The organism is Paenibacillus sp. ACRSA (assembly GCF_022346845.1).
Classification (GTDB): domain Bacteria; phylum Bacillota; class Bacilli; order Paenibacillales; family Paenibacillaceae; genus Paenibacillus.
On sequence record NZ_JAKRNP010000009.1, the window covers coordinates 173,015 to 230,685 of the forward strand.

The following is a 57,671-nucleotide window of genomic DNA, read 5'->3' on the forward strand; positions in this document are numbered from 1 at the left end:
GCTCCTTCGTCTCTTCAAGTCTTGTTGTTTCTAGCATCCATTCTCCACCATCCCAAGGCAGCACGTCCTCCATACCGCTCATCGGCTTCATTATTCCAACGATGAGAACCCGTGTCATTCAAAAGCTCGTTGATTACACAGAACAATTTCTGCAAGAAGCCGGCCTCAACATGGTACTGAGCATCACGCGCGAGTCCTCCTCTATCGAAACAAATGTCATCCGTACACTAACGGAGCTCGGTGTGAAGGGCCTGATCGTTTTTCCGACAGAAGATGAGAAGTATAACGAATCATTACTGCGTCTGTCGCTCGACAAATTCCCGTGTGTGTTCATCGACCGCTATCTGCGCAACATTGAGACGTACACCATTACATCCGACAATTACGGCGGTGCGTATAAGGCTGTATCCCATTTGTTATCCAAGAGTCATCAACAGATTGCGCTCATCTCACCTGAAAATGCCAATACAGCCGTTGAGGATCGCACGCTTGGCTTCGAACAGGCGTACACAGATCAAGGCATTTCAATTGACAAAAGCTTGTGGTGTCACATCCCTCTCAACATTCTACGAAGTGAGCAAGCATTGGACTATGTAAGCGACTTCTTGCAGAGCCACAGTGGAATCTCGGCAGCCTTCTCCTTGACTGAAGAAACAGCACGCCTTACGTCGGCCGCTATCAGTCGTCTGAACGATCACTCCAATATCGATTTGTTATCTTTTGATAATCCACATCTTTCAGGCGTAGCTTATGTGCAGCAGGATGAACAAGAAATGGCAAGAATAGCAGTTAAGCTGTTACGTGAACAGATGGAAGATATTTATTCTCCTAAGAACGCTATTATTCCCGTGCAACTCATCTTCCCTTGACACGACAATTATTGCAGGCAGGCGATACATGAACTTGGCAAATGGATTGGTTTTTATGTAAATTAATAGCTTGATTACAAAGGTTGAGCGCCTTTAATTGGAGTGTGTCTACCCCAATCAAAGGCGCTCAGATTTCAAAAGTCTTACTGCGTATATGTTATTACTTTCATTTATCATTATGATCTGCACGTATCTATTTAATCCAATTGCTTTATATACCACGCATCCATCGCAGAATGTTCAGAACCTGATAATGGTTTATCCAAAAGATTAAAGCCAAATTTTTCGTACAAAATACATGCTGTTTTTAATTCATGCTTTGTTTCTAAGTAACACTTTGCATAGTGTTTAGAGGCGAAAGACAAAGCAGTTTCCATTAACTTCTTCCCCATACCATACCCTTGTGCTTTCTCACTTAAATATAGTTTTTGTAATTCGCAGACATGATCTGGTTCGTTAAACGGGGCTATCCCGACACCACCAACAACTTCTTCCTCTATTTCCACCACCCAGTATTGGGCATGTTTTAAATGATTATAATAGTAGTGAAGGTCATTGAGTTGAGGGTCAAAATAGGCTGTGCCAGGAATTGCTAACCCAAGTGTTTTTAGTGAATCTTGTATTATTTCTTTAATTTTTGCGTTGTCCTCTTTTTGTATTTCTCGAATAATCATACACAAACTCCTTCTACTAGGTCTTAATTTTGATATCATTTTGACTTAAAAATTTTACTAGATCATTACTCAGCTGCACAATCTCATTATTAGCGTTATTTGCGTAATCCGGCAACATCATATCCCTAACCATTTTAGTTCGTAGCCATGTCATAAAGAAAAAATCCAATATAAAGTTTGGTAAATGAAGCACTATTTTTAGCATTGGTGGATCAATTACAACGCCAGCTTTTTGTATTGCCTTTAGATGCGCTTTTAAAGAAACTGTTATTTTGCGTGCCGTATTTCTGGCTTCCACTGTTTTTTTGTCGATTATCTTATTCTCGGTTTGCAAAAAGCTCAACATCGCAATGTCTGATACGGAATGAGTGATTAGATACGCTTCCATATCCTTCTTAATAACGTAGGGAAGCTTTGCTGTTTTGAATATTTTTGCAAGGTTTTCTATACGTTCAGTCATCACACCATTAATTTCTCCAAATGCAGTTGCCGCAATAATCTTTGGTAGAAATCGGGCATGCAATACACCATCTTTAATCTGTCCGCCGAAGCCCGGAAAAGCGGGTAAAAGTCTATCCCCCACGATATTCAGCCATGAAGAAAATCCCCTTGAATTACTAGTCATCGTAACTATATTTTTGCTTTGATTATCTTTTAGCGCCAACAACGCTGAGTCTGACCGGTCATAACGAACGGTAACAAAAATATAATCGTAGACATCGTCATCTTCAAGTGTGTCAATGACATTCACTTTTAGTGATCTAACTGTACCATTGTCCATATATTGCAGGCCATTTTCTCTTAATGATTTATATCTATATGAACGTGCAAACAGGGTAACTTCACACCCTGCCTCGATAAGTTTAATTGCGTACATGCTCCCAATGACACCTGCACCAAAAATTAAAATCCGATCTTGTTTTGTTGACAATAAAACCACTCCTACCTATTAATATTTCTTTTTTATTATCCGACAACATGTTGTATGATGTGATTATAAATTTTCATAATTCATGCATCAACCATCAGTTTTTTATGATTTGTCGGATGATAATCTTATTCAACTAGTAGGAGGAAGCCATGAAAAAGCAACCCCAAATAACGGAGAAAACAAGACAAACCTTTGTTGAAGTTTTTTGCGAGTTATATAGCCAAAAACCAATCGAAAAAATTTCAGTTCAGGAAATCGCGAATAAGTCAGGATATAACCGTAGCACCTTTTATCAATATTTTACTGATATTTACGATTTGTTAGATGCTGTTGAACATGACTTGATGAACAATATAAAAGAAGAATTGGCAACTAAAGAGTTCTCCATCCATACGGTTCAAGATGCGTTCCATTGTCTGGACAAAAAAGAGCATCTTTTAGTTCTCAATGCCCTTTTAGGTGATTATGGAAGTTTCCGTTTTCTAAAACGCTTACGAAAAGAAATGACCCTGGATCGATTGGCATTAAATATTCCGCAAAACCCTTCCTTAACGCCTTACTTGATTGAATTTTACCTATCAACTTCTCTTTCCTTATTTCGTCTTTGGCTCCAGCGAGATAAGGATTTATCTTCAGAAGAGTTTTTCAAGTTAGTAGACAACCTTTATAAAAAGGGGGCTACATCCTATTCTAAAGAATGAGTCTGCCATTCAAATCTAATTAGTTGAAACAAAGGTAGGTAGCTAATCACATTCATCGGCTACCTCCGATTTTATTACGCTTAGGCGCTTGACACTTTCTTCTCCATCGCTCCAAATTAACCATAATTATAATATGTACCGTCACTAGCCTTACCTTGCTAGTAGCAAAAAAACTGCTTGCCATATATGGTAGAGTACCGCAAGCAGTCTTTTTGATTCTTTTTATATCATGATATGTCTTCGTTCAATCCCAGCCACTGCACCGCTAACCCGAACTTGTTTGATGTCACCGCTCTCGCTCAGGTGCAATCCTACCTTAATTTCAGAAGGACAATTCATCGAATACCCTTGTCTGAACATGACATGTACTACTTCTTTCATAGATAGCTCGCCATGTTGGTACAAATAGCAGAGTAGTGCACCGTTGGATGTTCCTGTCGCACTTTCCTCGGGAATATCGTACAGCGGCGCAAAGTTTCGACATTCCGCAGTAGCATTGTCTGGAGTATCCATCGTGAACAGATGATATCCTACTACATCATATTTTTCGCAAATGGCGGTTATGGCGTCAAATTTTGGCTGAATCTCATTCAAGAGATCTCTACTGCGGATTGGGATCAAAATATCACGCAGACCCGTCGAAACAATCTCGATAGGCAACTCGGTTTCTAGGTCTTCAGGAGCTATTCCCAAGGATGGGGCGATTTCCTCACAGGATATCTTTTCAGAAAATTGAGGTAAAGCCTGTGATAAATAAACAAAACCCTCCGAGCTAATATCCACATCCAAAATCCCTGCCTTGGTTTCAATCGTATAAGAGCTTGCTGCGTTAGCCAAACCCAGCGAATGCATTAGTCCAAATGCACCAATCGTGGCATGCCCGCACAGATCAACTTCGCTTGCGGGAGTGAAATAGCGAATTTTGTAATTGGCTAATGTGGATTTCTCTATAAATGCCGTCTCTGAATAGCCTACCTCCTTCGCTATGAGCTGCATATCAGACGCTTCCAGTGAAAGGTCATTCTCCAAGACAACTCCTGCGGGATTCCCACCATGCTCCCCTTTTGCAAACGCGTTCAACGTATACACTTCCACTTTCATGTTGCTCATCCTTTCCTTATCTTCAAATCCATATGTAATTTTAAACCTATCAATCTTACTGTTATGACACAATCGTCATTGTGTAAGCTCATAGTTTAACAAGAATGTACGCCTTTTGGAATCTTTAATTTAAATGAATATCATCTTCTTCAATTAAAAACGTAGTGAGTTGTCCATATAGGAAATGCCCCGCTGATGACTCAGCAGAGCTTGAATAACTCATTTATTTTCATTTAAGATACGAACTAACACTAGAACGATTTTGTGATGATAACGAGCAGAATAAAGAGTACAAGGATTGCCGCAGTAGACGTACACATACCGTTACCAACTCCACCTATATTGTTACAATCGTATCCAACTTTACTCATATCAAAATATGAAAAGAGCCGTAGGGATACTTTCCCATACAGCCTTTAACTTTATTGCCATCTATGTTCTTCTAATCGGAAATGGTAGCAAAATGAAAGACCCTTCCATTAATGAAAGGGTCTTATAAACACGTAGTTCGAGAATAAATTTGTAAGAATAAAAACTTACTGCCTTTTCTTTCCTAAATCTCTTAGTTAAGCAACTGGCGAATCTCCTCGACTTCCAGACGGGTAACTGGCTGATACGCTGGACTCTGTACATAACGCTGGAAACTGTATAACAACTGTCTTCCCTCCAGGGTTGCCATTAGGCTCTCCAGATTCAGCGCCCCCATCAGCACTCTACCATTCAGCACCTGGAACTCCATCAATAGTCCGAGCTTATGATTACGTTCAAAATTGTCAATGGTCTGCACAATGGGTTGCAGGTCTTTATTCAGATCATCCAGAATGATGGATGACGACTCGGAAACGATGCTCCACCATGGATAAGTTGAATACTCTTCTGTAACAAAATGTTCAAAGACCGGATGCTTCTGTTGAATCAACAAGCCCATTGTGCCCACGGGAACTTCTCGTTTCATATTTTCGGATATCGATCGGAACATGGGATAAGACCAGAAATCCGTGCTATAGAAACCTTGGATCGCATGTTGAATCTGGTTAGGATTCGGGAAAAATAGAATATCCTCTCCTTGCTCCAGCAGTGCCAGCGCCTCTTCCGAGAGTTGGGTGAATAGATTCAAATTGCTCAGATCCACCTCTTGTTGACTCGGGTAAATCCACAGGTCGTAAGACTTACGGATATCCGTGCCCGGAATAGACAATTCCATCTCTACTTTGGTCATATTGGAGACTTCAGGAATAGGAACACGGAGTTCCGTGATACTCACATGATTTTCACCGTGGAATGCTGGCAGATGAACTTCACCTTCCATAAGGATACCGTCTTCGATCTGATCGCTTTGAAGCACCCACTTCAGTTGAAGCCCATCCAATGCTTGTCTCCGGAAGTAACTTAGTTCAATACGTGCTTCGAACAATTCACCGGCTTGATAATTATATTTAGGAAATCTCGCCAGCAGCACAGCATCGGAACAGAATGTTCTCCACTCTTCAGGTGTAATCATGCCCTTGGAATCCATGAATGCGTCCAGTACACCTACCAGCGCTGTCCCCTGACCACTGAAATCCTGGAGATCCAACAGCTGGAACCCGGCTAGTTGCTGCGAACGAAAAGCCGCTTCCAGCTCCTCCTTGTAACATTGAACCGCGAGTTTACCAGAAGCTCTGAAGTAGGCTGCCGCCAGATGTCCCAGTCCTTTAGCTTCCAGACGTTCTCGAAACACTTCGAAGTTTTTCGCTTTGAGAGAACCCGTGTATTTGTTAATTTCCTCGAAATTAGGAAATGTGGCGTATTGCCCAATTTCATGCGAGATGACCGGTACATGTGAAACAAGTTGGTCGCTTCCGGCTTCCGCCTGAACCGTTTTGGAGCCCGTCCCATATTGAATCTGAATCTCTTTCTCCCCCGTTTGCGAAGAGGGGTCAGCATCGCTTCCTTGCGCTGGTACAATGTTCGAATCATAATCTTTCAACGTGTTTGGCAAGTCGGTCTGCACATGACCCAGCGGAGCATCACACATTGCATACGATCCTCTAAACAGGCGTTCTTTGGAGAAACGTACTCCACAGAAAAATTCACTTTCCTCCAGAATGTCCGGCACAAACTGAAAGTTATTGGAACCGTCAGTATATAGATGACGATGATCGTAAGCTTTATATTCCTTTAAGATCGTATTCAACTTGTCTTTGCTTCCCCATAGTTCATTCCCCATGGACATCATGACAAATGAGGGATGATTACCAAAGGCTTTTAGCATCGCAAATCCCTCGCTAATCAAGTAATCCTGCTCTGCTTGATCGTGCCCATCTGAGGATTCATCCGTAATCGTTCCCCAGAACGGTAGCTCAGGCTCCATGTAGATACCCGTTAGATCCGCTGCAATAAAAGCAGCCTCTGGCGGGCAACAGGTATGGAAACGGTAGTGATTGATGCCGTAGGACTTAGAGATAGCGAGAATACGAATCCATTCATTCACATCTGTTGGCGCGTATCCGGTTAGCGGAAAGATCAGCCCGTCATGTTTACCTCGAAGAAATGTTTTACGACCATTAATGGTGAATTTGTCTCCAGCCGCCCGGAATTCTCGTAGTCCCGTCCAAACTTTGGTGGAGTCCAGAACTTCGCCGTTCAGGTCTTTCAGTTGGATATGAAGTTTGTACAGATTAGGTTCATCATCACTCCATAACATGGCATCTTCGCCAATCTTGTACGTCAGCTGAATCTCCTGCATAGCTGGGGTGAAAATCTGTTCCTCCGTCGTAATCACCGGATCTGCACTGACCGCAACAGCGGATACCACGATTTGCACGTCTTGCAGTTCACCGACAAGTGCTGCCTTGATCTCGAAAGATCGAGTCCCTACAACGGGGTAGACTTGAACATTGTCCAGGAAAACACGCTCGAAAAATTGAAGTTCCAGCTTCCCTGTAATCCCGTTCCAATTCGTCTGTGTGTCCTCAGAAGTAAGGTGACCGCCTTTGGTTGGATAATCGGTATTGTCCACTCGAATCGTAATTGAATGCGTTCCAGCGGTTAGCCCGGCCTGAATCTCGTAACGGTGAGGTGTATTCAAACTGTTCTGTGTCCCCAATTCTACCCCATCAATCCAGACTGTCGTCACTCTCGTGCGCTCCAGGTGCAAGAAGCAACGTTTGTTAGCCATGTACTCAGGGATTTCAATCTCTCGTGAAAACCAGGCATATCCCTCAAATAAATACTCATCAGTCAGCGCACCAATTAACACATTTTCGTTTTTCTTGCCCTTGCCAGCATGAGATGTAGTATTCGGCAATGTTATGACGTCTGAAAAATTCAGACCACGCTCTACCTTATGTTCATCGAGTTGAAGTCTCCAGGTGCCTTCCAGATTGAGTGAAGCTATCATGATAATGTCCCCTTTTAAATGATATTGTTTATACGGGTAATCGCTTACAGGTTAAAGAAACCGTTTTCGATAATCATAGCTATAGTATAAACTTGATTGAGGTTCCCCGCATAGATTGTTCGCTATTAAAAATCAGAAAATATTTATAAAAGTGTACTATGTTCCAGATCATGGTATATTTTATTCAATAAACGATATAAGGAGAGAGCAATGAATCATACATAATTGAGATCACCGAAACTAGAAAGTGAATCTAGAGACTAATTTTAAGGAGTTTACTATGCCTAATCAATTTGTAAAAAGTTTAATGATCGTATTTTGTTTGCTTTTGATACTACCGACAACAACTATTTTGGCAGCTTCAATCGTTAAAGATCCAGTTCTGGCAAAAATCATTCGAACAGATTTGAAGTTATCGAGTAAAAAAGAACTGGAAGCAGCTCATTTAAAAAAGTTAAAATCCTTGTATTCAACAGAATCGAAAAGCAAAATCTCTAATTTGCAAGGGCTTGAATATGCAGTCAACGTAGTGGATTTAGTCCTGCCGGGCAATAAAATCAAAAATTTAAAACCAATCTCCAAGCTGACAAAAATAAACTTTCTGGTTTTAGATGCAAATCAAATCACCGATATATCTTCACTTTCGGGATTACGCAATTTGGAAAGCCTATTGATTAGCGATAACCAAATAAGAAGCCTAGAACCTTTGAAAAATCTACGCAATTTGACAAGTTTGCTTGCCAGCGATAATCAGGTATCGGACTTAAGACCACTTCAGAAGACGAAACTTGAATGGCTCATTCTACAGAACAATCGGATACAAGATTTGACACCTTTAAAGAACCATCCAACTTTACAACATCTATATCTGCAAGATAATCTCATTCAGGATATTACTGTGCTTGAAACGATTCCTCATTTAACCGAAGTAGATCTGGGCAATAATCCTCTGAATGAGCAAGCGGAGCAAGTCATAAAAAACTTGGAAAAGAAAGGAGTTATTGTGAACCTAGATATCGATGAAGTTGATCCAATGAAAATAAGCTGAGTCATAACACATTCATAGATTATGCTTTTCGTACAGCCCTAAGAGGTCGTTATATATTAACGACCTTCTTAATGGTAAGACTAATTCTTTTACATCCCAGCTAACCTTAACATATCTTCAAGTGTCAATTTTCCAATAATCTTATAACCTTCATCATTCCCGAGTGGTTTTATGATCACAGTCTCCATACTGGAGAGCTCTCCCAGCTCCATGCCTGGTGGGAAGGAGTGAGCTATAATGACTCTGTTAAACTGGTTTGAAGGCGTTTGTTCGACTTGCTTTGTAAATGCTTGAAGAGTACGCTCTACAGTTTCGTTCGTTGGATGTTGACTAAGTTTATATATGTCCAACCAGAAATCATTAACTTTTACAGCTTGATCACCAAAAGCAATCTGAGCCGTTTGGAGTGTTCTACATAGTGGACTCGCTTCGACGGGAATATAGACAGGAATGTTTAGTTTTCGAATTGCGATGCCATACTTCTCAGCCTGTTCCTTGCCCTTAGCGCTCAGGTTCCTTTGTGTTGAACAATCCGTTAGATCAATACTCTGTTGATCTTCCCCTACAGTTGCATCTCCATGACGGACGTAAAGTGTATATCCTCCCTTTTGAAGATCATTTATAAGAGAAGGATCGGTTATTTCTGTTCCACTTGCACGACAAGTTGTTCCATACAAGAGGAAAAAACACGTCACAATAGTGAATAAACGGTACATTTTCTTCCACCTTTTTTTCACTACTCTCCCCTTTTTACGAAATTCTATACAGTGTTTATTTATTTGTAGGTATGGAATACGCGTACCAATGAAGTCACTTACTCTATGTCGACAGGATGTTTCAACTGATCATTATAATAATCAATATATAACCGACCATCACTTCCTAGAACTGCGTAAAAAACATCACTAATCTGTTTATGCTGAGTTGTAAGAACTTTAAACAAATGATCTCGAGGTGCGTTGTTTAGATTTATATTCTCTTCCAACAGCTTACCATCCATAATTAACTCAATCGGTAATCGTTCTTTTTTGTTGTTTATGAGATGGATGTCATCCAACGTGACTGTTCTGAATTTCTTTTTTTTCATGACTGAAACTTGACCATTTACTTCAAGCAATGCATATTCTACTTCATTGATATCAAAGACATCTTTTTGCCTTAACGTCTGGTTCAGGGAATCTAAAGTCAGTTTATTTTTCTCCAAATTTTGCTCAAGAATTTTCCCGCCTTCAATTAAAACTGTGGGAGAACCTTCAGCTAATAAACGCATTCTTCTACTTTTCAGATTTAGTTTAGAAAGCAAGTATGACGTTCCAGTAAAAACAACAAGCGAAATAATTAAGTGCATCACTTCCATTTTTTCATTAAACGCTAAATTGGCAGCGATAGCTCCCATAATTACAGCAGTTACAAAATCATGAAAGTTCATATTTGACAATGTTTGTTTACCGAGTATTCGGGCAATGACCAGTAAAAGCAAGAAAGCAGAGATACTTCTAATGAGGATGATGAAGTGATCCAACAATATGAACACCTTTTTCTTATGATATAGTTGTGGGTACTTTTATATCATCTCATCTTAGTACCTTAAACATACCTACCGTTTTAGACTTAAGTTTCTACTAAACAGATTCGATAGATAACTAAAAGGACCTGCCGCATAAAACCGACAAGTCCAAATGGATAAAAAGAATTGCGAAAAAGATTCGTTTTATTTTAGGCTAATACAAACTCAATAACTTCTCGATTGAATTTTTCTTTTTCCTCATAGAAAGGGGCATGTCCGCTGTTTTCAAAACGAACAAGTTTTGACGTCGATACGATTTCATGAGCTTGTTCGGCGGCTGAGAATGGACACACTTGATCGTGAACCCCATGCAGCATCAGTGTCGGGACACGGATGGCTTCAAGATCGGAGCGAAGATCCTCGCTGCCGATTGATTTTACCGTTTCGATCGTCGCATGAACATTCGCCTTCATCCCCATGTGCCATAACCAGTTTTCTATCCCTTGGGAAGGCATCGTGTGGAAAAACCCTTTAAACATATTCGTCAGCGTTTGTGGCCGATCGGCTTGAAGTCCGGCGATCAATTCATGTACCGCTTCTTCTGGAAGTTTACTCAACGTCGCAGCTCCGAAAAGCATCAATTTGGAAACTTTATATCCCCGATGTCTGCCCATATACCGAGTTACAACCCCGCCGCCCATAGAAAAACCGGCCAGTGTAACGTCATTAAGATTAAGCTGGTCGATCACTGCTTTAATGTCGTCTGCCATCCGATCATAAGTGTATCCGTTCAGCGGGTGGTCGGAACGGCCGTATCCTCGCAGATCGATTCCGATAAAACGGATACCATGTTGAGGCAGTACCGATTGCTGGTACTCGTAGATCCGATGATTGACAGGCATACCGTGTACAAATACAATAGGTTTCCCTTCGCCAACATCTTCTACATAAAGAGTGACATTTTTCTCGACCTCAATATAATGACCATTAGCTGTATGCAACATTATAATTTCCCCCTTATAGTTAACCATTCCGCTCTATATCGTCACCGTAGACTTCATGAGCGGTCGTACTCCATGATTTGGGCTACCTCCGTAATGAAAGCTTTGAGCTTTGCGGCTCGTTGCGGTCATGACGTCAAGCAATTCCATTTTTCCGTAACCCAAGAACCTTTACACACACTTGTAAGCAAACATTGTTCTAGAAGAGAACGGATATAGCAATACAAGCGACCGTTATGCATTTCTTGACGTGTTTCGAATCCCCCGAGAATAAGAAATGAATCGAAATTCGCTTCTCCTCATCACGATGGATCCTCCCTGAAGATATTGTTGGCTTGAGAACTTCTTCATGTTATCATCGGTTTATCCATTTTAAAAACGAAAAGATATGATAGAATCCATTTGTTTTTTCGATACCTAGGAGGAAAAATCATGTTGGAGAACTTGGAAGGACGGTCGTTGCTTACTTTTTTGGCCGTATTGGAAGAAGGAAATTTCAGCCGTGCCGCAGAAAAGCTGGGCTATGTGCAATCGACGGTTACTTCACAGATCCAGTTATTGGAGCAAAGCTGCAACCAAAAACTATTCCACCGACTTCCCCGTGGCGTAAAACTGACTGAAGCGGGCGAACAGTTTGCGCTTTATGCCCGAAAATTTGTACAGTTGGGTCACTCACTCGAAGAAGCATTAGAAAATCTGGATCATCCTCGTGGCACGTTGCGTTTGGGATCGTTGGAGTCATTTTTGGTGACGCGAATGTCCAATTTTATGCATTCTTTTTTCAAAGAATATACCGAAATCCATCTGCTGCTAGAAACGGGATTTCAAGCGGATATTGTCGAACAGGTTCAGTCTCATGTAATTGATTTTGGAATCGTACCGATGAATCCCAAAAAAGAAGATTTGATTTTTGAGCCGCTGATCGAAGAGCAAATGATCGTCGTCGCCTCCAAAAATCTGGCTCATTTGATCGAAAACGAAGGATGGGAAAATACCTCGGGAATTCAGATGATCGGCTTCGGTTCCCGCTGCGTATATCATACGGAAGGACTCAAACTGTTAAGCGAAATGGGGCTACCCTCCGAAATCCGTTCGACTGGATTTGCAAGTAGCGAACTTGTACGGCAGGTTGTAACTTGCGGACTTGGTGTTGCTCTTGTACCTAAAATCATGATGGCTCAAGAACTTGCGGAAGGCAGCGTCATTTCGCTCCCCCTGCCTCGACAAGTCACCTTCGTTCACGGCATCGTTCGGCACAAAAAACATGTATTGAACACACCCTCCAAAGTGTTTTATCGCGCATTGACCGAATATTTTTCCAATCAAACTTCAATAGGATCAATCTGATATAAAATGTCGCACTACTAAACTGGAAAAATCAATCGGTATTGTCCACGCGAATCGTAAATAAAACAAAACCCGCCTATTCCTTCAGTAGGAATAAACGGGCACAATGCTACGGGTCTTGTGATTGGCATCCAGCCCCTAGGGTTTCATATCCTATGTCACATCATGTTTGCTTACCAAATATATAGATCTTTTCCTTTTAATTTGAAGATCGCTTCAATAAAGAAATAATCTCCATAAATGATGGACTGGTGATGTTCTTTCGTATGGTAAGCCGCTGACCCATTAATTAGGATGCAGTCACAGTTCTTCGTCCAGTCTGCACGAGCCTCATCGAGTACCTTCAAGAGTTTTATCGCAGCATCCAGATAAAGCGCCTTCTCATGCATCCCGACAGCCTTAGATATTTCAATGAGTCCACATGCAGCAATCGCTGCGGCCGTGGAGTCTTCGTATGCAGGTTCTTTGGGCTGCCTAAAGTCAACAGGAATAATTCCATCATCTGGAATATTTGCAATAAAATAATGAGCAATACGCTTTGCTGTATTGAGGTATTCTTCTTTGCCTGTACGAATATAGCTCATCATAAAACCGTAAAGCCCCCACGTCTGACCTCTGGACCAGGAAGAGCCTTCCTCATATCCTTGTCCTCCATACGATCTGACAACTCCCCCATTAAACGGGTCAAATTCAACAATATGATTGACGGATCCATCCGGACGTACAAATGTTTTCATGACTGTATCTGCATGTCTCATAGCGATCTGCTTGAAACGGGGATCGTCGGTTTCTTCAGTGGCCCAATAAAGAAGCGGAATATTAAACATACAATCAATAATCGCCCAACCTCGAGTATCTTCTTCAGGAAGGTCGTTCCATGCTCGTATAAATTCCCCTACTAGATTATAGCGACCTGCCAGAAGATTGGCCGCATGTAGCGCCCGTTTGCGAGACTGTGGATTTTGGGTGATCTTATAATTTGCGACACTGGTTGGCAGCCACATAAAGCCCACATCATGATGCAATCCGTAATACTGCTGTAGCCCGGCATCTAATTTATCTTCAGAGAGGTTCGCATACTCTTTGTATTTCTCCTGACCCGTTACATGATACATTTGCCACATCAAACCACCCCAGAACCCATTGGTCCACCAATTGATTCCGTCAGCATGTGTCCCGCTTGGATTCTGGACTGATCTGTCATCATGTACCCCATTAATGGTCGTATAAGGAATTTTATCCTTCGATTTCTCACTCACCCAGTCCATTTTATCGGTTATACGTTGAACGACTTCTTGAAGCCAAATATTCGAATTTTCAGTCTGCATATACTTCCTCCTCTAAGCTAGAGATGAGCAGGTTAGCAGACGAGCACCATTTCCACGTTCATCTGCTAACGATCTTGCCTTCATCTCTGAAAAGTTCTCTTTATTTATTGCGCTCCTCATAGATCTGTTGAGCTTCATCCAGTTCCGACTGTCCTCCCGAGTTCAACCACTGTGATCGGAAATCATCGAAGTCTTTGTCCGTATTGGCTTCACCGGAGATGGCTTTAATATAATATTGAGCCTGCAATGTATTTAAAATTGCCTCATACTGGGCTTTCGTGGTCATCACCGTGGACTGCATCAGATCAGTCAGGACTGTAACGTCCTCCACATTAGTCAATTTCTCTTTGAAAGCCAGCTTCTCAGGAGAATAGTGATGCTTCATCATAGAACTTACTTTGGCACCGAATGGATTATAGAAACCCGCACCCAGTTCACTCATTAACTCGGTACCCGCCGCGGCTTCTGTAACAACTGCCAATTCGCCCTCCAGGTTATAGGAGTTTCCTTTTTCGCCAAACACCGTCGTTAAGTAACCTTCCGTATCCGTTGTGACATACTCAAGAATTTGCAAAATCTTGATTCGTTTGGCATCATCCTTCTCCAGCTGTGCTCCAAACAACAATGGAGGCTGCAAGGCTCCGTTAGCCATTGCGTACTTCTTGCCGTCCGGTCCAGCGAATGGAACACCGGGAACAAGTTCAATGCCTTTGTCCTTGGAGATCAGGCCAAAATATCCATCATCATACAGATGGTGCCACATTCCCGTCTCGATGATGCCCGTTCGCAGACTGACAAACTTGGTTTGAATCTCGCTATTGCCATCGGTGATGAACTCCGGATCAATAATGCCTGCCTTATACCATTCATTGAGTAACTTCAGCGCATTGCGAGCTTCCTCTGTAATTGCGCCATAAGTTACTTTGCCATTCGCGTCCAGTTTGAACTGATAAGGAGCCACTCCGTAAGCTGCAAACACCGTATTGAACAGCTGTGCCTGGGCATCCTTGCCTCGTCCGGTCAAACCATACGTATCCTTTTTACCGTTTCCGTCCGGGTCGTCATTCATGAATTTGGTCAGTACATCCTCAAGCTCGGCAAGATCCTTTGGAGGTTCATTGTAACCAATAGCCTTCAGCCATTGTCCGTTGTAAGCCGGAATAAAACCGGTTGCGCCTTCCCCCCAAACCTTGGGAACACCCCAGTTCTTGCCGTTGTACGTCCCCGGATCCCAGGCATTAGGATCAACACTCTCCACATCCGCGGTGTATTTGGGCATGTATTGCTTAATTTCCTCTTGAGATACACTAGCAAGGATACCTTGATCCGCCCATTGCACCACATCACCTACAGTGCCATCTACAGAAATAATGTCCGGAATCTGGCCGGAAGCCAGCATGACGTTGAATTGTTCTTTCCAGGTAGCCGTTTCGAAGGAAATATTCTTGAACTTCACATTAAATTTCTCCTCCAAAAACTTCTGTACGTAATTGTTATCGGCCTTCGGGATATTCCAGTTGTTTGCAATTGAAATTTCAATTGGCTTCTCAGTGCCTTTGTCGGAAATTTCTTCTGTACTATTGTCGGTACTCCCTCCACCACTGCAACCGCTTACTAATAATGAAGCAGATAACACTATGCCTAGCATACCGGTTAATAATCTCTTTTGTTTCATCTCTGAATTCCTCCTTTTGATCCTAACTAACTATTCACTTATTTGAATCAAGAAGCCTTAAGGCAGCTTGAATGAACCCGTGTTAGCCTTTGAGCGAGCCCACCATCGTTCCTTTTACGAAGTACTTTTGCAGGAAAGGATACACAATAATGATAGGCAGTGCCGTGAACATCAGCGTAGCGGCTTTTATCGGTTCCTGGTATCCCAATTCCGAGCCCTTCACATCTGCTGCGAACATGGATAGATTCTCTCCTGTGATGACCACTCGTCTCAGGAAGGTCTGAAGTACCTGTTTAGAAGGGTCCTGGATATATAACACCGCGTCGAACCAGGCATTCCAATGGCCTACCGCAGACCATAATGACAAGGTGGCGATAACAGGCATCGATAGCGGAAGGACCAGCTGAAACAGAATACGTAGATCATTCGCTCCATCGATTTTGGCCGAATCTTCTAGCTCATCAGGTATGTTCTGAAAGAAATTACGCAGAATTAGCATGGAGAACGTACTGATCAACCCCGGTATAATGTACACCAACCGTGAATCCAGTAACCCAAGGGATTTGATCAGGAAGTAGGAAGGAATCATCCCCCCGCTGAAGAACATCGTGAACACAATCAACATCGTATACACATTGCGATGCGGCAAATATTTGCGAGATAGCGGATATGCCCCAAATGACATGAACAGGATTGAGCAAACGGTTCCTACCACAGTACGAAAAACCGTATTCCCGAATCCCATCCAGATATCCTGATTGCCCAGTACCTTCTCCCATGCAAAGAATGATACCTGCTGAGGATACAGATGGATCCCCAATCTCAACGCTTCTGCCGGTGTGCTAAGAGAGATCGCAAGCATATGGACAAACGGATACAGCATGACAATACATAAAATCATCATGAACATAATCAAACCAACCTGAAATAGGTTACTGCCCCTGCTATACTTCACTGCCTTGTCCTCCAATCTGGTTATTCTGTTTAGAAAAGCCCCTGCTGTCCAAACCTTTTTGCCATATAGTTCGTTGCCAGTACCAGCGCAAAAGCAATCACATTCTTGAACAGACCGACCGCTGTCGTCAAGCTAAACTGGAAATTTTGCAAGCCTACCCTATAAACGTAAGTATCGAGAATATCCGCCACACTATAGGTTGCAGGGGAGTAAAGGTTCAAAATTTGGTCAAAGCCGGCATCCAGCACATTGCCAATACGCAGAATAAACATCAGTACAATGACTGGCATAATTGTTGGAAGCGTAATACTGAGGGTCTGCCTCCAGCGACTCGCTCCGTCCATCACCGCTGCCTCGTACATCTCGGGCTGGACACCCGCAAGTGCAGCCAGATAGATAATCGTGCCCCAGCCAACTTCTTTCCAAATCGCTGAAATGACCAGTGTTGACCGGAAATGATTCGGATCCCCCAGAAAATAGACCGATTCTAATCCCACAAGCTGCAGCAGATAATTAACTACACCGGATGATGGAGACAACAGTGTGATTAATATCCCTGAGAGAATGACCCAGGAAAAAAAATGCGGCAGATAGGTCAGCGATTGTGCTACCCTTTTAAAGGCCCCAGACCGGATCTCATTAATCAGGAGAGCAAGTATGATCGGTGCCGGGAATCCAAATAGAATATGCAAAAAACTGATGATGATCGTATTCTTCAGAATTCGTAAAAAATCAGGAGATTGAAAGAATAAAAACTCGAAATGCTTAAAGCCCACCCACGGACTGCCCCAGATTCCATCCATAATTCTGAAATCCTTGAAGGCCAGTTGGATCCCGTACATTGGGCCGTATGCAAATACGGCGTACCAAATGATTACCGGAGCAAGCAGCAGAAACAGATATCTGCACTTCTTGTATTCCCTCCAAGTTGCTGCCCATTTTGACGGCTGTTCATTGAATATACTTTTCTTGCCGCCCACTTCCGGATTGTGCACCGGGTTCATGATAACTACTCCTTTCCAACCATCCAAAATTCCTCAAGCCACACTTCAATCTTAGGGTTATGTAAGCGCTTTTTCTATTGTAAGTTCTTTCGATTCTTTATAAATTCTTTCACGGTTTCTTATAAAATCTAACGAATTCATAAAAAATGACCGTTGCTTGGATAACATTCGTTAGATGCTCCAAACAACAGCCATATGAACCACCTTACCTTCTATCTGTATACTTGCTTCTGCTATTCCTTATCCAAAGATAATGAATCCAGAGTTGCCAGCTGTGAATTCCGATATTGTACTGGTGTTACGCCATAGCGTGATTTGAATTTGCTGTGAAAATACTGCGGATTTCGGTATCCGACTTGCGTTGCAATAGCCGACACCGACTGACGTGACTGATCACGCAGAAGATCCGCAGCTTTTTCCAGTCGCAGCCGGGTGACATATTCCGTAAACGATTCTTTGGTTCCTTCACTGAACAGTGTAGAAATATAAGCAGGTGCGAGTGAGACCTCCTTGGAGAGGATCTGAAGGGATAACTCCTCATGCAAATGTTCTGCAATGTATACTTTCAATGTACGGATCACATCCGTATGTGCATGGTTGCCCGCATACTTCAAATGTTCAGTAATCTGCATACTTAGTCTACGTATGCCTTCAACCGTATCGATTAGCGTATCCTTTTTTAATTCATCAAAGATATTGGAATGTGGCAGAAAGTGCTGTAATTTCAACTCAAGTACCGATTGATACAACTGCATTATTAATTGCAGCACAGCGAGCTCTGCAGTCTCGATCTGCATGTGACCATCCTGAAGGATCTCCAGAAAATGATTAATGAAATCAGCAACCGCTTCCTGATCTCCAGCCTGTAATGCATTTTTGAAATGATCGTATTGAAACAGATAAGGGGCTGTACTCATCTCTTGCACGCTGGAGTACGCAACGATTGTATCCTTTCCATATAGAAAGTGATATCTGCTTGCCTGCTTGGCCATCTGATAGGAATCGGCGAGTGCCTCTGGGTGGTCTACCCTACTCCCAATAGCCGCTCCAAACCGGGAACCCGGCTCTGTAGATTGCTGAGCCTCCTGCAACTCGGCTAGAATACGCTTCTCTGCGCCCTGTTCGTCAGGAAGAATATAATAAATCATAGCCGCCTCATTCTCATTTAATGGAACGAAAATACTGTGTAGAGACCGATCCATCTTTTCATAACGCATCTTCAAACCTGCACTGCCCTCTTCCGGAATTCGGAGATAGACGGTGTAATAGTGATATCCTGATTGAATGAACTGTTCCGCTTCGATCTCCAGACTTACGCCAAGCAAGAGGTTTTTCAACTGATTCTTCCTTGCTTGGGTTTCAAGGTTTACGATCTTTTCCTCCATCAGATGAAAGGTGTTACCGATAAAAGCGTACTCATTACCTAAGGACGAGACTGCACTTGATGTATGTAAACCTTTAATCTGCATCAACAATCTCTTGACCGGGATGTAGAGTTGTTTGGAGAAAAAGAACGATAGTAATAAACCGAATAATACAACGACGCCGCAACTAATTACGAGACTGTTTTTCAACTGTTCGGATGATAGAACAAACGAGTTCATCGGACGATACATCGCATACGTCCACTCCTGCTGCGAGTTCGCGGACTCCAGATAAGACAGCACAGCTTTGCCTTCCGCTCCTTCAATAATCTGTTCTCCACTTTGATGGTTGTGAATAGTACTTTGCAATAAGCCACTGAGGGCCTCATTATACTGCCCGGTGTGAAGCAGCTCTTGACCGGAAGAGTCAAAAATATACAGCTGGTCTGCCGAAGAACTCAAGATTCGTGAGGCCGCCGTCTGCAGATACTCCACCCCAACATCCATGAAGAAATACCCCATCGTGGGTACACCAGGTGTCTCATATGGCAGTTTGATCACATAGGTCATCACCTTGCTACCATCCGCCAATGTCCGAAACAGCCATTCTTTAGGCTTCACTTCGTCCAGCTCGAGAATGAAGTCTGCATCTTCAGATGTATTGCTCTTCATATGAAAGTTACTGGCATCCACGACATAGTGATTAGTCGGAAAAAAAACCGTAACATTGGTTAACCCTTCATTTTCAATCCTGTAGAATTCCAGTTCCTGCCGAAAGGAGGCAATCCGACTCAAATTCCCCTCCCAGCTCTTCGTTAACAATAGATTCAAGTTAAAGTTATTCTGAATAAACCGAATGGAGAGTGCCTTATTCTGCAGGTTGTCTTCATATTTCTTCAATATCGTCTGCTCGATATAATCCTTGGAGGAAATCAGGCGGTTTTTATTGTCTTTGGCAATCTCATCCTCCATCATTTTATTGGCCTGGGTATACCAATACCCACCCATAATACCGATCAACACCACGGACAGAACGGTATATGACAATATAAATTTGATAAAGATGGTTTTTCTGTATTCAGGCATTTACATCCACCCCCTGTAACTTCGCTCCTCGGTGTACTATCCCGTCTCCACAATAATGTATGCGCTATCATAAATGAGATCAACAATAGTTATTCATATTGCTTAAGCTACCAAAATCATTCTATAAAATCCAGTATAAATTCTTTCACTTCATTCTAATTTCTTTCAATCGTGTAGCTGATCTGCGCCGATCTGATCCAAATAAGACATAAAAAATGTCCCCAAGCCTCCTTGCTCGGAGACTCCGGGACATAAACCGATGCTTTCTTTTACGTTAAGGGATTCGTTAAATTCCTAATTCGCCCAGTAATTCTAGGTGTAATGATCGGCATTACCGGTGAGTGTCGTTAGAACACCTTAGAGATGATTACCGTTTTTCATCCTGGAACAGCACTTCTTCTCATCCTTCATCATTCGTTACCGTCTTGATAACCAGGGTCTTTATGGCCTGAAGCAAGTCATTGGCTGCGGAGTCAATCTCTGCCTGAGTACTGTCCGCAGCTTCCTCGATTGTTTTGGCCAGTGATTTGGCTGCCAACATGGTTGTAAAGCTAGCCTCATCATAGATTTCCGCCTCTAATGTACCCGCTTGTTCCAGAAGCTTTACCAGCAACGTTGGGTCAGTGGGCTTGCTGTACAATTCCAGTTCGGCCACATTGGCATAGCCGCCCGGTGAATAGTATCTCAGATATCGGAATGCTGTATCGTTGATTATCGGAGCTGTATACCATTGGACGCTGCTGATCCCGCTGATGGTATACAAATCGGTATATTGCGTGCCATCGTTAGAAGCCTGAAGAGTAGCTCCATTAACTCTTATAATTTCCGAATCCTTACCATTTCTCGGATAAAACTTAAAGCTTGATAATGACTCGGCCTGATTCACTCCCAAATCAATATCAATCCATGATACGGCATCCATGGTATCCGTAAACGTATCGACGTTGCCGTCCACGGCACGCCAACCATTCTGCTCTTTGGTTCCCTTGTTCTGATAGACTGGCGTGGAAGCTGCCACCATGGAAGGCGTTAGGCTAATCTGCTGTGCAGGCAGAGAAGCAATAGAAACTAGCTTTCCTTGAGCTTGGTACAACTCCTGCAACAGAGCAGATCGATCAGATGCTGGTTGGTTAAAGAGTGCTCGAATCTGCTCAACGTCTTGCATGTATTCGTAATAGCTTCCCTTGGTATAACCATCCGGGCTGACGACTTTGGAATCGATGCTGCGAATATCGTATTGTCCGTACAGTTCCACTTCAGCCACATTCCCGTTCCATGCAGCGCTGTTGTTAATTCTCAGGTATCGGTAGGTATCGTGATCAATTATTCTGTCCCCACCAACGTAAGTCCACTTGTTTTCTACTGTTCCTGTGACGGATGAACTCAAGTCTGTCCAGCTGTTATTGTCGTTCGAACCTTGCAGGACTACGCCATTCATTCTTGCAGGATAGGACGCTCTGGGCATCAGCATGATATCGCTCAGCGTAACAGATGCATCTGGTCCAAAGTCCACCGTATAGTAGGCTCCAGCTCCAGTAACCAGATCGCCATAAGTGCTCGTATTACCATCGAACAATAGATACCCTACCTGCTCCTTGCTCAGTCCGCCTGTACCATACTGTTTATCTGAAGCTGTTACGGTGGCCATCCTAGATATATCAAGGAGCTTGGACTTGTTCACCAAATATAGCGAAGATTGATCCGTCGTGAAGATGGAGGGATCTGCGGACAGCCCACTAGCCGTCTTATAGTTGATAGCAAACTGGATAGGACCTGTAGGCGCGTGATTGTCCATATCTGCTGATGCTGTCCAGTTCAGGTAATCCGTTGAATGCACTGTTGCCTCCTTACCTTGTATCACAGCCTGCACATCATGAATCGGTTCGTTCGATTCAAAGGTCAGCACAATCGTATTACCTGCATCAACGCGGTTCTGATTGCTCTGGGGAGAGCTTATTGAGAGCGATTGAATTTTATTATTCGTTTCATGTCGTTCTCCAAATATTCTGAATTCAGACAATTCCAACATGGTGCTCGATGGCTCAATCATCTGAATCTTCAAGAAACGGAAAGGCGTCTTCTTGTGTGCTTCGCTGACCTCCAGTGTCTGCATATCTTCAGACACAACGGTTAACTCTGGTGTTAATCGTATCCAGCTTTCATTATCATTGGAGCCAAAAACAGCAGTACCGCCAATCCGCTCAGGAAAGCTCGCCCTTACCTGAAGGGAGAAGGCTTCTGCACTCACTTTATAATCCGGTCCAAAATCCATGGTGTGCGTCAAATTGACGGCGTTACCATAAAATGCAAAACTTCCGGCGTAATTATCCAATAAATTGAGCGTTTCATTGTAAAACGTTGCGGCAGCCAGCATAACGGAATAGTCTATACTTCCATCCTCAAGATGCGGTGTTAACTCCCGGAGATTCACTACCGCAGATCTCAATTCGACCAGCTTTTGCAAAAACTCGTCATCTGAAGCCGTTGAGATTACGTCCATGACGTCGGCATATATGCTATTGTAGTGCGTTAAACTCGCCGATACATAGGTGGTTTCCGGGTTATAGGGGGCAATTACTGCAGCAACGGTAGATGACCGGTCAGCGCTCACAACGATCCTGACTTCTTTGGCTGTAATGGAGGTTCCATCCAACGCTCCTATTACTACAGAATAGGTTCCGACTTGCTCCGGCTTCCACGAAAAATCACCCGTACTTTCGTCAAACACAGCACCCTCCGGCTTGTGATCGATCTGGTAGCTGACGCTGTCACCTGTGCCTGCATCCGTGGCAGAAAAATCATACTGGAGTGAGGTATCTGACCCGACATACGTATAGAGGTCAAGGCTGGTTCCGCTATCGTTAAAAACAGGTGGAGTCAGCTGTTCACTGGCCTTAAGATGGATGTGATCCATATCCACTACAGCGCCTTCTCCCTGAATTCTGAAATACGTCAAATCACTTAGACCTCGCAGGTTGTGCATAGTATAGGTTACATATTTCCACTGTCCCCGGGTGTTCGGCAAAATTAAAGGAGCATCTTCCCACCCATTGATCACGAGCCTGGCTGTACCCGTAGTTCGTATTCGCAGACCTATGGTTTTAACGGGAGTGCTGGTGCTGACGATGGAGATACGACTGCCTTCCTCCGTCGCTGTAATCTCTACAAAGGATGTCTCCCCCTCTTGTTTGATCTCGGAATGGGAATCCAGACTTGTAGTCCGGTGCTCGATTTCATTCCAATCGGCATTCGTCGATACTTTTGGAAGTGTTGTTGCACCTTCACTCGCTGCTTCTTCAGGGATAAACATCCAATAATCAGCGCCTCCATCTGGAGATTCCCAGTAGAAAGGCAGTCGCTTCTTAAACATATCGGCATAGTAGGGGGCTTCCTCCTCCATATCTAAGCCTGCCGCATATTTGTAATAATAATAGAGGCCATAGACATTGCCGCCGATACGTCCTCTGTACCCTTCAGCCAGCTCCTTATAGATAATCGTTGGATTGCCATTGGCATCTGTATGAGCCCCAACCGGTGTCCATGGCGTATCATGACCCAGCATGAACTGTGCAAAATAATCAGCTGCCTTCAATATCCTTTGATCGAGATATTCGTAGGCATTAACCGCATTTTCCGCCGTGGACACCGTTCCTACGACTGGATCGACTTTGGTTTCCTGCGCTTCCAACAGGCGAGCCAAGATCTCCACATTGGTGATATCTCCGGCACCGTGGGCTTGATCCCTACCCATCTCCACATGCTGCACTCTCGGTGGAACCACTGCTTCACCTGTCAGAATGTTAGTATCCACCAGTCGAAATAACTGCTTAATCGAGCCGTTTTGTCCTTGATCCACAGCGCTCTCATTCACGGTAAACCATTCTACACCCTCATTGTAACGGTCACGGTTTCCTGTAAAGATATATCCAGACATGGCTCCAAGGAGGGGATACAGATGCTGGTTCATAAAATACCCGTTGTGATGCTGGAATGTATCAATGACCGGATAGATGAGATTAGTGCTAAAATCAGTTGTGTCCTGATCTGTCCACTCCAGTTCTTGTGTAGTGCTACTCGTATATCTTAAAATCTCTGCTGCTGTCACCATGCGATTCAATGGAATTCCGGTATGAATATGCGAATCCGTGAAATAGCTGTATTTGGCCGGATCCATCTGAGACCAGATTCGGATAATGCCCATCGCATTAGCTCTGTACTCCTGTTCTCCTGTTACATAGTACATGATGGCCTGCGTGTAGGCCTTTAAGCTATCTGCTATAAATTTCGAGTTGAAGGATTGGCTATTGAAATCCACGCTGCCAGGTTTTGTCGGATCCGAACTGCTACGATTACTGGATGTAACGTTTCTAGCTGCTGCTCCAGATTCAGTCATTCGTTTAAAATAACTGTACCAGGGCTCCTGCTTGGCCAGCACCTGTGTTCGCATATTCTCCAGAATGTCCTTGGTGAGCCCAATTCCGGGATGTTTGAAACCGATAGCATCAATTTCCTCATAAATCGTTGGCAGATACTCTGCTGCCGTATTCTCGTTCACAGACGCCTCACCTGATACCGGATAAGAATAACCCACTGCTACCAAACTAACGATTAACATAAACATCACAATATACTTGGCCTGGTTTTTTAAGCCGAACTTTTGTCTTAATACCATATACACTCCTCCTTCATGTCGTAGACTTGTGTGCCATTCAATTCGTTAATAATTGATGTTTCGTTATCTATAACATTGCCGGAGTTCACAAACTTCGTCCATTGCAAAATCATTCAATTTGTTAAGATATCTTTCAAATCATCAAGACAGCGTTAGCTGAAACAGGCTTGAAATAGCTCACAATTCGTTTTTGCCAACATTGTTAATGCTTAAGCCTGTTTAAACCCACTCACCTTTCTACCAATTTAGGAGGTTATCAAGTTCTTCTGCATTCCGGCAATCGGTACAGTTTCTTATGCTTTGCTCGGGACATACACTTGTACCAAAATAAAAAAGCCGCTAAATAGCGACTTCAATGAAAATATGTCTGCCCTCTTACAAGACCAGATTAGATAGTGCTTGGGTTCTGTTAATTTTTAATTTCGTGTCATTTGACTTGTCAGGATCGATTATATCTTCCGATTGGGATTGTTTTACGCCTAAAACATCCAGCATGACCGGATCGGATCCCTTTTCTGTATTTAAATACACGACAGTAATATTCTCCTCTTGGCCTTCTCGGTATAATCGACCAATGATTTGCTCATGCACCATTGGCGACCAATCCAACTCCCCGAACAAAATTGTCGAACAACGATATTGCAATCCGTCCAACCCAGCGCCGCTGCGCAGCGATAGTATGAAAACATTCGTATCCCCTTGGACAAACCGCTTTACAGAGTCGCTCTTCTGTATATCTGTCTCACTTCCCGTATACATCGCAGGTCTATACTTAGCTAATTCTTTAAGCCAGATATTGTATACGTCGCGGTGCCAACCGACTAGAAGTAAAGGTATGTTTGCTTCCAATAATCGCTTTGCATACTCAGCGACACCAGAGGCCTTAGCCACACCAGTCGCCTGTCTCATCAATAGATCAAGCTCTCGAGCTGCTCTTCCCCGTTCCAGGTATGTCCCTTGAGAAGCTTGTAAGGCAAGCTGTTTAACTTGTGTTTTCACGGAATTTAATTTTGAGATATCTGGTTCAACCATCTTGATCATCTTGTTTATTGGAGGTAACTGATGCCCAACTTCGCTTTTTGTCCGGCGTAGCATGATATTTTGCTCCCGAAGGAAACTACCCAATACAACTGAGTCATGAACTTCCCGATCGTTGCGGCACCATTCTCGAACAAACTCCGAATAGGTGCCCAATAGTTCTGGATCGAGGAACTGTAAGATGTTCCAAATTTCAGTACCATAGTTGTATATCGGAGTTGCCGAAAGACCCAATCGGAACTCTGCTGCTTCAGACAGAATTTTTGCCGCATTTCCCTTAGCGCTTGACAGTCCGGTTCGGAGTTCTTGGATTTCGTCGTATACAACACATTGGAAAAAGCCTTCTGAAAAAAAACTCTTCCATCCAGAAAGCTGGCTATACTTGAACAAATACACATCTGCACTCGGCAATGCATACGGCTGTGTTTTTTCCACTTTATGAACAACAAGATCCGTAAAAGACTCAATCTTCTCTCTCCATTGTTCTTGAAGATGAGTCTGAACAACAACAGCCGCGGGGTGCGTACCCTGCTCTAATAGCATCCCAGCCGCTGTGTACGTCTTACCAAGACCAACATCATCACTGAGAAGTAGAGAACGGCGTTCTAAGCATAGATCAATAGCTTGTGATTGATAGTGTCGAATCTTTTGACCGTGTTTAAGTCCCGGGCGCATGATTGGATCATAATCAGAAGATAGGATATCTTCCAAATAGGCTTTTTTCTCGAAAAACGTATCACGACCAAGTATGAGCTTAGTCCTGTCTTCAGTAGTCATGTCCATCGGAAATCGCTGAATAAACCATACTAGATCTGCACATATATTCGATCTGTTTGAAAAAAGAAATGTCCCTACTTGATTCAACGCGACGCTCGGAAAAAGTTGCTTTAAACGAATCGCAGCATACGGATGAACTCCGCTCAGTTTCCACCTGCCATTCATTAGTTCCAGTTTTCCATATAAAGTTTCCATTGTACACCTGCTTTCCAAAACGTTCTACAAAATGTTCAGGATTCCAACCATCTATTCCTTAATTCGCCGGATGCCTTGGACGATCTGTTCCCGCTCACACACTTGCAATGAATGTAGCAAAGGAGCTGTGGGAATCTCAAACTTCAAATGAGAATGAGGAATTTCCGTTAATAACGCTCCAATAGGTTGATGACTTATCTTACTGCGTAATACATTCCAAAACACTCTAGATCTGTTGTTCTCAGTTCCCCATTTCTCAATCGAATTTCGAAATAACAAACATTTTCCAATGATAAAATCTTCTTCCTCAAGGGGTTCTGCTGCTTCGAAGCCAGCATCTTCAAGGAATTCAAATAACGCTGGCATCAATTGGTCTAAATAAAGACCGTACGCCGCATCCTCTATCTCCAGAAAAGCCACTGATAATTGTTCATGCATATCATCATACAATTGCTTCCATACTGATTCGATATACATATTGCCTACCTCGCTAATCTTCTCAATTGTCATATCCTGCTGAAATAATGGTTTTCCAGGCATTCTTACTCCTCCTTGATTAAGTTTAAGACCAGTGTATAACATATAAGCCAAATGGAAGCTTGCACAAAAAAAATTGAAGGAAAACACCATTAAATGCAGAATAACATTACAAGGAGTTTAATGTTTTCTTTTACAATACAAAGGTGGGAATAGTGTGAGCTTAAGACCCAGAAAACTCGCGAATAAATTTAATATTAGCCCAAGCACTTTGCGGAATTACGAAGCGAAAGGGTTAATCCCCCCTGCGATGCGATCCGCAAATGGATACCGTATGTATACAGAGCAGCATGAAGCCTACCTAGCATGTATTCAAGCCATGGCTCCCTCATTCGGGATGGAAGTCACGAGCGAGGTACTACATTGTCTTCAAAGAAATGAGTTGGACGATGCGTTGTGGATTGTAAGGGAAAGGGAGGTCATGTTGTATCAAGATAAAGTAAACTTGGATCAGCTTGTAGGAGAGTTAAGATCGTATGCTGATGGGAGTCAACCTTACGAATTAATAGAACACTTTAACATTCATGAGGTTTCAAAACGAACAGGTGTAGCCAAATCAGCGATTCGTTACTGGGAGAGAAGCGGCATGTTTAATACGGAGCGTAACCCTGATAACGACTACCGCCTATATAATAAATCACATCTTCTTAAAATTAAAATGATTCAGGTGCTGAATAGCTCTGTTTATTCAGAGGATACAGTGAGCTTGAAGCAATCAATTGCAGAATTAGATTTAAACTACATTGATAAAGCGGTTACCCTAGTGGAAAATATAAAAATTCACCAAAATAAAACAATAAAATCTCAGTTAGGAGGTCTCTCGTACTTATATGAATTATTTCTTTCATTGGGTGGTTTAGAAAAATAAATCACAATGAGAGACGTTATCCCTAAAAATAAGCCTTTCAATGTCATATTCAAGCTATCGTTGTGTATAGTGGGGATTATTATTATTTATTCCAAATGAGTCTAAAAATGAGAAAATACCTGCCCATCTCTTGGGCAGGTATTAAAGTTGAATTGTATGAGTGGCTTACCAACATCGATCACTAAATATTAGTCTAGCAGGCTGTAGATTTGAATGCTCTCCACCTTGGCATCCTTGATATGGAACGACATCACATCCACATAATTGGATGGCTCGTAACGGAAGTCATCCTCCTCATCGGGGGCTCCATTACCAAGCAGTTTCCCCTCAGGGTAAGCATTTTTGAGTGTATCCAGACTATCCCCTGCTTTAATGTTACGCACTGTCGTGTACTTAGGATCTGTAATTTCGATATGGAAGATGGAGTCTTGTTTCCCCTCCGGTATACTTATGGTTTTAATCTCCAGTCCAGGATACGTATAGACCTTTTCTGTAAAACCGATTAATGTATCCATGTTTGTTCCATCGTCGGCACTGTACGTATGAGATTTCAGGTTATCCGGTTTACCCAGCATCTGTTCCATCTGATCTTCATTCGCTGTATCCGAAATTGCAATGGTGTGCTCATTATAGACAAAAGCAAGCTCTTTCAGCACCACATTGCCTTCCTTCTCGATCGAACCTTCCTTAATAGCTTCTGCACTCTGTTCTTCTGAATTTTCTGAAGCAGGCGCAGTAGAATCTGGCACCCCTTCGCTTGTTGCCTGTTCGTTCGGCGTGCTTGATTCAGTCGAGTTCTGCGCCGGTTCTGACGACGTTGCACCATTCGTCTGACAGCCCGTCAGTGCCATCGTTAGTAAAATACTCAGCAGGATTACAGCTGTAGCTTTGTTTTTCGTTTTCATCATGATCCCTCCATAAATATGTGATTTTTTCTTATGAAGTGATTATAGAAAAAACATTTGTTAGTCTCATAACAGAATTGTACCAATCTTGTAACGTTAACTATTTACGCGTTTATGTTTACGCACGGGGTAACACAATCGTAACGGTTGTTCCTTCCCCGATTTGACTTTCTATGTCGATATATCCATTAAACCGCTCTACAATCTCTTTGCAAATAGAAAGTCCAAGACCTGAACCGTTCGCTGTGCTTGCATTTTTCGCTCGGTAAAAGCGTTCCTGTACTCTCTCCAGCTCATCGCCAGCGATACCGATACCTTGATCCCGTATCCGTATAACGACCTCGCTTGGTGTATGTTCCAACTTCAATTCGATTAGCGATCGACTGCCTGAATATTTAATGGCATTATCCGTAAGATTAGCGATCGCATGGGACATCAACATTGGATTCACCTTGGCGTGGACTCTTGTCAGAAGCTTATCATCTGATTCTCCCTCCGCTTGACTGACTCTGATCTCGATCCCTTTATCCTTAGCCTTTGCACCCATACTGGTTGCGACTTGCTGAATCAGTTCGTTCATTTCCGTCTTCCGGGCTTCCAGTTCGTTAGAACCAGCCTTGTCGAATCTGGATAAAAGCAAAAGTTCATTAATCAAGCGTGTCAGCCGATCTGATTCCTGCAGCAGGTGAGCATAGATTTTTTTCAAATCCTTGTTCTCGCTCTCCCCTTCAACCAAGTACTGAGAGAAACCACGAATGGCCGCCAAGGGTGTCTTTAACTCGTGAGATACGTTAGAGACAAATTGTTTCTGGTACTGAATGTAGTCATGAAGCTGCCGCCCCATAGAATCCAGCCCATCTGCCAGCATGCCCAGCTCATCTTTCCGGTTTAAATGAACTCTCCGAAACTCCTGTCTAGAGAAACTTTGCACAGCGCCAAGCAACAGCTTAATCGGCTTGGTTGTGTTGCGTGCAATCCACAGACTGGATAACGTAATCAGTACAATAAATCCACCTGCACCCGCAAACAGGATATAACGGATTTGATCCATGATCGCATAAAAGTAGGAAATGTCCTTTACGAACTCATACACATAAGCGTTTTCGTAGAATTGATCCTGAATGGGAGTCGCAAAATAAAGCTGATGATCACCTGTTACAGTGTAGGCATAGCTGCCGCTCAGTGCTTTCTCAATATTTTTGTCAAAAATAAGCGGTTTGGCATCATTGATGATGATGCCATCCACAGCTAGACCCAGCAACTGCTTGGAGCTGTCATAGATACGTACTTCCTTGCCTGATGCTTTCAGCTTCTCCAGAGCAAGTCTGACGATTTCCTTTGTCTGCGGCTCCCCTGACGATGATCTATGCTGTGCCAGCACCTCACGAAAGGACAGTTCGGACAGATCTGCCTTCTCCATCATCTGTTTTTCAATGGTAATGAAGCTGTAGTAATCGATAGCTTTATTGACCGCAAATATGATGATGCCGAAGGACAACACGGAGAAAAATAAATAATTCAGCAGTAATCGGGTTGCGTACTTCAGGCCTCGCCACCTCCAAGCTGATAGCCAAATCCATAGATCGTCCTGACATACTTCGGTTCATCCGCGTTATCCTCCAGCTTCTTCCGTAATCGCATGATGGTCATATCCACACTGCGACTGTCTCCCATAAAGTCATATCCCCATCCGATCTGCAACAGCTCATCCCGGGTAAAGATTTTGTCTGGCCTTTTGAGTAACGTTTCCAGAATCTTAAACTCTTTGGCCGTTAAAGACACGGGTACACCATTTTTCAGCACCCTTCGGCTTTCAAGATCAAATGTCAGCTCTTCATGAAGGATGCGTGTAGATTTCACTTCTTCTACTTCAATGAATTCCTCCTTGCTCTCGTTTCTTCTCAATATCACTTTGATCCGAGCGAGCAATTCACGATTGTCAAAGGGTTTGGTCATGTAATCTTCCGCGCCTAGCTCTAGTCCGAGTACCTTGTCGATGACCTCATTTTTGGCAGAGAGCATGATCACAGGAACGGCACGTTTCCCGGTGATTTCTTTGCAAAGGTCATATCCGGAGCAGTCAGGCAGCATCAAATCTAGCACCACCAGATCGGGCTGAAAAGAATCTAGCAATTGCAGTCCGGTTTTGCCATCTTCTGCAGTTTGCACATCGTAGTTTTCTCGCTTCAGCACGAGCTCAATTAAATCTCTAATTGCAACTTCATCGTCAATGACAAGTATTTTCTTCAATGTACTGTACACCCCTTCTAGCCTGGTTCCCAGCTTGAATCATCATTACCCTCATCTTAGCACAGACACTTTAGATTCCTCCACCAACTGGAAGATGAGGTTATATTCCAATGAGCTCAACATAACTTGTAATAAACCCGAAGAAAGGAGAGCAAACCATGGATCTGCTCTGGGTACTCATTGTTGGTGGACTTATTGGCTGGTTAAGCGGCAACTTGATTGGACGGGACGTACCGGGCGGTGTTCTTGGAAACGTTATTGCGGGTTTTATCGGTTCCTGGTTAGGAACGGAATTGTTGGGACCAAGGGGACCGGTGATTGGCGGATTTCATATTATTCCAGCCATCGTTGGCTCAATTATTGCCCTGCTCATCTTCTTCGCTCTGGCACGCGGCGGAGCCTTCCGAAGACGTTAACAAAGAGAGGCGGAAATCGATACCGTCGTTCATTAGATATTGTTTTAAAGATGCTGCCTTGGCATGAAGGTACAGGATAAACATAAAAGAACCGAAAGCATTTCATCGATGGAAGATGAACACTTACGGTTCTTTTTTTCGTGTGCTTCCACACCATAACTCCGTTCCTTCCTCATCGACCACTACGTAATCTTGAGCGTGGTCTACTTCTCGGAATGGAATTTACTGCTTTACTTATCGATCAGGTAAATATTTACAAATATTTTACAAATTCTATCAAAAAAAGAGTTGATTTCTATTCTTTTTATGCTATATTTTACTAGAAATAAAAAAATATCCTAAAAGGAGCAGTCGACTATGAAAAAAATCGCAAAAAAATCGGTACTCATCTTGCTAGCACTGTTTATGCTTCAGATCACCCTCGTCTCGGCAGCTTCTGCGAAGAATTCTCTTACAGCAGGTGAATCACTAACACTAGGTCAGTCACTTACATCGAACGACGGAAGATTTACGCTGATCATGCAGACAGATGGGAATCTAGTGCTTTACAAACAAGGCAAGTCGCTTTGGTCTACAAAAACGAGTGGTGCAAAATATGAATGGCGGGATCACACAGGCCATACAATCAGAAGATATCCGCAGGTCTTAAAAGTTGAAAATAATCTGCTTCGATTAACAGATTATAACGATTCTCATTGGTTTTGGTTTTCAAAAATACAAGATTGGACTAATGCTCATTACCAAGGTAATGTACCACCAGGCCTGAGTGGCGATACATTGGTTGTTCAAGACGATGGAAATGTTGTGTTCTACTCTACTGGAAAAGGTCCTGTTTGGGCTACCAATACAGGTGGACATTAATATCAACAAACAAAAGAGCCGCGCTTAGTGCGGCTCTTTCCTTATCTAAAATTTATTTCTTAAAAGATCATTTAGGTACTAATTCAAGGTGCATCTTGGCTTCAGCTTCATCCCATGGCACCGAGTAACCTGCTCCCTTGGCGCAAAAAATAGATGAAGATGTATACAGTGGGTCTGCCTCTTTGCGGTAGTCCATCCGCTCTATGACTTCCTCCGTGTTATGGCAGCGGTCGTATCCGCTGAACACGCAGCGTATACTGCCTCGTCCATGCGTAAAAGATGCCAATTCTGCACTGTAGTTCATGAAAGTTGATACGGGCACTCTGCCTGTGACCACTGCTTGCGTTCCATCTGTCTCTGGCGGATTAAATGTACCTGAAGCACGCTGAATATCGGACAGCACCCTACCCATTTCATCGAGAGTGACTTTGATTTTGAAATCGTAATAGGGCTCAAGCAGCACGATGTCTGCCTTCTCCATACCTTGACGTAATGCTCGAAAGGTAGCCTCACGAAAATCGCCGCCATGAGTATGTTCTTTATGTGCACGCCCTCTCACCAGCGTGATGTTCACGTCGGTGACTGGCATGCCAGTCAGCAGTCCGTGATGCTCCCGTTCGTAAAGGTGACTCCGAATTAGATTCTGATAGCTGACATTCAGATCATCGACATGACATCTGCTATCGAACGTAATACCCATGCCCCTTTCTCCCGGTTCGATTAGCAGATGCACTTCTGCATAGTGTCTGAGCGGTTCGAAGTGGCCGTACCCTATCACAGGCAATTGAATTGTTTCCTTATACAAAATTTCCGGTTGTCCAAAAGAGATAGCGAAGCCAAACCGCTCTCTAACAATCTGCTCTAACACTTCCAATTGAATCAATCCCATGACACGGATAGAAATCTCCTGCAATTTCTCATCCCAAACGACGTTTAGAGACGGCTCCTCTGCCTCAAGCGTGCGAAAAGCACCGAGCACCTTCTGGACATGTATTGAACCGTCGAAAATTACTTTCGATTGTAACGTCGGCTCCGAATCGTAAGTTAACTTGTCGGATATCGACCCCAGACCTTGTCCGGTCTCGGTCGCGGATAATCCGGCAACGGCAAACAAATCCCCGGCTTCTACTTGCTCCACCGAATGCGATTTAAGGCCGTTAAACAGGAAGAGTCGCGTGATTTTTTCGTCATATTGAATCCCGCCGCTCTCATAACTAAGCTGTTCTCTCACCTTCAACCGACCGCCCAGTGCCTTAATGAACGTGAGTCTCGCTCCGCCTGCATCGTGCCGAATTTTATAAACTCGACCCTGGAACGAAGCATCCACGTCATAAGTGGTTGTCGTCAGCAGGTGCAGCTGATCCAGAAATTCAACGACGCCAGTATCCTGAAGCGCAGAGCCGTGAGCACAAGGGAAGAGAAGACCCTCCGCAATCATCTTCTGCAAGGCTTTTAACCAGAAACCAGAATCTTCTCTCCCCTCCAGGAATGCTTCCAGCAAGGTTTCGTCCCGCTCAGCCATGACCTCACGTAGCGGTTCAGCGATCATACCGTCAGTGAAGCTCTCCGTAATGCAACATACTTCCCCTGTCAAATGCTGACGTATATCCGCCTCCGTTCTGCTTGCATCCGCTCCAATCCGATCCGTCTTGTTGATAAAGAAAAACGTCGGGATCTGATGTTTCCGCAGTAGCTGCCAGACTGTTTCCGTATGACCCTGGACACCTTCAACTGCGCTTACTATCAAAATGGCATAATCAATGACCTGAATTGCCCGCTCCATCTCTGGGGAGAAATCGACGTGTCCAGGCGTGTCTATTAAATAGTAACTGTCACCTTTATACTCTAGTACCGCCTGATCTGCGAACACGGTAATGCCCCTTGCCCGCTCGATGTCGTGGCTGTCCAGAAACGTATCCTGATGATCCACCCGCCCTCGCGACCGGATACTGTTCGTATGGTACAGCAGCTGTTCGGCAAAAGTTGTTTTACCTGCATCCACATGGGCGAACAGGCCAATCGTTAGTCGTTTCATAGAATCCCACTTTCAACATTTCTTGTTATTCTGCTCATCTGATCCATCGTAATACGAAAGTTCTCATCTGTAACCGTACGTACGCCCAGTACATCGTTCCATAAGATAACAACTTCAGTATAATCATCTGGCATAATTTCTCGTATTTTGATAACCATACCCTCCCTCCGTATATAAAAACATTCGAAATTACAGGATTCCACAATTGATGAAGCAATCATTCTCGTTGAATTAATCAACTCGTTTCTTATGCTCTCCTATAACGTTTTAACCAGTGCAAGTCTATGAAACCCAGACGTATAATAGTTCATATCGACACGTTCCCTTTGAAACTTCATTCGTTCATAAAATGCGAGTGCAGCTTGATTTTTTTCATGATCAAGCGTATACAGCATGACATCACCGCATCCGAGTTCAGTTAATTTTGTACAAATCTTAGAGATTAGTCTATGTGCAACTCCTTGTCGAAGGTGAGATTTGCACGTAACAACGCCAACGATTTCATACCGGTTAACAGTAGGCTGAAGAATGTAGCCAGCATGACCTATGACCATATCCGCTTCATCAAGCATGACATAATAAGCATGGATACGCTCATCCGGCATGTCTAAATATGAATCCCAGCGCGCGGGATACTGCTCGCGAATAAACGCCGGGAACTGAAAATCATGATCTTTCATCATATTCAACACGACTGGCATGTCTAGCGCTTGAAAAAGGCGAATTTTCATCTTCTTGTCCCCCTACCGAAAAGTTTGCATGTAGACATCTTTTAGATTACCAGCCTCATAATATGGATACTCTAATTTCTGCTGAACTTGAAGAACAATCTCTGTACTCGTCAACATTTCAACCATGTAAAGCCCCAAGTCAATGGAAGCTGTAACCCCCGCACCAGTTACCGTATTACCGTCACGCACGACACGCGCTGAAATTACTTCTGCACAATAAGGAGCCAGTAAATCATAAGCTGATGAGTTTGTTGTAGCCTTTTTTCCATTCAGGAAACCTGCTGCACCCATCAGCAAAGCCCCTGTACAAATAGAAATTTTATACGGTACATTCTCTGCCGTTCGAACCCAGCCTATGAAATCCTCATCAAATCTAAGCATTCTAGTTGATAATCCACCGGGGAAAAACACTAGATCAAAATCACCTAGATTAGGTAGCACCGCACCGGATTTGATTTTCAGTCCCCGATCATCTGTAATTTCATCCTTGTTTGCACAGAATGTCCATGATACGTTTTCCTTCGCTTTCAGAATCGCTAGCCAAGTCACTGCTTCATAAAATCCAACTAAGTCCATGCTTGTCATTCCATCGAATAACACAAAAGCCATTTTCATTGCCGCTACCATCCTCTCATTACCTGAATAATAAAAAAGTGTTTGATCAACAGATCAAACACTTTGCCCAGGCGTACGGCATATAAAATATGTGCTTCCTCGTGGTTCACTCCACGTTTACGCCAGTCACACATACCAGAAATTTAACACTAAGTATACATGACATCTTTTTCCTCTGTAAATATATGAAATTTATACATACTTTCACTTCTCTCCATTTTTTTCAGCTAACCTGACCGTTAGCTTAATGAATTAATGAGGAAATAACCGCTTGTCCTTGACCTGGGACACTACTTTTTGACCAGAGCTGTTAAATCTCCTTCAAAAACGAGCTCTTCTTTACTATTAAAGGTAGAAAACTTCACCGTTACAAGACCTGTTTCGTTTTTCTTTTCTTCCACATCAATAACTTTTACCTTGTTGTACAACACATCGCCAGGATACACGGGTTTTACAAATTTGATATTATTAAACGCGGTACCTGCAATGACATCGTCACCATAACTACCCGTTTCAATCCAAAGTTTAAACGAAACCGCTAAGGTTTGAATTCCCGAAGCAATGATCCCATTGAATCTTCCTTTTTTGGCTTTTTCTTCGTCCAAATGCATATATTGTGGATCAAATTCAGTAGCAAAACTTGTAATATCCTCTTTCGTGAGCTCAAGAGATTTTGTTATAAACGTCTGTCCTACAAAAAAATCATTGACTTTCATTGATTGAACTCCTTTGTTTTTCATGTCTGTTTACCCAATTTATTTCGGAATACAGTTAACTCGATTATCAATTATAACACTTGATTATAGTACTTGATACTAATTACTCTGTTAAAGTTCTCATGTTTCTTAAATTTATAGGCAATATGTTGGTTCAAAAAAGATCAAAATAAACTGAAGTGTTTCATTACACGGCAGTTTGTTTTATTTTATCAACAGCTAGCTTTATTGAAATATTGCGAGCTGGACTAGCACATACTAAGAAACAGTTGGCTGTAGCTTACATAACGGAGGTCTCTTCATGGTATTTACAATCACAATTATAATCGTTGCACTGTTTGCAATATGGGGAGCCGTCGCTCCTGATCAGCTAGCGGAAGTGGCTAACGTGGTTTACAACTTCTCTATTCAGAATTTTGGCTGGTTTTATTTGCTAGCGACACTGTTCTTCCTAATCTTCGCTTTCTATCTGGCGTTCAGCCGATTTGGCTCGATCAGGCTAGGAGATGAAGATGATGAACCAGAATATTCTACGGTTTCCTGGCTGTCCATGCTGTTTAGCGCTGGTATGGGCATTGGACTGGTTTTCTGGGGAGTTGCTGAACCGCTGTCTCACTATTTATCTGCACCGGAGGGAGCAGAAGGCGCAACAACGCAGGCAGCAAGACTTTCGATGCGTTATTCCTTTTTCCACTGGGGACTCCATCCTTGGGCTATCTATACCGTCATCGGCTTAGCACTTGCTTATTTCCAGTTCCGGAAAGGCTACAAAGGGCTGATCAGCTCCACATTTATTCCTCTGATCGGTGAGCGACTTGCTGCAGGCTGGCTTGGCAAGATCATTGATATTCTAGCGGTTATTTCCACGATCTTCGGTGTTGCGACCTCGCTTGGATTGGGGGCACTTCAGATCGGTGGGGGTCTGAATTACTTATTCGGTATCCCTAACTCAACAATAACTCAGGTTGTCATTATCATCGTTGTAACCGTACTGTTTCTAATCTCAGCAACCTCCGGTCTGGATAGAGGTATTAAGGTTCTGAGCAACACCAACCTCGTTATAGCTGTGCTATTGATGTTGTTTGTATTAGTAACTGGGCCGACTTCTTTTATATTTGACACATTCACAACAACCTTAGGCAGTTACATGCAGAATATTATTAACATGAGTTTGAGACTGACGCCGTTCTCAAGAGAAGCCTGGATTGGAGCATGGACGTTATTCTACTGGGCATGGTGGATCTCGTGGGCTCCCTTTGTCGGTACTTTTATCGCAAGGGTATCCAGAGGAAGAACTATAAAGGAATTTGTAATTTACGTCATGCTAATTCCAAGCCTTTTCGGATTTATCTGGTTCTCCGTCTTCGGCGGTACAGGACTTCACATGGAATTGTTCAATGCTGCCCATCTGGCGGAAGCCGTCAAGGAAGATACTACAACCGCTTTATTCCTTATGCTGGAGCAGTTGCCTTTGGGCACAATCTTAGCAGTAGTCGCTACACTCCTGATCATGATCTTCTTTATTACGTCAGCTGATTCCGCTACATTTGTGTTGGGCATGCTGACCTCAGATGGCAAGCTGAATCCGAGTACAAGAGTGAAATTAACCTGGGGAATCATGCAATCTGCCATCGCGGTAGTACTGTTGTTCAGCGGGGGACTGAGCGGTCTCCAGACGGCTTCCATTGTGGCCGCGCTGCCGTTCGCCGTTGTCCTTATCGGTATGTGTATCTCCCTACTCAAAGCTCTACAGGCCGAGGACAGAGAGCGCCGTCAGAAGGAAAAACGGCAGCGCCATAAGCTGAAACGACTGCTGGAGGAACACGAAAACTCACAGAACGAAATTCCAAGCAGGTAATATATAATTGATCTAAAAAAAAGGTACCCGCCTCAGGTGGGTACCTTTTTTTCAGAATTATCGTATTTGTTCAACCCGTACATTCACTCCATCGGATTACATTAAGTTATGAGTAACTCGCTTTAAAGTTCACTATTTAGATTCGCATTAAATCGGACATCAGGCTATATTTTAGTCCATTTCAATAATTATTGATCTGAACTTCCACTCGGTTTAATGTTGGATGCTGCTCCATCCGCTTACATCACATTGCCCGTGATCATTATTACCCACCGCAACCATTGTACCATCAGATTTAAGACCAATAGTATGGGCACACCCCGCCGAAATAGCCCTAATGTCATGCCAACCACTTACATCGCATTGGTGATGTTTATTCAAACCCACCGCGACCATCGTACCATCAGATTTAAGACCAACGGTATGATAACTCCCCGCTGCAACTGCTACAACATCCCTCCAGCCGCTTACGTCGCACTCGCCATCATTATTTCTACCCACAGCCACTACCGTGCCATCTGATCTAAGCCCAACAGTATGAAGATAACCCGCCGAAACAGCCGATATGCTGCTCCATTCGCTTACGCTACATTGCCGATACTTATTGTTACCAACCGCTGTTACCGTGCCATCTACTTTTAGCCCTACTGTATGCCAGTCACCCGCCGTGACTGCTACAATATCACGCCAGCTGCTTACGTTACATTCACCTTCATTATTTCGACCCACAGCAACCACCAACCCATCTGTTTTTACCCCGATAGTACGGCACCAACCTGCCGCAACTGTAACAATATCGCTCCAATTGCTAACATTGCACTGGTCATGCTTATTCCAACCTACGGCCGTTACAGTCCCATCAGATATAAGACCAACGGTATGGGCATTTCCCGTGTTTGTCGCCATATGTACATTACCAGCAACGACTGCGACGATACGGCACCAATCGTTTACATTACATTGACCGTATTTATTATCACCCACTGCCGTTACCGTTCCATCAGATTTAAGACCAACGGTATGACGACGACCCGCCGCTATGGTATCGTTACGTATAGATATCGTCTCAAACACCGTCTCCTTCCGTAAATTGCAATCCATATTTTACCTCCACTACAAATTAAGATTCTCTCCGTCCTCCGTTAGCTCAACAATAAGATCCGTCTAACCGCGAGAATCACCTTGCTCAGCAAAAGGGTGCATTAATATTACACCTCAGTGATATTAGCTTTAACCTTTTACTGAGCTTCCAGCCACGCCCTGGATGATATAGCGCTGACCCACTAGGAATACGATAATCATTGGAATAATGCCTGCCGTGGCAGCCGCCATCATACCATTGTAGTCCACATTATTCTCCAGAATAAAGTTCTGTAGTCCGAGTGGCACGGTGTATAGGTCTTTGTCGATCAGAAACACGAGCGCATTCTCATAATCATTCCAATGCCATGAGAAATCGATGATCGCTAGTGTAGCTAGCGCAGGCTTCGCCAGAGGCAGAATTAACCTGAAGAATATACGCAGGTGACCGGCACCGTCGATGAACGCAGCTTCTGAAATCTCTGAAGGCACCGACAGGAAGAACTGCCGCAACATGAATACACCAAAGATAGTGAACAATCCGGGCAGGATCAAGGCCCAATGGGTATTATATATCCCCACCCATTCAAACATCAGGAACTTAGGCACAAAGAGTACCTGCGGCGGCACCATCATCATTGAGAGATAGATCAGGAACAGTGTCTCCCGACCTTTGAATTGTATCCGTGCGAAACCGTAGGCTGCAAAAGCCGAGAGAAATACAGCTCCAATGGTGCTAATGAGCGATATTTTTAACGAGTTCAAATAATATGTTGCAAAGGTATCCACCCCGCTCCAGACCTTGATATGATGCTCCCAGTTGAGGCTGGAGGGTATCCATTGGATCGGATAGGTGAAGACATCCGCAGCAGATTTGAATGACGTACTGATCATCCAGATGAACGGCATAATCATCAGCAAGGCAAAACTGGACATCAGCAGTGTCAGTAGAATCCTCCAAACCCGGGTCAAGGACTCCATACTAATCTTAGGTGAATGCGGAGATGTGGGCTGCGCGTTCGCGGCACTTGGTTTCTCCATGACGATCCCTCCTCTCCTTAATAATGAACCCAACGTTTCTGGCCGAGCCACTGTAACACGGTGAAGATCATGATGATGGCAAAGAGTGCCCAGCTAATAGCGGCGGCATATCCCATCTCGTAATATCGAAATGCATTTTGGTAGATAAAGAGTGATAATACCGTTGTACTGTTTCCGGGTCCACCCTGAGTAATAGCCTGAATGATGCCAAAGTTCTTGATGGTCATGATCAGTCCTGTAATCAACAGTAAAAACGTTGTTGGGCTAACAAGCGGCCATATGACTCGGCGTATCGTCTGCCAGGGGCGGGCACCATCTATACGGGCTGCCTCAATCAATTCCTCCGGAATTTCCTGCAAAGCTGCCAGATATATAATCATGTTGTAACCGAGCATGAACCAGATCCAGATGATATCAATCGCATACATTGACCATTCGGTTGTCGATAACCAACCCGGTGGATTCGTAATACCGATCCCCCGCAAGAAGCCGTTAATGGGTCCCGACGTCGGCTGGAACAGCAGCATCCAGACAAAGGCGATGGCTACACCGCTGGTGATGTAGGGCATAAAATAAAGCGCACGCAGTGTTTTTTGCCAGTACACAGACTTGTTCAACGCCACCGCCACGATAAATGCCAAACCCATTGATATCGGAACAGCTAATAGGAATATAAATGTGTTTCGCAGCGCCACGCCAAACAGTTCATCATTCAACATTCGCCGGATGTTATCCAATCCTACAAAATGGGTCTCCGGGTTCATGAATTTGTAATCGGTGAACATGAGATAGAACGAATAGATAGCCGGTATAATAAAAAACAACAGCACGCCAATCATATTAGGCCCAATAAACAGATACCCGAGCCTGCTCTGCCGTTTCATCCAAGATTTATGCATATACTTTCCACTCCTTAACATCTGTTCTGCATTTCTCTTGACTCAAGCATAACAAGATGTCCTGCAACATTTAAGGAACATAACCATGGTCCTGATATCACAGATATATGTATTTCGGCCTTATTTTCCGAGAGGGAAATAACAATGAATTGTTCTATTGGCACCAACGACTTGGACGAATTCATTGAGGTCTATGTACAGAACACATGTTAATTGGTATGCCAAACAAATTATTTCCACAAAAAAAGCCGCCTCACGCGAGGACGGCTCTTGCTCTAAGTGCATTTGCATTCTATTGGTTCTGCTTCAACCAATCATTATGGCGTTTGACCATGTTCTGGACAGTAACTTCGGCAGTTTGGTTACCAAGGAAGTACTTTTCATACTCCTGTGCACGCAGATCTACCACTTCTTGTGCAATGCTGCGGACAAACGTAGGTGTCTCGTCACCATATAACACGAATTCCAGTGACTCTTTGTCATAAGATTCGGCATAATCACCGAGCAGATGATCAATGGCAGTCTGTTGATCAACCGCATTCGAGGAAGGCAGACGTCCACCAGCAGCCATTGGCATCATTCCACCATCAGCATACCATTTCAGGAACTCCCATGCGGCTTCTTTATTTTTCGACTTGGAATTGATGGCAATTAAGTCACCGAGACCTCCACTTTTCACCATATCCGCTTCCTGTGCAACCAGTCTCGGTACAGGTGCAAAGGCGATTTTCCAATCTCGAGGGAACTCGGTCATGTTGTTCGAAGTGCGGATCAGCCATTCGCCAATATTAATCATGGCAGATTCGCCGCCAAGGAACATGTTCTCCACTGGCATTTTGGAAGTCAATTGCTCGCCGAGTGGAGGCGTAGTTGCATCCTCCTTCATCATTCCATTCAACGTCTCGAGCCATTTGGTGACCAATGGATCATCGAGGTTGGAAGTGCCGTCTGCCTTGACATAGCCATTCTTCACCAGAACAGAATCAAGCGGATCCACATAGGAAGCAGTATGCTGTACCAATCCATACTTGAAACCAGAAGATTTCAGCTTAAGCGCATAGTCACGGGCTTCATCCCAAGTCCAGGCTGTGGGTACGCTCAGTCCCGCTTGATCAAGCGCTTTCATATTTAAAGCGAAGAAAGCTGCATTTTTCTTGGTCGGCATCCCATAATATTTTCCATCTACTTTCCAGGATGCTGCATCTTCTCCCATTTTCTCATCAATGTTGTAATCGGTGAACTCGCCTAGATCCAACGCTGTCCCACCCTTGATGCGTTTATCGAGATTCGTGAGGGTATAGTTGACATACAGGTCAACATTCTGCCCTGTGGACAGTGCCGTATCCAGCTTCAAGTTGCCATCGTCATCATTGACAAACCGTACATATTCCACCTGAATATCTGGATTCTCCGCATTCCAGGTATCCACCACTTCCTGTGGACCATTCTCAGGTGGCACCGCGCCCCACATGGTCAACTTCACCTTTCCTGCGGCAGATCCGCCTCCGTTATCTCCACCGTTCGTCTCACTTTTACCTACGCAGCCGGCTAGCAAGCCCAACATCAGCACGCCTACGATCAATCCGGTTAATCCTCTTTTGGCTCTCATCTGGTCACATGACCTCCCTGAATTGAAGTGAATGTACCTTCCGTTACATCGTAGCAGGGACCATGCGGAGTTCATAAGATACATATCCATGATTCGGATTGAACAAAAATACGGATTTATCTCCCCTTGCCTAAGCAGTCAATACACATATTCCTTCTACTCATGCTGTGAGTCACGAGCGGTGGCGATACTGGCTGGGCGTGCAACCGGTCCAACGCTTGAAGATTTTGATAAAATAATTATCACTTCCGAATCCCACCAGGTAACCAATCTCCTGTACGGGAAGATTCGTCTCCCGTAAGTATTCAGCCGCTTTCTCCATCCTCACCCCATGCAGATAATGAATTAGGGTATGACCCGTTTTCTTTTTAAACAAAGCACTGACATAATTCTCACCCATCATCACAAATCGTGACATGGATTTGACGGTAATGTCCTGATCGTAATGCTGTCCGATGTATTCAATAATCTTGCTAATCTCCGGATGCTTTACTATCGGCTCACGAACAGGTGTGAATGGAAGATCAGTCTCAGATAGGGGCGAAGGGGAGATTGTAAGAGATGCAGGCGAAGCAGGTGTCGGTGTTGATGTGAGAACTGTTGCAGGAGGCGACACCTCATGATGATTAGTCTTTGTAGGGACTTCAGCCGAAGCTCCCAGTTCAGCACTTACTTTACGTAGAGTATCACGCAGTGAATTCACACTCATGGACAGTTTCAGAATATAATTTGAGGCTCCGTATTCCATCGCACGACGTACATATTCGAACTCTCCCATACAGGTGAGCATCACAAATTTGGTCTTTAATCCGGCTTGACGTGTCTGTTTGAGTAATTCCAGACCATCCATACCCGGCATGACAATATCGGTCAGCACCAGATCGGGTACATCCTGTATAATCATTGCAAGCGCTTCGGTACCATTACCAGATTCTCCGATGACCGTGAAGCCCAGCTCTTCCCAAGAAATGATCTCACGTACCGACTCACGTACAAACACCTCATCTTCTACAAGCAGTACTTTCCACATTTCAGATTCCCCTTTCCAGTCGGCTAGTCAGACTGCTTCTCTACATAAGGCGTCGACAATAAAAAAGGAATACTGAACCTCACTAGTGTACCCGGATCGGTATTAATCACTTCAAGTTTACTTTGACCCTTGAACAATAACCTCAATCGTTCCCTGAGATTAGATAGGCCGATTCCCGGACGTGTCCGGGTTACTTGCAAACGCAGTGATTCCTCAATTCCGATTCCGTTGTCTGCTACCTCAAGCATCAGTGTTCCTGTGTCTTGCCTATAAATTCTGATACAGATCTGACCAAGCTGCTCCAGTGACCCGACACCGTGATGAATCGCATTTTCTACCAGCGGCTGCAAGCTCAGCTTGGGAACCAGCGCGTACTCCAGTGTATCGTCCAATTCACAAGTTACTTCAAAGCTGTCGCGGTAACGAACCCGCTGAATATGAAGGTAAGCTTGAACCAACTCAATCTCATCCTTAAGATATACTAATTCGACCTGTGAATTCAGGCTGACCTCCAGTAATTTGCCCAAAGAAACACACATCTCGGAGATCTCCTCATTCCCGCTACGGATCGCGCTCCACTTCATTGTATTCAATGTATTCAGGAGAAAGTGCGGATTCATCTGAGCCAAAAGCATATGAAAATGTACCGCTTCCTTCTGGCGTTCCTCCGTCTTGAGTCTGGTAATCATCTGGTTGGCATCGTCCAACATGGTATTAAACGTACGTGTTAGTTCCAACACTTCGCCACGGCTGTTTCCCTCAGGAATACGAATCTTGAGGTTTTTGCGGACAACCTCCTTCATTTGTTTCTGTAGATCCGACAAAGGGCGCGTGAACGTCGCCGAGATCATAAAAGCCATCAGTACAAACGCTCCTGTGAACCCGAAAAAGGTCAAAAAGTAACGCTGTTTGAGTTCGGAAATCTCTGTAAAGAGGATCGAAAGCGGAATCCGATTCACCATATACCAGTCCAGTGATTCGATATACACGTAGTTAATTAGTGTATCTGAAGCTGGATCGGTCAGATAAGCCTCTGCCGGATGGAGAGCGATTTCACGGGTGACCTCGAAGGAGAGGGCGGCAGTTTTGGAGGAACGGGCAATGGTCTCTCCACTACCCGTAATAAGATAATATTCCTGATTACTCTGTGAATCCTTCAACATGGTCTGAAACCAGTAAGAGTAATCAATGCTAATTCGTGCCAGTCCGTACCGTTTGCCTCCGCTATCTTTCATGTAGGCATACAGCGACAATAAGTACGGGCTGGAGGATAACTCCCGCAACACATGGTTTGTATCTCGGGCATCCCAGCGATAAAAAAGTTCTTCCGGTTGAAACGGAGCCGAATCTGTATCCCCCTTTACCAGAGGAATCTCGCCTAGACGCTTGCTGAATTGCTCTAAGTAGGGATCATAAGATAACGCTTTTTTAGGTAAATACGAAGTGTAAACGCTATCATAAAAATCCAATAAAGTAAAATAGACTGAAGGATTATATAGAAAGAAACTGTTGTTGATCATCTTGAACTTCTCTTCCACGAGCGATTTGTTCTCAAGGGGAGTACGACTGTCTGGAGAGGTTAGCACACTTCTTACCGCCGAATCCTGTTCCAGAAAAATGAGTGTTTTGAAAGCAATACTCATCTGATCCTCCAAAGAACGGTACATCTGTACCAGTTGCTCATGACTCTGTTCGCTAATTTTCTGCTCGACCAGCGATTCAATCTGCTGATAGTTGTAGACATTCAACGCACTGAACGGTAAGAGAATCAACACCACAAAAGCACCGAACAGTTGGTACCTCAGCCGCTGTGGCAATAATCTCTTCCAGTGTGGTTTGTTCATTCCTTTGTACTCGCTCCCCTACAATTAATGAACCCATTATAGCACCTACCTACCACTTATAGCCGAAGTCGAATGAATTGCATGAATTTGTGATACCCCTTGCCGGTATCGAAATGAATTGCATAGATATGATCTATTCGTGCAAGCAAGAAAGAGATCGGACTCTTTTCTTATACCTGATGTCGCCTCCGGTATTCGGAAGGGCTGATTCCCATGGTGGACGAGAACACCCGACTCAGATAAAATCCGTTCTCATATCCACATCTTTCCGCAATCTGGGTAAGGGTCAGACCACTATCAGCCAGTAAATCCCTTGCTTTTTTGAGACGAATCGCTTTCAGGTATTCGGAAGGAGTTTCTTGAAAGGCATCACGAAAACGTCGAGTTAGCTGGACTGGACTCAAAGCCAAGTACTCTGCCAACCTTCGAAGACTGACCCCCTCGCCTGCCCATTCCTCCAGCAAAACCGCCGCTTCAGTCATCAGAGCATCTTCCGTAAATTTTCGTTGCATCAACTTGTTCTGTCTACGCTCCCACTGATACAACTGCCACAAATCCATCATCAAATGAGTTTTCCATTTTACTGAATCCCCATCATTGTCCTCAGTCGCTTGACGCAGATAAGCATACGTTGAAGCCAGACGTTTTGTATCATTAATCAGGGATTTTCCGACCGGCGGCAGAAGGTTTTCATCCTCTAAGGAGTTAGAACGAAACTGTATATAGTGAAACGTCAGCGGGGTTACCGTCTCTCTGCGAAAAAGCACGCGCGGCGGACATAACACCAGATCAGCGAAACCCGCCTCTCCCGTCTGCCCCCCAATCTCATAACGAAATACGCCCTCTTCCACGGCAAAGACTACCCAAGCGTCGTAGATATCCTCTGCCAAGGCAAACTCCGCTTTCTTCTTCCAGTAGATGTGATTCAGGAGGTCCATGATACACCTGCCTTTGATGTGAAATAAAGTATATGCTCGATGATAATATAGTGTATTTAAAAAGTAAATATATAGAACTAATATGAAATTATAGATATGAATTGCGAGCTTAGGCTCCTCCATATTCCAAGAGAGAGGTGTTCTTATGAATCACGAACTTGTTAAACCGGATGTCACCGTCATCGGTGGCGGGCTTGCTGGTGTATGCGCAGCTATATCTGCGGCACGACTCGGCCAACAGGTCGCGCTAGTGCAGAATCGTCCCGTACTCGGCGGTAATTCCAGCAGCGAAGTACGCGTATGGGTCTGTGGAGCCACAGCACACGGCATTAACCGCTATGCCCGCGAGACTGGCATCATGGGCGAACTGTTTGTAGAGAATCAGTATCGCAATCCGGAGGGTAATCCTTATCTCTGGGACTTAATCATTCTGGAAGCCGTTCGAGCAGAATCTAACATCCGTCTATACCTGAATACCGATGTCCATGAAGTGGAGGCCACAGGAGATGAAGATGAGCGCATGATGACCTCCGTTACTGGATGGATGATGGGTTCTGAGCGCAAAATCCGATTCGAAAGTAAGATCTATATCGACTGTACGGGGGATGGATTGGTGGGCTTCCTAGCTGGAGCCAAGTTTGCGTTAGGTCGGGAAGCCCGCAGCGAATATGGTGAAGAATGGGCACCAGAGGTGGCCGATCAGATCACGCTAGGCAGTACACTTCTCTTCTATACCAAGGATACTGGTGCACCTGTCCGTTATATCCCGCCCTCTTTTGCCAAGGATATCACTCAGACTAGCATTCCGATTCGCCGGGTCATACGCAGCGGGGATTCCGGTTGTCATTACTGGTGGATTGAATGGGGTGGTGAACATGACACCGTTCATGATAATGAGCTGATCCGTGATGAACTGTGGGCTGTGATCTACGGCATCTGGGACTATATCAAGAATTCAGGCAAGTTCGATGCAGAGCATATGACGCTGGAGTGGATCGGTTCTCTGCCCGGCAAAAGAGAGTACCGCCGTTTCACGGGTGACTATGTGCTCACCCAGAACGATATTATCAGCCAGCGTGAGTTCCCAGATGCCGTTGCCTTTGGCGGCTGGTCCATTGACCTGCATCCCCCGCAGGGTATGTACGCGAAGGCGAGCGGCTCGAAACATATGCATGCCGATGGCGTATATCATGTGCCGTTCCGCTCGTTGTATTCCGTGAATGTACGGAACATGCTCATGGCCGGACGCGACATTAGCGCATCGCATGTCGCCTTCGGCACGACCCGCGTTATGGCAACATGCGCTGTCATTGGCGAAGCCGCAGGTACGGGCGCGGCGCTTTGCGCGACCATGGATGTGCCGCCGCGCGCTCTGTACGCGAAGCATCTTGCCTTGCTGCAGCAGACGTTGCTGCGACAGGATGCTTCTATCATTGGCGTGCGAAGCAACGATGAGCTGGATCTGGCTCGGCGTGCCAAGGCTACAGCCTCCAGCACGCTGACGAGCATCGCTATAGAGCAGCCTGGCGAGATGTATCCGCTGGATACGGATGCCGCCCTGCTGCTACCTGTGCATCCAATGTTAAGCGGCGGCCTAGAGCTGCTGCTAGATGCATCCAGCGATACCGAAATAACGGTAGAGCTGTGGGATACGGGGCGTAAGGAAAATTACGTGCCGCATACGTTACAAGTTACGGTGACCGTTAACGTTACAACGGGAAGCGCTCAGTGGGTGAAGCTTCCACTCGAATGGCGACCGGAAGAACCGCAAAATGCATTTATTATCTTCCGGGCTAATACATCCATCTCACTTTACCATTCGACGGAAGCACACAGTGGTGTACTTATTTTTTTCAAAACAGAAGAAAATCACGTGTCCAAAAATCTGGAGGATCACGCCACGGATCAACCTGTCGTATTATGGTCCATGCAAGGGCTGGCACGTCAGCCATTCTGTTGTCGTACGCTCTCAATGAGTGATGCTTACTCGGCGAATCATACGATAAACGGTTATCATCGTCCTTTCGGCGGGCCACAGCAGTGGATGTCACAGCCGATGAAGTCAGGCACGCCGGAATGGGTGCAATTGACGTGGGAAGATCCACAAACCTTGGCTGAAGTGCACTTGACGTTCAATGATGATGTGAACGAGGATCTCGTCAATTTGCATCACCATCACACGACATTCCGTGTCATGCCTGAACTTATAAGCGATTATCAAGTCGAGATTTTGGCTCAGTCTGGCGAGTGGATCGAAATTGTATGTGTAAAGGAAAACCGCAGAAGAAAAGTCATCCATTCTCTGGATGTACCTGTGCATGCACAAGCGCTTAGGGTGACCATTGAGGCCACTCATGGCACCAGATATGCGGAGCTTATTGAGATTCGTGCTTATGCCGAGCCAACAAGGTAGGGGAGCCATCTAATCGGTAAAGGGAACAATATGAGCTTATCCAGCCTGCAATCGGACGCTTTTATATGATGAAGCTTAGAATGGCTCATATTCCGTCAGATGATCGTAAAAGAAAAAGCACACGATGGGTGCTCTATTGTTACGCATTCTCGTACCAGATAAAACCAAGGCGGATGTGGATTATGTGCGGATGAAAATAGAGCATCAGCAGAGTTACAGCAGCTGATGCTCTTTCTTTTCAAAGTAGTATGCTGTTCTGTTTAGAACAGTACACTGTTCAACTACCATGCAGTAATCTGTGAAGAGTATGTTCTCTAGCGAACTCCTTTCAAATCATCACTTCTTCCGGCACTATCGCATATAATTTCTATTTTTGGGGTTTACGCATTGTTACATTCCAGACTACTGAAAAATCGCTCAACAAAAACACCACCATATATTTTCTTCATATGTGCCGTGTTGAAAATATACTGTTCCATCTGCTCAAGCTTGCGCAGACTGCGTACTAGTACCTTCCGATCATCGTCAGATAGATTGATGTCATACTCAATCTTCGTCAAAGCATTTTTTACACGTGCAGATACCTGTTCAACATACAGATGGTTTTTGGATTTTGGTGGAATACATTGTGTCAGGTCACAGCCCACAAAGCGAACACCATCAAGGATACAATTTTCAAAATTGGCGATTAGCTTTTGTCTGCCATTTCCCTCAAACGTGATATCCACTAGCTTACCCGTGAAGGAACAATTGATGATTTTTGCCACTTGTAAAATCCGGTCATTGAATCTACATTTAACAAAAGTACAGTCGATAAACGTAGCATTCTCCAATGTCATGCCTCTCATATCGCAGGAGGAAAATTCGCAATTGGTGAAAATAGCTTCGTCTTGGGCAATGCCAACTGAGCGCAAGTCGGAACGAATAAATGTACAATGATCAATCGTACTACCGGCAAAAAATTTCGCATTCGTAAGATCGCAGGTATCAAATACTAGATGATGCAGGTTACAGCTCCAAAATATCGGTAAGCCAACATTCGAGTTTATTATAGTCGATCCACTTATCGTTTCGTGTTCATACCTGACAATATCAGTAAACCATTCGCTGTCTACTGACATTCCAGACTCAAGTCTTCTCATCCCTATCACCCTATCATTTCTTCATCTAGAATTATGGTTAGTATTTTTCGAATTCTGATTTTAAATCCTCAATAAGTATATCAACATCTAATAAAGCAGAATCAGTATTATTAAAAAATATCGAAGGTAGAAAACCCTCTTTTTTCAAATTAGGTAAAAACTCGTCAATAAACTCGTATAAATTTATCATCTTAGTTGAATGAATTCCCCAATCATCACTTGCACAGTATTCAGCAAATTCTTTCTTAGGCCAAAATGGAACTAATTTATTACCTTTATCATCTTCAGTAACTGACCACCCATTCTCATAGAGACCCCACACTTCTTCTGAATCTACAACTTTTTTAATGAAGTATTCATAACGAATATTTGCAGGCAAATTGATGACAAATTCAAATTCTTTCTGATTCATAGTTCCTCCTAAGTATCTAAAACACGGTTCCTTAGACTAACGATTTGTATTGGTAAAATTTACTCATTAAACTGTGTTCTCATCTTTGTTAAAGTTTATAAGCATTATGAAGACAAAGATAGGAGTTTTAATGGACATGAATCTCAGCAAATCCATCATTAGTCTACTTTGTGTGGCGACATTAGCAGGCGCGTATTTCAGCTTTACAGAGCATCAGAGTAATCGACAATTTGAGCAGCAGCAACAGAGCAATACGCAATACTGGTCGCATATGCAGTCGATCTACTTGCGAGAATTTGACTATGCGCTTGCGGAGTCCCTGGCAGCATCTTCAATTACAGATCGTCAATTAGCACTTCAATCTGCGATTGAAAACGCCAATTATATCTTGCAATATGTAAGAATCGGATCCGTTACAATGAACTTTCAAATTTGGTCATTTGAGTCGTTTATCACGGATGCCAGCCGTTATTTGGCATATTCTGCCAGTGAAAAGGAAATTTCACTCAACGCGGATCAATTAGAACAAATTGCGCGTCTGAGAAAGTTTGCAAAGACCGCTCTGCCGTATCTCGAACAAATGAGACATAAATCTGTTGATTCCTCTATATCAGATGTACAACAGGTCGCGACCGAAATGGAAGAGGCTTTGTCTCAACTCGACTCGGTCTCTACGTATGGCAATAAAGCTTTTAACGAATTCCTGTACAACCAGAATCCTTACATACCTCTGAAGCCTGGAACCGTGTTCGCTGGTGAAACCACTTATAAGGCTACAGAACTTGCGGCCAAAGCAAAGATTTTCATGGGCGAGGCATGGAATAAGGGCGCAGGTAAGCAATTCGTCCACATGTCCTCTGGCGGAAGTAGCCCCCAGTACGGAGAAGTCATGGATTTCAATTTATCGGACAACAATGGGAAATCAACCAGCTCCTATACTGCAACGCTGAGTAAAAGTGGTCACGTGCTGCAAGTAACAAGCAACGGCTCGATCTCTAATGAAGCAGCTGTAGAGCAATCTGTGGACTTCGAGCAAGCTATCGCAGTTGCCGACAACTGGATGTCGCGTTGGTCTGACGAAAGGATGACATTAGTAGCGAAAAAGTTAAATGATAGCTCCATTTATCTCACGTATATTCCGATTCGGGAGCACGTTCCCATTCCGCAGATGAAAGTTGTATGGCAATTTGATTCGCGTACTGGTGCGTTGAAGAAATTTGATGCATATCGTTATTTCTCCCATTATAATAAAACCTTCCAGCTTCACCCGAAGCTGACAATGGAGCAAGCTTCCATGAAGCTTAGCTCAATAGTAAAGGTTTCCGGTAAGCCAAAACTGGAAATCTACAACGATAAGCTCGTATATGCATTTCCCGTCACAGGAATTGACGGCGTTACTCGCGTCTACATTAACGCCCGCACAGGTGCTAACGAAGGCATCAATTATAGCCTGTAACCTCACAAATCTAGGCATTCTCATGAATACTCTCGCGAAGGGCTGCCTTAGATTTTGCACATGGTAATGCAGGTCAACAAATGATTCGCCTGCAATGAGATAATCTTGGTTTGGGGAATGAACAAGAAACGACCTTGGCTCTATAAGAAGAGGCTCAAGGTCGTTTATTTGTATTATAATTGCAAGAAAATCTTATACAGAACCTGAGCAGCTTCTGCTCTGGTTGTCGTTCCGGTAGGGCTCAAGGTGGCATTGCTTCGCCCATTGATGAAGCCCATATTAACCATCGCAGCCATATCATCCACGGCGTACTTAGCTACATTTACAGCATCTGTAAATCTCTTGAGATCCTCGGCTGTACTCGTCTGCTCGGTTATGTCTACTGCCCGCAAAGCTCTCATAGTTAGCACAGCCAGATCTTGCCTAGTAATTTCGGTTTCCGGATAGAAGCTACCATTTGAGCCCAGGGCGATTCCGAGTGCTTTGGCGATGCCAATTTCGTCATAATAGAGATCCGTTCGCTCAATATCACCAAATGTGGTGTTAACCTCCGCTTTAAGCCCCAGTGTTTTTACTAGCCAAGCTAGATACTCACCTCTTGTGACCTGTTGGCCGGGACTAAAGCTTGTAGCTGATGTTCCCTCGATGAATCCTTTGGACGCCATTGTTTCAACAGCTGGTGCATACCACGAATCCTTGATAACGTCATTGAAGTACTTCTTAGTATACACAACTGCATATTCACCTGCTTTTGCACCTGTAAACACCATGGCTTGTAGATCGCTGTCATATCTGCCATTCAGTAGCTCTACAAACGTACTGTTTGCAGCCATATACGAAACGGTAAGGTATTTGGAATTAGCCAATTCTTCAACATCAGGAGTATATGGCACTCTGATTTCAGCAGGTACAATCAGGGCTACCATTTCTACTCCATCTAAGTGAACACTAAATGCAATAACAGGCTTGCTCGTTGTAGCTGATTTTACTTCTGAATGAATCTTTGGAGAATCTAACCGGCTCAGTACCAGTTCCACACTCTTTGCACCCGATACATACTTCAGCATATTAGAAGGCACGGTAATGGTACCAAATTCCGTATTTATCTCTATCTTGATATTGCCATGATCTGCGGTTAGTGCAACTGCAGGAAGCTCAACTGCATAGGACCTCGCTCCCTCTGCTTTCGGTATCTCCACTACAATCGTTTTAACATTGCTGCCATTCGCTTGCGCATGATCAAGAGCCTTATTAATGTCTGTCTGCCGGATGGGTGCTCCTTTAGCTATACCGGTTTTGCTATCCGTCTTTGGTGCCAAAATCTTAATCATTTCTGCTTCGACTTTTATGTTTTCAGGAGTCACAGTCGGTGTCGAAGTAGGTGTGGTGATTGACACAGGTGCATTTGTTGACGGCGGTGTTTCCGTCGGTGGTTCTGGATTGACAACTGGAGTGCTGATAACAACAGTAAGGGATGAGCTCACATAATGAGTTGGCGTTTCTTTATATCTCACTTCGTAGATTCCGTTGCCAAGACCTGTAATCTCTGAGCCTGTGATTGCCCTCCAGTCGACAGCGTCTCCTCCCCCTTGCCGATATTCCATCGCAGGGCTTACACCAGTAATCTTACCGTCCTTAAGACCCGCTGCACTGACATTTACAGCCTTGACCTCTTCACTGGACGGTGGATTCTGCTCCTGCTTGATCCCTTCAGGGACAATGATTAGGACAGTTGGGCTTGGATTGCTCGTTTCTGTTCCAGCGTACCGAAACTCGTAGTTGCCGGCTTCAAGGCCCTCAATGCTGGTTCCAATGACAGGCATGTAACCATCTTGATCCATCTTCCGGTATTCCATATCAACCGACACATTTTCGATTCTGCCATCATTTCCACCTGCCACTGAAGGTGGTGTAATGATCAGTGCTTCTGCTGATGGAGCCTCTCTGTCTTCCTTGGCTTCGTTACGAATATCTATTGTTACTGGCGGACTTGCCTTTAGGCTGTCTGTGGCTGCGTACCGGATCTGATAACTGCCAGGGTTCAGATCACTGATCGTTGTACCTATAACAAGTACATATTCCTCTTCGCCGAGCTTCCGGTATTCCATCGTATCATTTAAACCCTCAATGTTGCCTTTCGTCTCGGTATCCGAATCGGCATGTGAGATTACCCACCCACTCGGATCTGGTGCAACCTGCTCCTGTGTCTGCCCTTCTGGTATAACGACTTCCTTATCCAGGCTGGCATTCAACGAACCGGTCTTCATATAACGGACATAATATTTACCTGCGGAGAGGCTTATAACCTCAGTTGTTGCAATTGTAGTATAATTTTCGTCGCCTTCCTTCTTATACTCCATTTCGCTTGTAACACCAATTAGTTTGCCGTCATCTCCATGAAGAAAGGTCGGTGCCACCCCGGTTGGTGTTACTGGAGCCTCACGATCAGGCATAGATACCGTCCGGTGAACTTCCCATTCCCATAAGCCTACACCGCTATCTCCCGCCCGAGATTGCTTGGTCAGGGTAACCCGCAGCGCCTTTACCTCCAGCGCCGGATCAAATGTGTGCGGATTGGAGGATTCTGCCGGAGAATGTTCAACCACTCTGATTCCTTCCGTAATCGTTCCTGCGGTTACCCATTCATTGGTAGCGCTATCCGTTGGGATGTAGGAATACTTAATTTGGGTAGGCGGCTTGATCCCACCTGCGTCTGACCACAGCACCAGATTCGAACTCTGGATAGTGACACCCTGAGGCCATTCATATTGCACCCACTCCTCTGTGCCTTCATGTCCCCAGGTTCCCCAATGCGGGATGTTGTTGCCTTCCTTCTTACCATCATTCACTGCCGCCAGACTCTCCCAAGGTGAGGTGTAGCTGGACGAAGCATTTGCGAGAAAAGCCATATTGCCCTCTCTCGGACTGAGCAGATGCAACTCCGTCAGCAGTTTCTCCAACGCCATGCTTATTTCTCCGTCTGTGGCGTTTATATTCTTGATTACAGCAGAAGCTTCTGTCTTCGCCGCTTCAATTAGCGCAAGGCCTGGTTCTATAAAGTTCGATGCATTTAATGTATTTACATAATTATAGACCTTGATCAGTTCTGACTTATCTACCGCGCTAGTATAGCCGTTTACCTTCCATTCCAGAATACCGCTGCCATTAACGGAAGGCTTCATATCCATCCGAACTCCTGTAATATATTGGGGCTCAAAGGTGGTTGTATTGTATTTATTAAGTTCATTGCCAAGTCCTTTTATGTCCCGTGGGGTGTACCATTTCCCATCTTCGCCGCGAAGCATAAGTTGCATATCCTTCGGACGGAAGTTGCCGCCATTGTCCTGAAACACATACACATCCATCGAAGAGGCCAGGAATGGCTGATCCCATTCATACGTCACCCATGCCGGATCTCCTTCTCTTCCCCAGTTATGCCATGAACTGTTGCTGGCACCGCGATTCGGTGAAAAATCAGCAGAGTTCCTAGGTTCAATACCGTTATTCATCGCCTCCGGATATCCATCGCCACCAGAGAAACTGGCGGATGCTTTAGCTGTCAGAGCCGCATTCTGTAGCCCTGTATCCACAACATATACGGTAGCACGAACCTCCAATGCACTACCCTTGACGTTTCCTTTGATTTCAAATTGGCCTGGACTAGCATAGTTGCTGGCCTCAATAGTCTCCCAATTAATTTCCTGCTGAATGTAGCCGTCCTCTGACAGAATATAAATATCTCTAGGAAGTTCTGGTACAATATTCTTCTTGGTCACTACACTGAGTGCCCGGTAAGCATCAACTGTATCTTCCATGATCTCGATGGTTACATCCTTGGTAGCTTTTTTGTCTCCATCTGCCGCACTAAAAGTAAACACGTAAGTGCCTGCTTTATTCACCCGCGCATAGGCCAATGCCCTGTCACCATCCACAAAAGAAATATCCGCTGAACCCTCAGGTTTTTGCTTCACGATCCAGGTATAGTTCAACTGTGGTTCTTCTGCCTCGCCATGCACAGGGTCTGGAATGGCCTCACCAGACAATACCACGATACTGTTATTGCTGACATCCTGAACCGCAGTCACCTGACCAATTGCTGGAGGCTGTTTATCAGGTGGCGAAGCCAGCTCAAAGGTTACCGTGCTGGAACCAGTCAGTGTTCCATCGCTAGCGCTAAGCTTAACTTTATAAGTTCCCTCTATGGTACCTGTAGCCTGTGTAATGCTTGCTTTGGGATGATTAAAAGTTAGCTTGCCGCCTTCTGGCGAGCTGACGACTTCCCATTGATAAGACAGTGTCCCTTCTGACGCGCCATCATCGGTTACAATTCCATTCAGCATAAATGGAATTAACGCCTGCGGCTGTTGTGTCGCCAGTTCTACAGTAATTTGTGGAGCTTCATTTTCACCGCCGGATGACTTTTCAATGGTCAATTCAGCTCTCTGCACGCTGCCCATCTGGAACATCGCAACGCCTGCATTGTTCTTAACATAGAACTGTCCGGCATTTTCACCATTCAGCTTCAAAGTATAGTAGCCATTCTCCATCCCCACCCCATCAAACGAAATCCGTGAGGTATGCTCTTTTCCAGAAACGTTGAGAAGTTGAAGAGTATAGCCCTTACCATCTTTTTGAATTTCTGCGCTTTCTATTTTATCGCTTTCCAGCTCCAAATAGATTTTCTCATCTATTAGATTGATCCGCTTGCCGAAACCATCTTTCGGCGTAATGTTGTAGCTGTCTCCTTCGTCAGTCACCAGCGCCCCATATCCGAACAGCCCAAATACGGGATCTGTCACAATATCCGAGCTGATGCTGAGTAGGGAACCATAGAGACCTTCTTCCGATTCACCCGAAAAGTCATTCCAGCCGTTACTCATGACGCGTGAGCCGCCATCGTATACGTCTTTAGTTCCAGTTCCACCCTTATACATCGAATATCTCCAGGATGTGCTGCCAACTGAATTAGCGGAAATCTGACCCATATTGACAGCATTGAAATTCGAAATTTTCGCCGAATAATTGCGCTGCTGTGCAATTGCCTTCTGCTCCGCCGATCTGTCATCATTCTCGTATCGGAGCCAGTCATCCATGATGTACCCTGCTAGAGACGCAGTATATTGGAAATTCCACCAACCTTCACCGCCGCGGAAGACGGGGACTGAATAATGGAACCAAGTAGGCTGTATCCCACGCATAGCACGTGTTTTCCAGTCGGCCATTTCCATACTTTTCTCGGCTGCACCTGCGAGCGCGTCTGCTGGATAGTACGTACGTAGCGCCTTCGCTGCTGCATAAGCCCCTTCTTCGCCAGTATTGTCATATTCGAATTCCGAGCCGTAAGGATAAGTAGCTCTAGT

Annotated in this window: 44 protein-coding genes and 1 riboswitch (2 of these 45 running past the window's edge); of the genes, 10 read left to right on the plus strand and 34 right to left on the minus strand. The window is 44.2% G+C overall.

Going from position 1 to position 57,671, the window contains the following annotated elements:
• On the plus strand, positions 1-869 hold the 3' portion of the coding sequence (locus MH215_RS22580; protein WP_239293421.1) for a GntR family transcriptional regulator. The gene continues 196 nt to the left of window position 1, outside the view; the window shows 869 of its 1,065 coding nt (coding positions 197-1,065); its start codon lies beyond the left edge, outside the window; its stop codon occupies positions 867-869.
• Positions 870-1,066: 197 nt separating this feature from the next.
• On the opposite strand, the gene MH215_RS22585 is transcribed toward MH215_RS22580, so the two are convergent.
• Positions 1,067-1,543 (minus strand): GNAT family N-acetyltransferase, encoded by a 477-nt coding sequence (locus MH215_RS22585; RefSeq protein ID WP_239293422.1) that lies wholly within the window; start codon positions 1,541-1,543, stop codon positions 1,067-1,069.
• A gap of 16 nt (positions 1,544-1,559) precedes the next feature.
• Complete coding sequence (locus MH215_RS22590) at positions 1,560-2,483, minus strand: ketopantoate reductase family protein (protein ID WP_481857475.1); 924 nt, start codon at positions 2,481-2,483, stop codon at positions 1,560-1,562.
• A gap of 140 nt (positions 2,484-2,623) precedes the next feature.
• On the opposite strand from MH215_RS22590, the gene MH215_RS22595 reads away from it, so the two are divergent.
• Positions 2,624-3,175 (plus strand): TetR/AcrR family transcriptional regulator, encoded by a 552-nt coding sequence (locus MH215_RS22595; RefSeq protein ID WP_239293424.1) that lies wholly within the window; start codon positions 2,624-2,626, stop codon positions 3,173-3,175.
• A gap of 222 nt (positions 3,176-3,397) precedes the next feature.
• Here MH215_RS22595 and MH215_RS22600 read toward each other — a convergent pair whose 3' ends face one another.
• From MH215_RS22600 to MH215_RS22610, 3 genes are all read right to left on the minus strand, one after another.
• Positions 3,398-4,276, minus strand: coding sequence for a PhzF family phenazine biosynthesis protein (locus tag MH215_RS22600; RefSeq protein WP_239293425.1), 879 nt, complete (start codon positions 4,274-4,276; stop codon positions 3,398-3,400).
• Between the two features lie 251 nt (positions 4,277-4,527).
• Positions 4,528-4,647 carry a YjcZ family sporulation protein gene (locus tag MH215_RS22605; protein ID WP_239293426.1) on the minus strand — a complete coding sequence of 40 codons (120 nt, stop codon included), beginning with the start codon at positions 4,645-4,647 and terminating at the stop codon, positions 4,528-4,530.
• Between the two features lie 191 nt (positions 4,648-4,838).
• Positions 4,839-7,658, minus strand: a complete 2,820-nt coding sequence (locus MH215_RS22610) for a glycoside hydrolase family 2 protein (protein ID WP_239293427.1) — start codon at positions 7,656-7,658, stop codon at positions 4,839-4,841.
• Between the two features lie 280 nt (positions 7,659-7,938).
• Between MH215_RS22610 and MH215_RS22615 the strand changes: the two genes are divergently transcribed.
• The gene (locus tag MH215_RS22615; RefSeq protein ID WP_239293428.1) at positions 7,939-8,706 is read left to right on the plus strand and encodes a leucine-rich repeat domain-containing protein; all 768 of its coding nucleotides are present in this window, start codon (positions 7,939-7,941) and stop codon (positions 8,704-8,706) included.
• Between the two features lie 89 nt (positions 8,707-8,795).
• Here MH215_RS22615 and MH215_RS22620 read toward each other — a convergent pair whose 3' ends face one another.
• From MH215_RS22620 to MH215_RS22630, 3 genes are all read right to left on the minus strand, one after another.
• Positions 8,796-9,443 (minus strand): histidine phosphatase family protein, encoded by a 648-nt coding sequence (locus tag MH215_RS22620; protein WP_239293429.1) that lies wholly within the window; start codon positions 9,441-9,443, stop codon positions 8,796-8,798.
• Between the two features lie 77 nt (positions 9,444-9,520).
• The gene (locus MH215_RS22625; RefSeq protein WP_343224607.1) at positions 9,521-10,228 is read right to left on the minus strand and encodes a DUF421 domain-containing protein; all 708 of its coding nucleotides are present in this window, start codon (positions 10,226-10,228) and stop codon (positions 9,521-9,523) included.
• A 194-nt stretch (positions 10,229-10,422) separates the two neighbouring features.
• Entirely contained in the window at positions 10,423-11,217 is a 795-nt protein-coding gene (locus tag MH215_RS22630) for an alpha/beta fold hydrolase (RefSeq protein WP_239293431.1), read from the minus strand.
• Between the two features lie 429 nt (positions 11,218-11,646).
• On the opposite strand from MH215_RS22630, the gene MH215_RS22635 reads away from it, so the two are divergent.
• On the plus strand, positions 11,647-12,561 hold the full coding sequence (locus MH215_RS22635; RefSeq protein WP_239293432.1) for a LysR family transcriptional regulator: 915 nt from the start codon (positions 11,647-11,649) through the stop codon (positions 12,559-12,561).
• Positions 12,562-12,734: 173 nt separating this feature from the next.
• Here the strand turns inward: MH215_RS22635 and MH215_RS22640 are convergent, their stop codons facing one another.
• From MH215_RS22640 to MH215_RS22675, 8 genes are all read right to left on the minus strand, one after another.
• On the minus strand, positions 12,735-13,889 hold the full coding sequence (locus MH215_RS22640) for a glycoside hydrolase family 88 protein (RefSeq protein ID WP_239293433.1): 1,155 nt from the start codon (positions 13,887-13,889) through the stop codon (positions 12,735-12,737).
• A 100-nt stretch (positions 13,890-13,989) separates the two neighbouring features.
• Positions 13,990-15,564, minus strand: coding sequence for an extracellular solute-binding protein (locus MH215_RS22645; protein WP_239293434.1), 1,575 nt, complete (start codon positions 15,562-15,564; stop codon positions 13,990-13,992).
• An 82-nt stretch (positions 15,565-15,646) separates the two neighbouring features.
• Complete coding sequence (locus MH215_RS22650) at positions 15,647-16,519, minus strand: carbohydrate ABC transporter permease (RefSeq protein ID WP_239293435.1); 873 nt, start codon at positions 16,517-16,519, stop codon at positions 15,647-15,649.
• A gap of 29 nt (positions 16,520-16,548) precedes the next feature.
• Complete coding sequence (locus MH215_RS22655) at positions 16,549-17,523, minus strand: ABC transporter permease (protein ID WP_239293436.1); 975 nt, start codon at positions 17,521-17,523, stop codon at positions 16,549-16,551.
• 233 nt (positions 17,524-17,756) lie between these two features.
• A complete protein-coding gene (locus MH215_RS22660; RefSeq protein WP_239293437.1) occupies positions 17,757-19,973 on the minus strand; it encodes a helix-turn-helix domain-containing protein in 2,217 nt (738 codons plus the stop codon).
• 400 nt (positions 19,974-20,373) lie between these two features.
• The gene (locus MH215_RS22665; RefSeq protein ID WP_239293438.1) at positions 20,374-24,645 is read right to left on the minus strand and encodes a discoidin domain-containing protein; all 4,272 of its coding nucleotides are present in this window, start codon (positions 24,643-24,645) and stop codon (positions 20,374-20,376) included.
• A 375-nt stretch (positions 24,646-25,020) separates the two neighbouring features.
• Complete coding sequence (locus MH215_RS22670) at positions 25,021-26,655, minus strand: SNF2-related protein (RefSeq protein ID WP_239293439.1); 1,635 nt, start codon at positions 26,653-26,655, stop codon at positions 25,021-25,023.
• Between the two features lie 51 nt (positions 26,656-26,706).
• Positions 26,707-27,195 (minus strand): DUF6022 family protein, encoded by a 489-nt coding sequence (locus tag MH215_RS22675; RefSeq protein ID WP_239293440.1) that lies wholly within the window; start codon positions 27,193-27,195, stop codon positions 26,707-26,709.
• A 154-nt stretch (positions 27,196-27,349) separates the two neighbouring features.
• Between MH215_RS22675 and MH215_RS29280 the strand changes: the two genes are divergently transcribed.
• Positions 27,350-28,060, plus strand: a complete 711-nt coding sequence (locus MH215_RS29280) for a MerR family transcriptional regulator (RefSeq protein WP_239293441.1) — start codon at positions 27,350-27,352, stop codon at positions 28,058-28,060.
• A 188-nt stretch (positions 28,061-28,248) separates the two neighbouring features.
• Here the strand turns inward: MH215_RS29280 and MH215_RS22685 are convergent, their stop codons facing one another.
• The 3 genes from MH215_RS22685 to MH215_RS22695 all read right to left on the minus strand — a co-directional run bounded on the left by MH215_RS22685 (position 28,249) and on the right by MH215_RS22695 (position 31,215).
• Positions 28,249-28,968 (minus strand): hypothetical protein, encoded by a 720-nt coding sequence (locus MH215_RS22685; protein WP_239293442.1) that lies wholly within the window; start codon positions 28,966-28,968, stop codon positions 28,249-28,251.
• Positions 28,969-29,083: 115 nt separating this feature from the next.
• Entirely contained in the window at positions 29,084-30,466 is a 1,383-nt protein-coding gene (locus tag MH215_RS22690) for a sensor histidine kinase (protein ID WP_239293443.1), read from the minus strand.
• Positions 30,467-30,507: 41 nt separating this feature from the next.
• Positions 30,508-31,215 carry a response regulator transcription factor gene (locus tag MH215_RS22695; RefSeq protein ID WP_239293444.1) on the minus strand — a complete coding sequence of 236 codons (708 nt, stop codon included), beginning with the start codon at positions 31,213-31,215 and terminating at the stop codon, positions 30,508-30,510.
• A gap of 158 nt (positions 31,216-31,373) precedes the next feature.
• On the opposite strand from MH215_RS22695, the gene MH215_RS22700 reads away from it, so the two are divergent.
• Positions 31,374-31,631, plus strand: coding sequence for a GlsB/YeaQ/YmgE family stress response membrane protein (locus MH215_RS22700; RefSeq protein ID WP_091029919.1), 258 nt, complete (start codon positions 31,374-31,376; stop codon positions 31,629-31,631).
• A gap of 357 nt (positions 31,632-31,988) precedes the next feature.
• Positions 31,989-32,492: a hypothetical protein gene (locus tag MH215_RS22705; RefSeq protein ID WP_239293445.1), complete on the plus strand. Its 504-nt coding sequence runs from the start codon at positions 31,989-31,991 to the stop codon at positions 32,490-32,492.
• Between the two features lie 67 nt (positions 32,493-32,559).
• Here the strand turns inward: MH215_RS22705 and MH215_RS22710 are convergent, their stop codons facing one another.
• The 5 genes from MH215_RS22710 to MH215_RS22730 form a co-directional block, all read right to left on the minus strand.
• Positions 32,560-34,527 carry an elongation factor G gene (locus tag MH215_RS22710; RefSeq protein WP_239293446.1) on the minus strand — a complete coding sequence of 656 codons (1,968 nt, stop codon included), beginning with the start codon at positions 34,525-34,527 and terminating at the stop codon, positions 32,560-32,562.
• Entirely contained in the window at positions 34,524-34,685 is a 162-nt protein-coding gene (locus tag MH215_RS22715; protein ID WP_239293447.1) for a hypothetical protein, read from the minus strand. The genes MH215_RS22710 and MH215_RS22715 overlap by 4 nt, the downstream gene beginning before the upstream one ends.
• A gap of 99 nt (positions 34,686-34,784) precedes the next feature.
• Entirely contained in the window at positions 34,785-35,258 is a 474-nt protein-coding gene (locus tag MH215_RS22720; RefSeq protein ID WP_239293448.1) for a GNAT family N-acetyltransferase, read from the minus strand.
• Positions 35,259-35,270: 12 nt separating this feature from the next.
• Positions 35,271-35,873 (minus strand): DJ-1/PfpI family protein, encoded by a 603-nt coding sequence (locus MH215_RS22725; protein ID WP_239293449.1) that lies wholly within the window; start codon positions 35,871-35,873, stop codon positions 35,271-35,273.
• 58 nt (positions 35,874-35,931) lie between these two features.
• A riboswitch (ZMP/ZTP riboswitch) is annotated at positions 35,932-36,013 on the minus strand.
• A gap of 150 nt (positions 36,014-36,163) precedes the next feature.
• Complete coding sequence (locus MH215_RS22730) at positions 36,164-36,589, minus strand: MaoC family dehydratase (protein ID WP_239293450.1); 426 nt, start codon at positions 36,587-36,589, stop codon at positions 36,164-36,166.
• Positions 36,590-36,890: 301 nt separating this feature from the next.
• On the opposite strand from MH215_RS22730, the gene MH215_RS22735 reads away from it, so the two are divergent.
• Positions 36,891-38,447, plus strand: a complete 1,557-nt coding sequence (locus tag MH215_RS22735) for a glycine betaine uptake BCCT transporter (RefSeq protein ID WP_239293451.1) — start codon at positions 36,891-36,893, stop codon at positions 38,445-38,447.
• Between the two features lie 213 nt (positions 38,448-38,660).
• Here MH215_RS22735 and MH215_RS22740 read toward each other — a convergent pair whose 3' ends face one another.
• From MH215_RS22740 to MH215_RS22770, 7 genes are all read right to left on the minus strand, one after another.
• The gene (locus tag MH215_RS22740; protein WP_239293452.1) at positions 38,661-39,548 is read right to left on the minus strand and encodes an RCC1 domain-containing protein; all 888 of its coding nucleotides are present in this window, start codon (positions 39,546-39,548) and stop codon (positions 38,661-38,663) included.
• A gap of 129 nt (positions 39,549-39,677) precedes the next feature.
• Positions 39,678-40,568 carry a carbohydrate ABC transporter permease gene (locus MH215_RS22745; protein ID WP_481857476.1) on the minus strand — a complete coding sequence of 297 codons (891 nt, stop codon included), beginning with the start codon at positions 40,566-40,568 and terminating at the stop codon, positions 39,678-39,680.
• 17 nt (positions 40,569-40,585) lie between these two features.
• Positions 40,586-41,467: a carbohydrate ABC transporter permease gene (locus MH215_RS22750; protein WP_056691145.1), complete on the minus strand. Its 882-nt coding sequence runs from the start codon at positions 41,465-41,467 to the stop codon at positions 40,586-40,588.
• 292 nt (positions 41,468-41,759) lie between these two features.
• Positions 41,760-43,076 carry an ABC transporter substrate-binding protein gene (locus MH215_RS22755; protein WP_239293453.1) on the minus strand — a complete coding sequence of 439 codons (1,317 nt, stop codon included), beginning with the start codon at positions 43,074-43,076 and terminating at the stop codon, positions 41,760-41,762.
• 172 nt (positions 43,077-43,248) lie between these two features.
• Positions 43,249-44,106: a response regulator transcription factor gene (locus MH215_RS22760; RefSeq protein ID WP_239293454.1), complete on the minus strand. Its 858-nt coding sequence runs from the start codon at positions 44,104-44,106 to the stop codon at positions 43,249-43,251.
• Between the two features lie 23 nt (positions 44,107-44,129).
• The gene (locus MH215_RS22765; protein ID WP_239293455.1) at positions 44,130-45,950 is read right to left on the minus strand and encodes a sensor histidine kinase; all 1,821 of its coding nucleotides are present in this window, start codon (positions 45,948-45,950) and stop codon (positions 44,130-44,132) included.
• Between the two features lie 170 nt (positions 45,951-46,120).
• Complete coding sequence (locus tag MH215_RS22770; protein ID WP_239293456.1) at positions 46,121-46,888, minus strand: helix-turn-helix domain-containing protein; 768 nt, start codon at positions 46,886-46,888, stop codon at positions 46,121-46,123.
• A gap of 145 nt (positions 46,889-47,033) precedes the next feature.
• Between MH215_RS22770 and MH215_RS22775 the strand changes: the two genes are divergently transcribed.
• A complete protein-coding gene (locus MH215_RS22775) occupies positions 47,034-49,301 on the plus strand; it encodes an FAD-dependent oxidoreductase (protein ID WP_239293457.1) in 2,268 nt (755 codons plus the stop codon).
• Positions 49,302-49,681: 380 nt separating this feature from the next.
• Here MH215_RS22775 and MH215_RS22780 read toward each other — a convergent pair whose 3' ends face one another.
• Together MH215_RS22780 and MH215_RS22785 are read right to left on the minus strand one after the other, a co-directional pair.
• A complete protein-coding gene (locus MH215_RS22780; protein WP_239293458.1) occupies positions 49,682-50,443 on the minus strand; it encodes a pentapeptide repeat-containing protein in 762 nt (253 codons plus the stop codon).
• A gap of 37 nt (positions 50,444-50,480) precedes the next feature.
• Positions 50,481-50,855, minus strand: coding sequence for a DUF2750 domain-containing protein (locus tag MH215_RS22785; RefSeq protein ID WP_239293459.1), 375 nt, complete (start codon positions 50,853-50,855; stop codon positions 50,481-50,483).
• Positions 50,856-50,991: 136 nt separating this feature from the next.
• Between MH215_RS22785 and MH215_RS22790 the strand changes: the two genes are divergently transcribed.
• Positions 50,992-52,311, plus strand: a complete 1,320-nt coding sequence (locus tag MH215_RS22790) for a hypothetical protein (RefSeq protein ID WP_239293460.1) — start codon at positions 50,992-50,994, stop codon at positions 52,309-52,311.
• 173 nt (positions 52,312-52,484) lie between these two features.
• On the opposite strand, the gene MH215_RS22795 is transcribed toward MH215_RS22790, so the two are convergent.
• On the minus strand, positions 52,485-57,671 hold the 3' portion of the coding sequence (locus tag MH215_RS22795; protein WP_239293461.1) for a DUF5695 domain-containing protein. Its footprint extends 2,145 nt past the window's final position; 5,187 of the gene's 7,332 nt are visible here — the last part of the coding sequence; its start codon lies beyond the right edge, outside the window — the gene reads right to left on this strand; the stop codon is at positions 52,485-52,487.

What these genes read in the sequence shown, in the direction of transcription:
- MH215_RS22585 (WP_239293422.1), bottom strand. Translation starts at nt 1,543, where the DNA reads ATGATTATTCGAGAAATACAAAAAGAGGACAACGCAAAAATTAAAGAA.
- MH215_RS22595 (WP_239293424.1), top strand. Translation starts at nt 2,624, where the DNA reads ATGAAAAAGCAACCCCAAATAACGGAGAAAACAAGACAAACCTTTGTT.
- MH215_RS22600 (WP_239293425.1), bottom strand. Translation starts at nt 4,276, where the DNA reads ATGAAAGTGGAAGTGTATACGTTGAACGCGTTTGCAAAAGGGGAGCAT.
- MH215_RS22605 (WP_239293426.1), bottom strand. Translation starts at nt 4,647, where the DNA reads ATGAGTAAAGTTGGATACGATTGTAACAATATAGGTGGAGTTGGTAAC.
- MH215_RS22610 (WP_239293427.1), bottom strand. Translation starts at nt 7,658, where the DNA reads ATGATAGCTTCACTCAATCTGGAAGGCACCTGGAGACTTCAACTCGAT.
- MH215_RS22615 (WP_239293428.1), top strand. Translation starts at nt 7,939, where the DNA reads ATGCCTAATCAATTTGTAAAAAGTTTAATGATCGTATTTTGTTTGCTT.
- MH215_RS22630 (WP_239293431.1), bottom strand. Translation starts at nt 11,217, where the DNA reads ATGTTGCATACAGCTAATGGTCATTATATTGAGGTCGAGAAAAATGTC.
- MH215_RS22635 (WP_239293432.1), top strand. Translation starts at nt 11,647, where the DNA reads ATGTTGGAGAACTTGGAAGGACGGTCGTTGCTTACTTTTTTGGCCGTA.
- MH215_RS22640 (WP_239293433.1), bottom strand. Translation starts at nt 13,889, where the DNA reads ATGCAGACTGAAAATTCGAATATTTGGCTTCAAGAAGTCGTTCAACGT.
- MH215_RS22645 (WP_239293434.1), bottom strand. Translation starts at nt 15,564, where the DNA reads ATGAAACAAAAGAGATTATTAACCGGTATGCTAGGCATAGTGTTATCT.
- MH215_RS22655 (WP_239293436.1), bottom strand. Translation starts at nt 17,523, where the DNA reads ATGAACCCGGTGCACAATCCGGAAGTGGGCGGCAAGAAAAGTATATTC.
- MH215_RS22660 (WP_239293437.1), bottom strand. Translation starts at nt 19,973, where the DNA reads ATGCCTGAATACAGAAAAACCATCTTTATCAAATTTATATTGTCATAT.
- MH215_RS22665 (WP_239293438.1), bottom strand. Translation starts at nt 24,645, where the DNA reads ATGGTATTAAGACAAAAGTTCGGCTTAAAAAACCAGGCCAAGTATATT.
- MH215_RS22670 (WP_239293439.1), bottom strand. Translation starts at nt 26,655, where the DNA reads ATGGAAACTTTATATGGAAAACTGGAACTAATGAATGGCAGGTGGAAA.
- MH215_RS22675 (WP_239293440.1), bottom strand. Translation starts at nt 27,195, where the DNA reads ATGCCTGGAAAACCATTATTTCAGCAGGATATGACAATTGAGAAGATT.
- MH215_RS22685 (WP_239293442.1), bottom strand. Translation starts at nt 28,968, where the DNA reads ATGATGAAAACGAAAAACAAAGCTACAGCTGTAATCCTGCTGAGTATT.
- MH215_RS22700 (WP_091029919.1), top strand. Translation starts at nt 31,374, where the DNA reads ATGGATCTGCTCTGGGTACTCATTGTTGGTGGACTTATTGGCTGGTTA.
- MH215_RS22705 (WP_239293445.1), top strand. Translation starts at nt 31,989, where the DNA reads ATGAAAAAAATCGCAAAAAAATCGGTACTCATCTTGCTAGCACTGTTT.
- MH215_RS22710 (WP_239293446.1), bottom strand. Translation starts at nt 34,527, where the DNA reads ATGAAACGACTAACGATTGGCCTGTTCGCCCATGTGGATGCAGGTAAA.
- MH215_RS22715 (WP_239293447.1), bottom strand. Translation starts at nt 34,685, where the DNA reads ATGGTTATCAAAATACGAGAAATTATGCCAGATGATTATACTGAAGTT.
- MH215_RS22720 (WP_239293448.1), bottom strand. Translation starts at nt 35,258, where the DNA reads ATGAAAATTCGCCTTTTTCAAGCGCTAGACATGCCAGTCGTGTTGAAT.
- MH215_RS22725 (WP_239293449.1), bottom strand. Translation starts at nt 35,873, where the DNA reads ATGAAAATGGCTTTTGTGTTATTCGATGGAATGACAAGCATGGACTTA.
- MH215_RS22730 (WP_239293450.1), bottom strand. Translation starts at nt 36,589, where the DNA reads ATGAAAGTCAATGATTTTTTTGTAGGACAGACGTTTATAACAAAATCT.
- MH215_RS22735 (WP_239293451.1), top strand. Translation starts at nt 36,891, where the DNA reads ATGGTATTTACAATCACAATTATAATCGTTGCACTGTTTGCAATATGG.
- MH215_RS22740 (WP_239293452.1), bottom strand. Translation starts at nt 39,548, where the DNA reads ATGGATTGCAATTTACGGAAGGAGACGGTGTTTGAGACGATATCTATA.
- MH215_RS22745 (WP_481857476.1), bottom strand. Translation starts at nt 40,568, where the DNA reads ATGGAGAAACCAAGTGCCGCGAACGCGCAGCCCACATCTCCGCATTCA.
- MH215_RS22750 (WP_056691145.1), bottom strand. Translation starts at nt 41,467, where the DNA reads ATGCATAAATCTTGGATGAAACGGCAGAGCAGGCTCGGGTATCTGTTT.
- MH215_RS22755 (WP_239293453.1), bottom strand. Translation starts at nt 43,076, where the DNA reads ATGAGAGCCAAAAGAGGATTAACCGGATTGATCGTAGGCGTGCTGATG.
- MH215_RS22760 (WP_239293454.1), bottom strand. Translation starts at nt 44,106, where the DNA reads ATGTGGAAAGTACTGCTTGTAGAAGATGAGGTGTTTGTACGTGAGTCG.
- MH215_RS22765 (WP_239293455.1), bottom strand. Translation starts at nt 45,950, where the DNA reads ATGAACAAACCACACTGGAAGAGATTATTGCCACAGCGGCTGAGGTAC.
- MH215_RS22770 (WP_239293456.1), bottom strand. Translation starts at nt 46,888, where the DNA reads ATGGACCTCCTGAATCACATCTACTGGAAGAAGAAAGCGGAGTTTGCC.
- MH215_RS22775 (WP_239293457.1), top strand. Translation starts at nt 47,034, where the DNA reads ATGAATCACGAACTTGTTAAACCGGATGTCACCGTCATCGGTGGCGGG.
- MH215_RS22780 (WP_239293458.1), bottom strand. Translation starts at nt 50,443, where the DNA reads ATGAGAAGACTTGAGTCTGGAATGTCAGTAGACAGCGAATGGTTTACT.
- MH215_RS22785 (WP_239293459.1), bottom strand. Translation starts at nt 50,855, where the DNA reads ATGAATCAGAAAGAATTTGAATTTGTCATCAATTTGCCTGCAAATATT.
- MH215_RS22790 (WP_239293460.1), top strand. Translation starts at nt 50,992, where the DNA reads ATGAATCTCAGCAAATCCATCATTAGTCTACTTTGTGTGGCGACATTA.